At 35.8% G+C, this 57671-nt stretch carries 52 protein-coding genes, 1 tRNA gene and 3 pseudogenes (2 of these 56 running past the window's edge); 22 read left to right on the top strand and 34 right to left on the bottom strand.

Annotation, left to right across the window (positions count from 1 at the left end; genetic code table 11):
• Positions 1-1249: the 5' portion of a magnesium transporter gene (gene mgtE / locus AAGD51_RS03690; protein ID WP_151808106.1), read on the bottom strand. 122 nt of this gene lie to the left of the window's left edge; only the first 1249 of its 1371 coding nucleotides appear in the window; it begins with the start codon at positions 1247-1249; its stop codon lies beyond the left edge, outside the window.
• 153 nt (positions 1250-1402) lie between these two features.
• Here mgtE and prfB point away from each other — a divergent pair.
• Both prfB and AAGD51_RS03680 read left to right on the top strand, forming a co-directional pair.
• Positions 1403-2507, top strand: a protein-coding gene (gene prfB, locus AAGD51_RS03685) for a peptide chain release factor 2 (protein WP_141456981.1) whose coding sequence is annotated in 2 segments (ribosomal slippage) — positions 1403-1477 and positions 1479-2507 — 1104 coding nt in all. Because the reading frame shifts where the segments join, the coding sequence is not laid out codon by codon here.
• 82 nt (positions 2508-2589) lie between these two features.
• On the top strand, positions 2590-2724 hold the full coding sequence (locus tag AAGD51_RS03680) for a hypothetical protein (RefSeq protein ID WP_255703194.1): 135 nt from the start codon (positions 2590-2592) through the stop codon (positions 2722-2724).
• Here AAGD51_RS03680 and AAGD51_RS03675 read toward each other — a convergent pair whose 3' ends face one another.
• The 15 genes and pseudogenes from AAGD51_RS03675 to AAGD51_RS03610 all read right to left on the bottom strand — a co-directional run bounded on the left by AAGD51_RS03675 (position 2725) and on the right by AAGD51_RS03610 (position 12643).
• Complete coding sequence (locus AAGD51_RS03675; RefSeq protein WP_010082072.1) at positions 2725-2889, bottom strand: IS3 family transposase; 165 nt, start codon at positions 2887-2889, stop codon at positions 2725-2727.
• Positions 2882-2998 (bottom strand): hypothetical protein, encoded by a 117-nt coding sequence (locus AAGD51_RS07220; RefSeq protein WP_406722028.1) that lies wholly within the window; start codon positions 2996-2998, stop codon positions 2882-2884. Before AAGD51_RS07220 ends, AAGD51_RS03675 begins: the two co-directional genes overlap by 8 nt.
• 48 nt (positions 2999-3046) lie before the next feature.
• Positions 3047-3343: an IS3 family transposase gene (locus AAGD51_RS03670; protein ID WP_094189604.1), complete on the bottom strand. Its 297-nt coding sequence runs from the start codon at positions 3341-3343 to the stop codon at positions 3047-3049.
• 177 nt (positions 3344-3520) lie between these two features.
• Entirely contained in the window at positions 3521-3784 is a 264-nt protein-coding gene (locus tag AAGD51_RS03665; protein WP_065106809.1) for a transposase, read from the bottom strand.
• Positions 3785-3862: 78 nt separating this feature from the next.
• Complete coding sequence (pstB, locus tag AAGD51_RS03660; protein WP_065094809.1) at positions 3863-4621, bottom strand: phosphate ABC transporter ATP-binding protein PstB; 759 nt, start codon at positions 4619-4621, stop codon at positions 3863-3865.
• A complete protein-coding gene (gene dapB / locus AAGD51_RS03655; RefSeq protein WP_006279993.1) occupies positions 4618-5403 on the bottom strand; it encodes a 4-hydroxy-tetrahydrodipicolinate reductase in 786 nt (261 codons plus the stop codon). The genes pstB and dapB overlap by 4 nt, the downstream gene beginning before the upstream one ends.
• 384 nt (positions 5404-5787) lie before the next feature.
• Positions 5788-6546, bottom strand: coding sequence for an Rpn family recombination-promoting nuclease/putative transposase (locus AAGD51_RS03650; RefSeq protein WP_341810367.1), 759 nt, complete (start codon positions 6544-6546; stop codon positions 5788-5790).
• The gene (gene ltrA, locus AAGD51_RS03645) at positions 6543-8090 is read right to left on the bottom strand and encodes a group II intron reverse transcriptase/maturase (RefSeq protein ID WP_006280223.1); all 1548 of its coding nucleotides are present in this window, start codon (positions 8088-8090) and stop codon (positions 6543-6545) included. The genes AAGD51_RS03650 and ltrA overlap by 4 nt, the downstream gene beginning before the upstream one ends.
• A 37-nt stretch (positions 8091-8127) precedes the next feature.
• Positions 8128-8271, bottom strand: a complete 144-nt coding sequence (locus AAGD51_RS03640) for a hypothetical protein (protein WP_173862902.1) — start codon at positions 8269-8271, stop codon at positions 8128-8130.
• 454 nt (positions 8272-8725) lie between these two features.
• A pseudogene (locus AAGD51_RS03635) lies at positions 8726-8971 on the bottom strand (PD-(D/E)XK nuclease family transposase); the annotation flags it as partial.
• 301 nt (positions 8972-9272) lie between these two features.
• A complete protein-coding gene (gene holA, locus AAGD51_RS03630) occupies positions 9273-10289 on the bottom strand; it encodes a DNA polymerase III subunit delta (RefSeq protein ID WP_006279994.1) in 1017 nt (338 codons plus the stop codon).
• A 5-nt stretch (positions 10290-10294) separates the two neighbouring features.
• A complete protein-coding gene (locus AAGD51_RS03625; RefSeq protein ID WP_007548716.1) occupies positions 10295-10474 on the bottom strand; it encodes a hypothetical protein in 180 nt (59 codons plus the stop codon).
• A 131-nt stretch (positions 10475-10605) separates the two neighbouring features.
• Positions 10606-11415 carry a metal ABC transporter permease gene (locus tag AAGD51_RS03620; RefSeq protein ID WP_049973644.1) on the bottom strand — a complete coding sequence of 270 codons (810 nt, stop codon included), beginning with the start codon at positions 11413-11415 and terminating at the stop codon, positions 10606-10608.
• 1 nt (position 11416) lies between these two features.
• Entirely contained in the window at positions 11417-11773 is a 357-nt protein-coding gene (locus AAGD51_RS03615) for an Mth938-like domain-containing protein (RefSeq protein WP_006279996.1), read from the bottom strand.
• Between the two features lie 3 nt (positions 11774-11776).
• Positions 11777-12643, bottom strand: coding sequence for a 4-(cytidine 5'-diphospho)-2-C-methyl-D-erythritol kinase (locus AAGD51_RS03610; protein ID WP_077188591.1), 867 nt, complete (start codon positions 12641-12643; stop codon positions 11777-11779).
• Between the two features lie 81 nt (positions 12644-12724).
• Here AAGD51_RS03610 and AAGD51_RS03605 point away from each other — a divergent pair, with 81 nt between their 5' ends.
• Positions 12725-16297 (top strand): UvrD-helicase domain-containing protein, encoded by a 3573-nt coding sequence (locus AAGD51_RS03605; protein WP_341810366.1) that lies wholly within the window; start codon positions 12725-12727, stop codon positions 16295-16297.
• 137 nt (positions 16298-16434) lie between these two features.
• Here AAGD51_RS03605 and AAGD51_RS03600 read toward each other — a convergent pair whose 3' ends face one another.
• From AAGD51_RS03600 to AAGD51_RS03585, 4 genes are all read right to left on the bottom strand, one after another.
• Entirely contained in the window at positions 16435-16590 is a 156-nt protein-coding gene (locus AAGD51_RS03600; protein WP_236514888.1) for a hypothetical protein, read from the bottom strand.
• Between the two features lie 447 nt (positions 16591-17037).
• Positions 17038-17712: a RadC family protein gene (gene radC, locus AAGD51_RS03595; RefSeq protein WP_010962534.1), complete on the bottom strand. Its 675-nt coding sequence runs from the start codon at positions 17710-17712 to the stop codon at positions 17038-17040.
• A gap of 347 nt (positions 17713-18059) precedes the next feature.
• Positions 18060-18656, bottom strand: a complete 597-nt coding sequence (locus tag AAGD51_RS03590) for an RDD family protein (protein WP_015589093.1) — start codon at positions 18654-18656, stop codon at positions 18060-18062.
• A gap of 24 nt (positions 18657-18680) precedes the next feature.
• Positions 18681-18763 (bottom strand) — tRNA-Leu (locus AAGD51_RS03585).
• Positions 18764-18877: 114 nt separating this feature from the next.
• Here AAGD51_RS03585 and AAGD51_RS03580 point away from each other — a divergent pair.
• Positions 18878-20329, top strand: a complete 1452-nt coding sequence (locus tag AAGD51_RS03580) for a replicative DNA helicase (RefSeq protein ID WP_006279932.1) — start codon at positions 18878-18880, stop codon at positions 20327-20329.
• Between the two features lie 348 nt (positions 20330-20677).
• Positions 20678-21853 (top strand): hypothetical protein, encoded by a 1176-nt coding sequence (locus tag AAGD51_RS03575; protein ID WP_341810365.1) that lies wholly within the window; start codon positions 20678-20680, stop codon positions 21851-21853.
• Here the strand turns inward: AAGD51_RS03575 and metG are convergent.
• Positions 21850-23475: a methionine--tRNA ligase gene (metG, locus tag AAGD51_RS03570; protein ID WP_006279930.1), complete on the bottom strand. Its 1626-nt coding sequence runs from the start codon at positions 23473-23475 to the stop codon at positions 21850-21852. The genes AAGD51_RS03575 and metG overlap by 4 nt on opposite strands.
• A gap of 67 nt (positions 23476-23542) precedes the next feature.
• Here metG and AAGD51_RS03565 point away from each other — a divergent pair, with 67 nt between their 5' ends.
• The 3 genes from AAGD51_RS03565 (at position 23543) to AAGD51_RS03555 (ending at position 25795) form a co-directional block, all read left to right on the top strand.
• Positions 23543-23821, top strand: a complete 279-nt coding sequence (locus AAGD51_RS03565) for a TrbC/VirB2 family protein (RefSeq protein WP_236514971.1) — start codon at positions 23543-23545, stop codon at positions 23819-23821.
• A gap of 20 nt (positions 23822-23841) precedes the next feature.
• A protein-coding gene (locus AAGD51_RS03560; protein ID WP_236514306.1) for an IS5-like element ISWpi1 family transposase occupies positions 23842-24674 on the top strand; the annotation gives its coding sequence in 2 pieces (ribosomal slippage) (positions 23842-24211 and positions 24211-24674; 834 coding nt in all).
• Between the two features lie 109 nt (positions 24675-24783).
• Positions 24784-25795, top strand: a protein-coding gene (locus tag AAGD51_RS03555; RefSeq protein ID WP_236514338.1) for an IS630 family transposase whose coding sequence is annotated in 2 segments (ribosomal slippage) — positions 24784-25245 and positions 25247-25795 — 1011 coding nt in all. Because the reading frame shifts where the segments join, the coding sequence is not laid out codon by codon here.
• An 8-nt stretch (positions 25796-25803) separates the two neighbouring features.
• On the opposite strand, the pseudogene AAGD51_RS03550 reads toward AAGD51_RS03555, so the two are convergent.
• Both AAGD51_RS03550 and AAGD51_RS03545 read right to left on the bottom strand, forming a co-directional pair.
• Positions 25804-26114: pseudogene (locus AAGD51_RS03550) on the bottom strand (IS4 family transposase); the annotation flags it as partial.
• A gap of 37 nt (positions 26115-26151) precedes the next feature.
• Positions 26152-26973: pseudogene (locus tag AAGD51_RS03545) on the bottom strand (IS5 family transposase).
• Positions 26974-27094: 121 nt separating this feature from the next.
• Between AAGD51_RS03545 and AAGD51_RS03540 the strand changes: the two are divergent.
• A protein-coding gene (locus tag AAGD51_RS03540) for an IS5-like element ISWpi1 family transposase (protein ID WP_236514306.1) occupies positions 27095-27927 on the top strand; the annotation gives its coding sequence in 2 pieces (ribosomal slippage) (positions 27095-27464 and positions 27464-27927; 834 coding nt in all).
• Between the two features lie 221 nt (positions 27928-28148).
• On the opposite strand, the gene tsaD is transcribed toward AAGD51_RS03540, so the two are convergent.
• Positions 28149-29156 carry a tRNA (adenosine(37)-N6)-threonylcarbamoyltransferase complex transferase subunit TsaD gene (gene tsaD / locus AAGD51_RS03535; protein WP_077188403.1) on the bottom strand — a complete coding sequence of 336 codons (1008 nt, stop codon included), beginning with the start codon at positions 29154-29156 and terminating at the stop codon, positions 28149-28151.
• A gap of 125 nt (positions 29157-29281) precedes the next feature.
• On the opposite strand from tsaD, the gene AAGD51_RS03530 reads away from it, so the two are divergent.
• Positions 29282-29503, top strand: a complete 222-nt coding sequence (locus AAGD51_RS03530; RefSeq protein WP_077188402.1) for a hypothetical protein — start codon at positions 29282-29284, stop codon at positions 29501-29503.
• 55 nt (positions 29504-29558) lie between these two features.
• On the opposite strand, the gene AAGD51_RS03525 is transcribed toward AAGD51_RS03530, so the two are convergent.
• Positions 29559-29966 (bottom strand): transposase, encoded by a 408-nt coding sequence (locus tag AAGD51_RS03525; RefSeq protein WP_049973602.1) that lies wholly within the window; start codon positions 29964-29966, stop codon positions 29559-29561.
• Entirely contained in the window at positions 29960-30508 is a 549-nt protein-coding gene (locus tag AAGD51_RS03520; protein ID WP_236514710.1) for a transposase, read from the bottom strand. The genes AAGD51_RS03525 and AAGD51_RS03520 overlap by 7 nt, the downstream gene beginning before the upstream one ends.
• A 72-nt stretch (positions 30509-30580) precedes the next feature.
• On the opposite strand from AAGD51_RS03520, the gene AAGD51_RS03515 reads away from it, so the two are divergent.
• Positions 30581-30706 (top strand): hypothetical protein, encoded by a 126-nt coding sequence (locus AAGD51_RS03515; protein WP_255703170.1) that lies wholly within the window; start codon positions 30581-30583, stop codon positions 30704-30706.
• Positions 30707-31269: 563 nt separating this feature from the next.
• On the opposite strand, the gene purH is transcribed toward AAGD51_RS03515, so the two are convergent.
• From purH to AAGD51_RS03485, 5 genes are all read right to left on the bottom strand, one after another.
• Positions 31270-32781 carry a bifunctional phosphoribosylaminoimidazolecarboxamide formyltransferase/IMP cyclohydrolase gene (gene purH, locus AAGD51_RS03510; RefSeq protein WP_077188401.1) on the bottom strand — a complete coding sequence of 504 codons (1512 nt, stop codon included), beginning with the start codon at positions 32779-32781 and terminating at the stop codon, positions 31270-31272.
• 358 nt (positions 32782-33139) lie between these two features.
• Positions 33140-34039: a methionyl-tRNA formyltransferase gene (gene fmt, locus AAGD51_RS03500; RefSeq protein ID WP_077188399.1), complete on the bottom strand. Its 900-nt coding sequence runs from the start codon at positions 34037-34039 to the stop codon at positions 33140-33142.
• A gap of 12 nt (positions 34040-34051) precedes the next feature.
• Positions 34052-34417, bottom strand: a complete 366-nt coding sequence (gene rplT / locus AAGD51_RS03495; protein ID WP_006279340.1) for a 50S ribosomal protein L20 — start codon at positions 34415-34417, stop codon at positions 34052-34054.
• A gap of 20 nt (positions 34418-34437) precedes the next feature.
• Entirely contained in the window at positions 34438-34644 is a 207-nt protein-coding gene (gene rpmI, locus AAGD51_RS03490; protein WP_007548610.1) for a 50S ribosomal protein L35, read from the bottom strand.
• A 98-nt stretch (positions 34645-34742) separates the two neighbouring features.
• Positions 34743-35186 (bottom strand): PAS domain-containing protein, encoded by a 444-nt coding sequence (locus AAGD51_RS03485; protein ID WP_010962890.1) that lies wholly within the window; start codon positions 35184-35186, stop codon positions 34743-34745.
• Between the two features lie 165 nt (positions 35187-35351).
• Between AAGD51_RS03485 and alaS the strand changes: the two genes are divergently transcribed.
• Positions 35352-37985 carry an alanine--tRNA ligase gene (alaS, locus tag AAGD51_RS03480; RefSeq protein WP_341810364.1) on the top strand — a complete coding sequence of 878 codons (2634 nt, stop codon included), beginning with the start codon at positions 35352-35354 and terminating at the stop codon, positions 37983-37985.
• A 280-nt stretch (positions 37986-38265) separates the two neighbouring features.
• Here alaS and AAGD51_RS03475 read toward each other — a convergent pair whose 3' ends face one another.
• Entirely contained in the window at positions 38266-38421 is a 156-nt protein-coding gene (locus tag AAGD51_RS03475; RefSeq protein ID WP_236514716.1) for a hypothetical protein, read from the bottom strand.
• A gap of 74 nt (positions 38422-38495) precedes the next feature.
• On the opposite strand from AAGD51_RS03475, the gene AAGD51_RS03470 reads away from it, so the two are divergent.
• Together AAGD51_RS03470 and AAGD51_RS03465 are read left to right on the top strand one after the other, a co-directional pair.
• Positions 38496-39044 (top strand): transposase, encoded by a 549-nt coding sequence (locus AAGD51_RS03470; RefSeq protein WP_236514710.1) that lies wholly within the window; start codon positions 38496-38498, stop codon positions 39042-39044.
• Positions 39038-39445 carry a transposase gene (locus AAGD51_RS03465; protein ID WP_049973602.1) on the top strand — a complete coding sequence of 136 codons (408 nt, stop codon included), beginning with the start codon at positions 39038-39040 and terminating at the stop codon, positions 39443-39445. Before AAGD51_RS03470 ends, AAGD51_RS03465 begins: the two co-directional genes overlap by 7 nt.
• A 638-nt stretch (positions 39446-40083) precedes the next feature.
• On the opposite strand, the gene AAGD51_RS03460 is transcribed toward AAGD51_RS03465, so the two are convergent.
• Positions 40084-41610, bottom strand: a complete 1527-nt coding sequence (locus AAGD51_RS03460; RefSeq protein ID WP_236514718.1) for a lysine--tRNA ligase — start codon at positions 41608-41610, stop codon at positions 40084-40086.
• Between the two features lie 108 nt (positions 41611-41718).
• Here AAGD51_RS03460 and AAGD51_RS03455 point away from each other — a divergent pair, with 108 nt between their 5' ends.
• The 8 genes from AAGD51_RS03455 (at position 41719) to rsmD (ending at position 57530) form a co-directional block, all read left to right on the top strand.
• A complete protein-coding gene (locus AAGD51_RS03455; protein WP_236514720.1) occupies positions 41719-42015 on the top strand; it encodes a type IV secretion system protein VirB3 in 297 nt (98 codons plus the stop codon).
• A gap of 9 nt (positions 42016-42024) precedes the next feature.
• A complete protein-coding gene (locus tag AAGD51_RS03450; protein ID WP_010962886.1) occupies positions 42025-44430 on the top strand; it encodes a VirB4 family type IV secretion/conjugal transfer ATPase in 2406 nt (801 codons plus the stop codon).
• Positions 44423-46987, top strand: a complete 2565-nt coding sequence (locus AAGD51_RS03445) for a type IV secretion system protein (RefSeq protein WP_236514727.1) — start codon at positions 44423-44425, stop codon at positions 46985-46987. The genes AAGD51_RS03450 and AAGD51_RS03445 overlap by 8 nt, the downstream gene beginning before the upstream one ends.
• Before the next feature lie 9 nt (positions 46988-46996).
• Entirely contained in the window at positions 46997-49372 is a 2376-nt protein-coding gene (locus AAGD51_RS03440; protein WP_265030068.1) for a type IV secretion system protein, read from the top strand.
• Positions 49369-52350, top strand: a complete 2982-nt coding sequence (locus AAGD51_RS03435) for a type IV secretion system protein (protein WP_236514732.1) — start codon at positions 49369-49371, stop codon at positions 52348-52350. The genes AAGD51_RS03440 and AAGD51_RS03435 overlap by 4 nt, the downstream gene beginning before the upstream one ends.
• Before the next feature lie 89 nt (positions 52351-52439).
• The gene (locus AAGD51_RS03430; protein WP_265040790.1) at positions 52440-56237 is read left to right on the top strand and encodes a type IV secretion system protein; all 3798 of its coding nucleotides are present in this window, start codon (positions 52440-52442) and stop codon (positions 56235-56237) included.
• Positions 56227-56859, top strand: a complete 633-nt coding sequence (locus tag AAGD51_RS03425; protein ID WP_010082417.1) for a hypothetical protein — start codon at positions 56227-56229, stop codon at positions 56857-56859. Before AAGD51_RS03430 ends, AAGD51_RS03425 begins: the two co-directional genes overlap by 11 nt.
• Before the next feature lie 122 nt (positions 56860-56981).
• Positions 56982-57530 (top strand): 16S rRNA (guanine(966)-N(2))-methyltransferase RsmD, encoded by a 549-nt coding sequence (gene rsmD / locus AAGD51_RS03420; RefSeq protein ID WP_077188204.1) that lies wholly within the window; start codon positions 56982-56984, stop codon positions 57528-57530.
• Here rsmD and AAGD51_RS03415 read toward each other — a convergent pair.
• Positions 57488-57671: the 3' portion of a hypothetical protein gene (locus AAGD51_RS03415; protein ID WP_006279274.1), read on the bottom strand. The gene runs 149 nt beyond the window's last position; the window shows 184 of its 333 coding nt (coding positions 150-333); its start codon lies off the right edge, out of view — the gene reads right to left on this strand; it ends in the stop codon at positions 57488-57490. The two genes, rsmD and AAGD51_RS03415, sit on opposite strands and share 43 nt — an antisense overlap.

Genomic DNA, 57671 nt, shown 5'->3' with positions numbered 1-57671 from the left:
TTATAGGAATGAAAGTTCCGATGAACGTTGCAATAATTGACATCATAATCATGGAGACCACAAAAATCATCTCCACTTTGAAGTTGTGAAACCTTATTGCTAACACTACTAATGAAATAGTAGATAAGATCACCCCGTTTATAAGACCTATTAAAAATTCTTTCATCAGTATTCTTTTTGCATTTTGCTCAGTTAGATATTTTGTTGCGATTGCCCGGATGGTTAGCGTTACTGTTTGGGATCCTGCATTTCCGCTCATTGATGCAATTATCGGCATGATTATTGGCAGCACTATAAAACTTTTTATTACATCATCGAAAAAGCCAACTACTATGGAACACATTGTTGCAGCTAAGAGGTTAAACAGTAACCAAGGTAGCCTTTTAATTATAGTTTTATGTATAGGGGCATTTATATCGGCTTTAGAAGATACACCGCTTATTTTGAGTACATCCTCTTCTGTTTCTTGTTGAACAACTTTTATCACATCTTCAATTAAGATCACACCAATAATTTTACCATTCTTATTTACTACCGGAGCCGATAATAGAGAGTAATCTTTAAATATTCTTGCTACTTCCTCTTGGTCTATTCCAGTTTTAATGATTTTTATGTCATGATCCATTATCTCTTTTATTATTGTGTCTCCTGAGTGAGATATTACCTTATTTAAATTAACACTGCCTATAGGCTCTAATTTTGAGTTGATAATGAATATCTGGTGAAATTTTTCTGGTATTTTTTTATAGTTGCACACAAATTTTGTCAGTTGATTTATTGTCCAATAATATGGAGCTATAACCATATCTTTATGTATTAACCTTCCTGCACTTTCTTCTGGATATGATAGCAACTCCTCTACCGATTTCTGAGTTTTGCTGGGCAAATAGTAAAGTATATTTTCTACAGACTTTCTATCTAAATCTTTCACTATGGTTACTATATCTTCTACATCAAGGAGCATTAGTAACTTTGCTGTATTTTCTATTCCCAATGTTTCTATGATCTCTATTTGTAAATCTGGCACTACATGCACTAGGGCATCACTTAACAAATGTTGATCGAGGATATTAACTAATTTCTCCCTGTGATCACTGATCGAAGTAGATAAAAAATAAGCTAACTGAACACTGTCTATCGTTTTTACAATATTACGAACATTCTCTAGCTCCTCGTTATCAAGTGACTCTATTAAGTCATCAATAGCCTTTTTGTCTAAACCATAATGGGAACTTATTTCAATATTCATTACTTTACCTTGTTTTTTAATAAATATACGCGCTTGATTTCCTTAAACATTAAAGTATAATGAAATTATTTAAATTAACTATCATATGGTTAAATTTCTATTTTGTTTACTGTTATTGTTATTGATAGTAAATATATTAAAATCTAAAGTATAATGAAAACTTATCCAGAAATTCTTGAACACTTTCAAAGCTTAAATAAAAGTATTTCTCTTATCAGGAGGTGTCTTTGACATAGAAAAATTAAAGTTGCGTCTTGAAGAGCTTGACTCCCAAGCGTCGAATGATGACCTATGGCAAGATAACCAAAAAGCACAAGAAGTTTTAAAAGAACGTTCTAAAATTAAGAATGACGTAGAGTCGTTTTTAAAGCTGGAAAGCGATTACAACGATGCCATCAGCTTAATGAAGTCTGCTATTGATGAAAATGATGAAGAATTTTTCTCTGAAGTTGAAAATGAATTAGCTAAGCTAGAGAAATTAATCAAGTATAAAGAAACAGAGTCCTTATTTACTGGTGAAGCAGATAATAATAACTGCTTTTTAGAAATCCACTCAGGAGCTGGCGGAACCGAGAGCAATGATTGGGCTGAAATGCTGATGCGCATGTATATAAGGTGGGCAGAAATTTATCACAACTTTAAAGTTGAAGTTGTAGAAAAATTAGAAGGAGAGTCAGTTGGTATAAAGTCTGCAATGATAAAAATCGTTGGAGAAAAAGCTTATGGGTGGGCAAAAAGTGAAAGTGGAATTCACAGGCTGGTTAGAATATCGCCATTTGATGCAAATGGTAAACGTCATACCAGTTTTGCAAGTGTAGGAGTAACTCCAGTGATAGAAGATTCAATTGATATTGCTGTGGATGAAAAGGATCTAAAGATCGACACCTATCGTGCTTCCGGAGCAGGCGGTCAGCATGTGAACAAAACTGAAAGTGCAGTACGCATTACGCATATTCCAACTGGTGTTGTAGTTCAATGCCAAAATGGTCGTTCTCAACACAGAAATAAAGATGAGGCATTGAAATTACTTAAAGGACGTTTATACCAAATTGAACTGGAAAAGAAAGAACAAAAGATGGCTGAAGAATATGGTAAAAAATGCGATATAGGCTGGGGCAATCAGATCAGATCGTACGTTATGCATCCATATCAAATGGTGAAGGATTTAAGAACCGGACATGAAGTGGGCAATATAAATTCTGTTTTTGATGGTAATATAGATTGTTTCATAGTTAGTGTGCTTACTAAGCAAAATTAAGAATTCATTTGGAGTTGACTTTACTTGCTGTGATAGGTGATAATTAAAAATACTATTTAAAATTAGAGGTAAAGTTATTGCAATGAACTATAAGCAATGGGAAGAAATATTAAGTACAGTTAATAAAGAAGTGACCTTACCCAGAAAAAGTGGAGAGAAAGTGTGGAATGTTTTTTACAAAAAGAATGATGCATCAAATTGTTCTGGAATGCAATAGTTAATAGTGACGTTGTTTGTTATAAAAAATTTCTATGTATTCAAATATTGCAGTTCTAGTTTGTTGAGCAGAGTGTTGTGAAGTATCAATAAGTATTTCTCTTTTCAATGAGCTAAAGAAGCTTTCTGCAACAGAATTGTCGTAACAACAGCCTTTATTACTCATCTATATTCTTTACAGCTAAGAGATATTGATACCCTTGCGCAGTATATTGTGAACCTTGGTCACTGTGCAGCAGTAGATTTTTAACAGGTTTACGCCTATTAATGGCCATTAATAAAGAGTTCATAACCAATTGTTTATTTATTGCACTACTCATTAACTACCATACGTGAGAATTATTGCTGCCAAATATAGCCATCCCTCCTTGGTTTTGATGTAAGTAATCCCATACTTTATTTGGTTGATCAACAATAAAGTTTTGATCTAGTATATTGGGAGCTACAGCTCTATTATCTGTTTGTTGTTTTTTAATTTTAAACTTTCTTCTCAGTATAGCCCTGATGTCATTTTTCTGCATAATACTTTGCACCGTTTTCAAATTGCAACTTTTACCCAAAGCCTTCAATTCAGCATGAATTTTAGGAGCTCCATATCTACATTTAGAAACTTGATATATTTTTTGAATAGCTTCGAGTAGCTCTTTATTTGCTGATTCTCTACTGCTTATTTTTCTTGTGGTCCACTTATAGTAGCCACTAGCAGAAAATCCTACATAATTCCTGTACTTTATAGCAGTTACTATGCTCTTTTATAAAAAAATATTTTACTCTTTTTGACTGGCCAGGGCTTTTTTTTAAATGTCTCTTTCCCTTGTTACTCTTGCTAACTCTCTTTGTAAATCAAACCTCTCTTTGTCGTAAGGAGCCATGTTACCTCTACCTGGAAATGCATCTGCTGCCGACTTTTTTTCGTTGTGTTTCTTTATCCATTTTCCTAATAAACCACCCTTTATTCCTAAATCCTTTGCTATTTTTGTAATTGTTTGACCTGCCTTTCTTTGTTCATTTGCCAGTTTAACAGCTTCCAATTTGAATTCTGCTGTATATTCTCTTACCATTTCTAATCCTCCAAAATTTTATTTTACCCAAAAAAACTCTTTTCTTTCTCTCCACTTTTTCTGGGTAAGGTCAGAAATTTAATGATCCAGGATATACTCCTTTGTTAAGGGAGATTGAGCATTTTCGAATATTTCTTGAGTGCTTCCAGACTCAACAATTCTGCCATTATGAAAGAAAATTACACTATCAGATAACTTTTTAGCTTGCTTCATTGAATGAGTCACCATAATTATAGTAAATCTTAATTTCAGCTCTTGTATAAGATTTTCGATTGCATTGGTTGCCATTGGATCAAGAGCAGAGCACGGTTCATCCATTAATAAAATAGTTGGCTTCACTGCAATTGCGCGAGCGATGCATAGCCTCTGTTGTTGGCCACCGGATAAATTGAGTGCACTATCTTGCAATCTGTCTTTCAATTCTTCCCATAAACCAACCTTGGTTAAACTATTTTCCACCATCTCATTCAATTTTTGCTTATCCTTCGCCATACCATGCAGTTTTGGTCCATAAGCAACATTGTCGTATATTGATTTTGGAAAAGGATTTGGCTTTTGAAATACCATGCCAACTTTTGCTCTGAGTAGCACAACATCCATATCGCGTGAATATATATCACCCAGCCCATCGATATCTAATTCACCAACAGTTTTGCATCCAGGTACATAGTCATTCATACGATTAAAACAACGCAAAAATGTTGATTTACCGCACCCGGATGGTCCGATAAAAGTAGTAACTTTTCTTTTATAAATATTCAAATTTATATCGAATAAAACTTGCTTAGAGCCGTACCAGAGATTTAAATCTTTAACAGAGGCACGTGTATTGCTCATATCACATCCTGCATTGAATAGAGCCCCGGAATTTCTCTTTTATTTTCGTATAGCCATACTGCTGCTTGAACAGCTCCTCTAGCAAATGTTGTGCGATCAATTGCTTTGTGGTTTAGTTCTATCCGTTCATCAGAATTGACAAACATCACGCTGTGATCTCCTATTACTCCACCTCCACGAGATACCGCAAAACCTATTCCCCCCTTTTTTCTTATGTTTGAACCACTATGTAAATATTGATTGGACTGAAAATCCACTTTTGAAGCGTTAGCAATTGTTTTGCCAAGTTCTATAGCTGTTCCAGATGGTGAATCCTTTTTTAAGTTATGATGCATTTCCCAAATCTCAACGTCATATTCATTACCTAAAAGCTCAGCAGCTTTTTTTACCAATTTCAGCAACACATTAACCCCAACACTCATATTTGCTGACCATAATATTGGAACTTCAGCAGCATATTCTTTCAAATCGACACCTTCTATTCCAGTTGTGCCACTAACCAGCGGTGTTTTAAATTTTACAGCTGCTTTAAGGCAGTCTAACATACATTCTTTAGTTGTAAAATCTATTACAACGTCGGATAACTCAAATATGCCACTAATAGAACTTGTAACTTTAATTCCTAGATTGGCTATAATTGGTCCAATATCTGAATCTATGTACTTACTGCCTGAACGGGCAACAGCACCTGCTATTTCCACTTTGGTATTTGTAATTAATTCATTGAGTATTTTCTTGCCCATCCTGCCTAAGCAGCCTATTACTCCAACTCTGATTTTCATAAAGCTTTTTACGTTTATTAAGAATGTTAGGCCTTTTTTTAAGCTCTGTCACTTCTGATCTATATTCTATAGCTAACACGTCATACCACGATTCATTAGCGGTATCTCGGCATAGATCCCGCTAACACGTAGCGGAATGATGGTTTTTCAAATTGTCGTAAGTCAGTTTAGCTATATATGACTCATTTCTTTACTGTAACTTAACAAGAACTGGTCTGTAGCTAATAGTTATTGATAATAAGGGTAATTAACTTTGATAAGAATCTTTTCTGTGTTCAATTGAAGTCTGTATGTTCTGGAATATCTATATAGTAAATTATGCGGTAATCGTAGACTACGCTGCCCACTTAAATTATGCCACAAAGGTTTTCCAAGTGTAACCGTTCACAGATTTCCACTTAATTCTTCAATCTCACTAATAGAAAGGCCAGTAAACTTGACAATAGTGTTGACATCAACATTATTAGCCAGCATTGCTTTTGTGACTTCAATTTCCCTTTCTTTTCTACCTTCCTCTCTACCTTTCTCTTCAGCAAGATCAAGTCTGTATTCAAGAATGGCTTCTTTTTTGCGTAGATCCATTATCCTTTCTTCGTAAGCTACTAAATCTTTTTCGTTCCAACGAAACTTGTCTAATTCATCATATGCTAGCTTTATTATTGGTGCTTTTTCTGCTATCTCTTTTAAGTCCTCTTCTGTTGTTTCTTCTGCGTATTTAAAAAAGAAACACCACCTTTCTACTGTACTTTCTAGCTGCTCTACTTTACTTTTTGAAAATTTGGGCAATTCTATAAAGATAAATTGAAAATCTTTTAAGTAATGGCCGTTGGTTTTTATATCACGTATATTATGAGTAGAGATATAATCAACTTCTTCAGGAAGTAAGTTACAATTGGAAATAGCAATAAAGAAGACTTTCTTTAAATCAATGTAGTTGCCAGATTTATCTAATTGTCTTGAGTAAGCCTTAGCAGCATACAGTTGGGCACGTTTCTCAAAACCTTTATCACGAGCAAGCTGGTTAGGTAAGGAAGTAGTATTGCTACTACTCCCTCCCTTAGAAACGCAGCATGCAGGTTTCCCCACACTACGCTTGAGCCCCTTATCTAAGTCCTTCTTTTCTCGAACCGGCTTGTCCTTCATGATTCCTCAGAAAACATCATTCTTAATGGTGACACCAACAGTAGAGAACCTTCTCTTGAGAAAGAGCTTGCTAACATTTTTGTTTGTTTCACTCTTTCATCAAAATACTTTTTCCATTTTAAGTCAAGTGGATTTGCATCCGCCCTGATTTTAACATGTCGTCTGATAGGTATATCAATCAACCTAAGCAGTCTTAAATACCTTATCTCTTTCGGTTTGTTCTTGCATATGGGTGCAGCAAAGACCCATTGGCGTTGTTTCATTACCTTGAAGTAACGATTCTTTATCCAACGTAATCCTTTACGAGGATGTCTTTTCTTTGCCCATTTCCATAGAGCACACATAATTTCATGGTCTATTTTGTTAAAAGCTCTTTTCGCACACACATGGCTGTAGTAATTTCCCCATCCCCTTAATAGGGAATTGAGCAACTTGATTAGTACGGCCTGAGTGTTCGCTATGTTTGCCTTTATCAATGTACGTGCTTTATTAAGAAGTTTCTTAATACTTTCTTTTGAAGGTTTTATAATTAACTTCTTATTATACCTGCGTACATTACAACCAAGAAAGTCAAACCCTGTTGTAATAGATGTAATTTTTGTTTTCTCTTCGGAAAGGATAAGACCTCTCTCCTGAAGAAAGGACGATACTAGAGGTTTTACTTCATTTTCCAGTACTTCACGTGTGATTCCTGAAATGATAAAGTCATCTGCGTACCTGATTACATTTACTCCACTTCTGATTTTGCTTCTTCTTTTACTGCCAAGTTTACCAAATTGACTTTCCAATGATTTTTCAAGTCCATTTAGGGCTAGATTTGCTAGTATTGGAGAGATGATACTACCTTGTGGGGTACCTGCAGTTGTGGAATACAGAGTTTTTGATTCTAGGAAGCCAGCTTTTAACCAGCTATGAAGAATTTTCTTCTCCATAGGAATATGCTTCATGAGCCATTCATGGTTAATGTTATCAAAACACCCTTTAATATCACCTTCGAGTATCCATTGTAGTTGGTTACGGCTTGCCAGTAACAAGTGACAAGCCACAGTAGCGTCTGCGCAGGATCTTTTTGGTCTAAAACCATAAGAGTGACGATCACTGATCGTTTCAGCTATCGGTTCCAAAGCAAACAAGTATAATGCTTGCATGGCTCTATCTTTTATCGTAGGGATTCCAAGAGGTCTTCTTTTGCCATTAGACTTACTGATGTATATCCGTTTTAGCGGAGAAGGTTTGTATCCTCTTTGTTTTAATAGCTTTATTCCTTGAAATTTTGTGTTGCAAGTCGACCATATTTGACGATCTACACCTGCTGTGTTTTTTCCTTGGTTTTCAGTTACTCTCTTAACCGCCAAAGCTTTGCCGCTAAAAGAGCGTGTGAGAAGGTGTTGTAAAGTTTTCACCTTACCCCATCTGCCTTGTTGGACAGCCTTAACAATACGCCTCTGTAGCCTCATAACAACTTTTTGGCATTTCTTCCAGGGTAACTGGTTCCATGCTTCGGAGTTATTGGTAGGTGCACTTACAGTTGTACTTGTAATCATCTGCTTTCCTACCTTAAGTGGTTAACAAAGTTTCTTGTCATGAGGGACCAAATGGAAGTCTGCTCGTTTTCACGCGAATTAATGTTACAAATTCTATCCATTTCGTTACAAAATGGCATTCGCTTTCTCCATTATCCTTTACCTGCACATCCATCAGCATTCCTTGCGGGTTGCCTGCCATATAGGCGAAAATACAGGCTTATCCTGTTCCTTTTGTCATACAATAGTGGGTTAGGTGGCTTCTCTATACCGGTGGAATTATTATTTGCGTACATCCAGAAATGAAAAATGTAACTCATCCACATTACCTTTTGGTCGGAGCTTATCAGCATCTTTAGCTCTTTAATCGTTACGATACTTATGAAGCTTCACTTACGTTCACCATACCACTAAGCCTAGCCCTCCAACCACATGATGCTTGTAGTTTATGCTTTCTCTCACGATTGAGCATCTTCTTTATCAAGAGGAGGTTCATTGTCCGCGTCGCTCGGCACCAACTGGTTACCCAATTCGCACTGATGCGTAGACTCAGATGGCAAAACATCTGGTTCAATAAGCTTTAGAATCCTTTCAGTTTCTTTCTGAATGAATTCCTCTCCTTTTAAACAATATGACCGAAGGCTTTCAGGTCGCACCATTTCAATCACATACCTGGCCCCACTAGAATCCCTGCAAAGAACATCAACTATACTTTGTTTATCAGATGCAATTTCAGGATCCATTATAGTACTGAGGAATTCCACTTCTTGTATAGTATTTATCTCAGTAAACCCTAAAATATCATTCAAAAAATGTATGAGAATATTCTTATTTTTTTCAGTGCCAAATATTTTTTTGAAGGTCAAATCCAGCTTAGGGTCGAGAAACTTAGATAAAGCCATAGCCAAAGTGCTTAAAAATATTAATAATTATACACTATTATTAACAATTATTCAACCATATTTTTGAAGATAGCTATAGCTAACACGTCATAACCGCCACGAACCGTCATACCGCGATTCATTCGCGGTATCTCGGCATAGATTCCGCTAACTAGTAGCGGGATGACGATTGTCGGTGAACCTAAGTTACTTTAGCTATAGGCAGCAATTTTCTGTATTTATTTTAAATTGAAGAAAGCTCAAATGAAAGATCGTGTTTTGCTAAAATCACAGAATGCAGTCTGGTTACACCTTATCTTTGTTAGCTATAGCAAGTAACTGTATTTGTAATATGACAAATCACCTGTTGAAAAATCATTTTATGATCCAAGTCAGTTTTTTTACAGGTAACTTCTAAGCTTATCAATTTTTCCAAGATCTTCTTAAGTTCTGAAAGTTGCAAACTTTTCAAATGAGATTTAAAACTCTGCAATTGTTTAAAAAACAATGGAGGGCTTAGCTGATCAATCGCAGCCTGCTCACTCATTCCACCTTGCACTGACAGCAAAACGGTTTCAAGGCGTAGGAAATAATTTGATATAATGCGAATTAGTGCTATCGGTGAAAAATTTTCTTGCGATATCAATGCATCAGAAATTCTAATGAAACGCGACATATCTTTACTTGCTATGGCAGAGCATAGATCATCAAGTGTAGCATAGTCGTTGCCGGAAGTTGAAAAGCATAATTCTATATCAGTAAGTTTTAGGTCTTTTCTCTCCCCTAAGTATAAAACTAACTTCTCAAGTTCTGAACATATAGGCAGCTTGCTATGATTAAAGTAAGATTGCAAATGGTAGATTATCTCATTTGTGCATTTTATATCATTTTGTTTTAAGTAACTTGATATAATATCATAAAGATTGCTGTTGCTGTCTTTATAGCAAGCAATCACACCAAAAATTTTTGAACTCTCCATATAACTTTTGGTTGCAGAATTGTGTGGAAGATCAGTTGCTGTCATCATTACATAATGACCACTTGCATTATAATCCAATACGTTTTTTAACTCTTTGGATATACCTCCACTCACATTTATCAGTTTAATTAATTTTTTGCTGGTAAACATCGAAATGTTTGCCAATTCAGAAAATAGTAAACCGGGTGACTTATTCACTATTGCAAAATCCATCACCTGAACTGAATACTCATCCAAACTGGCAATTATTTCTTGTACATAAAAATCAACCCTACTGTTATCACTTCCATGAATTAACACACCACGTAAAGCATCAGGTTTCTCTAGGAATCTTTTAACTTTGGATGGTGTAACCCTCATGCCACCTATATGATATCATTCTCATTTGATTGTACATGAGTGTCCAAAGACTCTGAGCTTTCTTGTACAATATCATCTGCCGTACTCTGCACATTATCCGACTCTTCTGTTTTTCCTGTAATATAATTATAAAATTTTTTCACAGGTTGAGATATATATTTGGAAAAAAATCCTTCTTCGCTCATATTGCTTACTCCATAAAATTAACGACTTATCATTAGCATATAAATAATAGTATAGCAAAAACTATTTTGTGCTAAGATAGTGATGTTTTATAATGAGTATATTACAAAATTATTAACATTCGAGATTAAAATTAAGCCAACCTGCTTAATACTAGCCTTATAAAATAAGCGATAATTAAATATACGGCTGCAACAAGTATAATTGCAGGTCCAGTTAACAAATCAAAACTTGCAGATAACATGAGACCTGATATCCCAGAGATCACAGAAAAAACTGTTGCAACAATAATCATCTGCATCGGAGTTTTCGAAATGAGCCTTGCAGATGCTGCTGGTATTAGCAAAAATGCAGCAATAAGTAATATTCCTATTAATTGGGCAGCAATTGCTATAAATATAGCAAGAGTGATTAAAAATTCTAGTCTAACAAAGGTAACATTAATTTTTTCAACTACTGCTAAATCTTGATTAATTGAAATCATTAACCAATAACGCCATCTAAATATTAATATCAAAGTAACTACTGCAGAGGTTAAAAAAATCAATACTATATCACTTTGATCGAGCGTTAATATATCACCAAACAGTGAGCTAATAATACTATTATTGCCAGATGGAAGAAAAGACATAAGTATTAAACTCGATGATAAAACTACATTGGTAACAATGTTCAATATCGTATCAGCAGAATATAATCTGTTAAAATTAAGAGAAAGTAGTATAGCAAATGTAATTGCAATGAGCATTATGCTAAGCGATGGGCTAATCTTAAAGATTAAAGCAAGTGCAACACCAAGCAACGAAGAATGGGACAAACTATCACCAAGATAAGATAACCTTTGCCATATCATAAACGATCCTAAAGCGCCTGTTACTAGGCTAATTACAACTACTGCAACTAGACTGTTGATGAAAAAATCCTGGGTAAACATTTCAAACATGCTATATGGCTATTAGATAACTGACAACAAATCTATCTTCGGATATCAGAATATTATGGGTTCTGCATGCAGAACCTGTTGTCATAAATTCAAAATTTAAACCTTTTTGTTCCATAAGATAGGACTTCACTGAAGAACTTAGTATATTGCGTGTTTTACCAGTACCTATTATCAAAATTTCTATTTCCTCTGTTAAAAAAGATTTAAAATGTTCCTTGCTATTTATATCACTTTCTTTCAATTTAATCACCTTTTCAGGAAAAATTATAATTGAGCCGCAATATTCTCTATTATTCACCAAAAATTTTCCTTCCCTGTAACCATTTATAAGATTTTTATTCTCGGAAATTAAGGGCATAAGTCAAACTATTAATTGAGTGTCACATACCCACCATTCTGGTTGCTTTTTTCCGATATTAACTGCAGCAGCTTTTGCATTTTCCTCACTATCGAATATTCCAAAGCATGATACACCACTGCCTGACATGCGAGAAAGTATAGAGCCTTCTTGTGACTCAAGTGTTGATATCACATCCTTAATTTCAGGTACAAAGCTTATTGCTATTTCTTGAAGATCGTTTCTCGTCTCTTTAAGAAGCTTCAACAAATCCTTTTCAGCGTCATCGCTCCATTTAATTGGCTCAGAAAATTTTCCTTCATGTTTGGAAAATACCTCTGGTGTACTCAAAAACCTTTTTTTCGGTTTCACAAGCACCACATTTGTAGATAAAGAGAATTTTTTAATGTGGCATAATTCTTCGCCAATACCTCTAACAAAAACTGGCTTGCTATCTACGCTTGCGGGAACATCAGCACCAACGTTTAAGGCTATTTCATTTAAAATCGTCCTATCAATCTCCCACAGCTTCCCTAGCGTACGTACCACAGCTCCAGCATCTGAGGATCCGCTACCAAGTCCTGCAGCAATTGGTATGTTTTTTACAACCTTTACAGTGACTTTAGTGCGTACAGGAGCATGCCTAAGCAGCAGATTAACCGCTTTCATTACAGTGTTATACTGGTTATTTATTCTAGACTCGGAGTTTATAAATTCAACTGTAGAGTTATCGTATCTAGAATCCTTCTCACCTACTTTTATTTCCAAAAAATTAGAGAGATTAGCAAAGACAAACAAACCCTCAATCAAGTGATATCCTGTTTCCTTCTTATTTACAACATGCAAAAAAAGATTGATTTTTGCAGGCGCCTTTACACAAAAACTTTTCATTATATATCTTCACTAACACTATTTTTACATTATATGTATAATGCTATTTTAGTCAACTTCTATAAGGTTCTCGCACTTCTGATGAGATCAAATGCCATAAATCCTAATTTCTCTGTGTGGGTAAATGCGTCCGCTGGTACAGGCAAAACAAAAATCTTAATAGACAGAGTATTGAGACTTTTATTAGAAAACAAAAGAAATATTCTTTGCTTAACATTCACCAATGCTGCAGCAAACGAAATGGAGAATCGCATTCACAGCATACTCAGTAAGTGGGCAATATGCTCAGAGAGTGAATTAATAATGGATCTGGAACAACTAGACCTCTTGCATTTAAGTGAGGAATCGGTGTCATTCCAGTGCTTGACGCTGGAATCCAGAAAAAAGGAAGAATGGATCCCAGTGTCAAGCACTGGGATGACAAAGGAGAGTGCTGGGATAACGGAGGGATCCAGAAAAAATGAAGCACTTGATCGTCACTTAACAAGAGCAAGAAGGCTTTTCTCTGAACTGGAAAATCTTGGTCTAACTATACAAACCATACACGCTTTCTGTTACAAATTAATCTCCAGCTTTCCTATAGAAGCTGGCATTGCTCCAAATTGCACGCTGAGTGAATGTAAAGAATTACGTTCCATCATATTCAATAAAGTGCTTCATAACGAAACTGTGCAGGATGATATCAACCTTATTGCAACTGAAATTGATGAAAATAAACTACGCGATTTGCTTTATACTTTATGTGTAAAAAGATCGATGTCAGCAAATGATTCAGAATACATCAAAGAAAAACTCAATGCTCCAGATGGAATTCATGATTTACAGAGTGAAACGACTGAGCACGTGGGAAGACTAGCCGAGATATTAAGTGAAGGCAGTAAAAGAGATCAGAGTTATAGTGAAATACTTTATTCTACTGTCATCCCAGCTGGGATCCAGAAAAAAAGAACCAGTGTCAGCTACTCGGATGACACCGGAATAAAGTGGAATGACACCAAAATAGAAAACCTAGCCAAGGTATTTCTCAAATCAGAATCGCACGAAAAAAAGAGCATATCATCCATTGCAACAAAAAGTATTTTGGAGAAATTCAAAGATGCAGAGCAAATAATAGAGAGCGTTCAGAATGTAGTATTTACCCATATAAGAGACATGAACTCTTATCAAATATTCAAGAGAACCAGTAGCTTACTTGGTGTATTTAAAGTATATGTTGATTTGTATAATAGTGAAAAATCAAAAAATGCACTGCTTGACTACAATGATATAATCAACTTAGCAACAAATCTTCTTAGCAATCCAAACTATAAAGATTGGATATTGTTTAACTTGGATCAAAAAATAGATCACATCCTTGTTGACGAGGCACAAGACAATAGCATCAGCCAGTGGAAAATTATAACAAATCTCTGCGATGAATTTTTTGCCGGTAATGATGAAAAGCGAACCTTATTTGTAGTTGGTGACGTAAAACAATCCATATACAGATTTCAAGGAGCAAATCCCCATCTATTCAACTATATGCAACAATACTTTCATACGAAAACTGGTGGTAGAGATTGGATATCATGCCAACTTGAAAAGTCATTTCGTTCAACTCCAGAAGTTTTGATGCTTGTAGATAGAATATTTAACAACTTCCGCGCAGAAATATCTTTTGTTGATAATGAAATAAAACATGTTCCACATAGAGAAAATGATCAAGGATATATTGAAATTTGGCCAGCGTTACCAAAGTGTAAAGAGGAAGAACAGCAAGCTTTACAAATTCCTCTGATATGTAAGGAAGGTTATACAATAGCAGATCGATTACTTGCTCAGGCAATAGCCCACAAAATTCACAATTGGTTAAACGAAGGGCGGATTTTAGTTGCTAAAGATCGCCATATAGAACCAAGAGACATTATGGTTCTGGTACGACAACGAAACGTATTGGTTGATTACATAATAAGCGAACTTAAAAAAGCAAACGTGCCAGTTGTAGGCCGAGATTATTTTAGAATTATGGACTATATAGCCGTGCAGGACTTAATAGCTTTGGCCGAATTTTTACTCCTCCAGGCAAATGATCTAGCTCTTGCAAATGCTTTAAAATCACCGTTATTCAATTTTACCGAGGATGATTTATTTAACATTGCATATGATCGTAAAGAGCATTCACTATGGGAAAGAATTCAGGATTATTCTGTGGTTATCTACAGTGAATTAAACTATCTCATTAACTTATCTCGCACAGAGTCTCCTCTTGCACTATTTACACATATATTGCGTACAGGTAAGAAGAAATTTGCTGCAAGGCTAGGTCTTGAGTGCTTTGAGGTTCTAGACGAATTTATGAACCTCGTGTTGCAATTTGAAAACCCATCTCTTCAAGCGTTTGTTCAGTGGATCAAGGAGAATAACCCGGAGATTAAGAATGATATGCAATCAGAACGCAATGCTGTGCGAATAATGACAATTCATAAATCAAAAGGTCTGCAAGCTCCCATAGTATTTTTGGTTGATACAAACACAGTGCCAAGAAACAGTGAAAGCATTATCTTTGATGGAACAGAAGTGCCATTTTGGTGTGGAAAAAACAACAACGCTTATTGCGATCAAGTAAAAAGAGAGAAAAAACTAGAGGATTATAATGAATATTTGCGTTTATTATACGTAGCACTCACACGTGCTGAAGATGAGTTATACATCTTAAGTAAAGAGCCAGTGCAAAAGGGCTCTTGGTATGATCTAATCACTAAGTACGGAGAACCATATGAAAAGAAACAAAGGGATTTACGGCCAATATTTAAAGAAAAAGTTGAAGTATTATGCGTGAATGCAAACTACCCTTACATTTATAAAAAACGTGATTACTTTGACGTTCCGGTCATTTCCCTTCCACCAAACCTATCAATGTCATTCCAGTGCTTGACACTGGAATCCAGTAAAAAAGAAGGAGAACCAGCATCAGCTACTCGCTCTCCCCTGTCATCCCAGTGCTTGACACTGGGATCCAGTAAAAAAGAAGGAGAACAAGTGTCAGCTCACTCTTCGGTATCATTTCAGCACTCTCTTTCGTCATTCCAGTGCGTGACGCTGGAACCTGGAGAAAAAAAGGCCTGGATCCCAGTGTCAAGCACTGGGATGACAAATAGGGGTATTAGAATGACAGACAGGGGTATTGGAATGACAGATGAGAGTGCTGGAATGACAACAAGGAGCATTGGGATGACAGATGGTTATGCAAGAGGCCTGATTATTCACAGCATATTGCAGTATATGCCCAAGATAGAAAAAGAAAGGAGAAAAAATTGGGTCAGAAAATACCTTGATAACATCAGCGAAGATAAGGATGAAATTTACAGTAAAATATTAGCCTTTAATGAAAAATATGGCTATTTGTTTGACTTGGAAGGCAAATCAGAGATTACACTGAGTGGAACAATTGATGGCAAGTCAGTATTAGTACGACTAGATAGGCTATGCATAACGCAAGATAAAGCAATCATAATTGACTACAAGTCACACCGTAACGTTTCTGTTTCCTCATTAAATGAAATAAAAAAGCAAATGTTGACCTATAAAACCTTAGTACAAGAAATATATCCAAACAAGCAAGTAGAGTGCGTGGTTATTTGGGTGGAAGATTTAACCATTCAATCTGACTTTTAACGAAACTTGATTGCAAGAAATAGCTACTACGTCATACCACCGCGAACCGTCATCCCGCGATTCATTCCACAACTGTACGAACATTGCGATTTGGGCCTACCAGAAGGGTGTCATGAAAGTAGCTGACACTGGTTCCTTTATGACGGTGTCATCCCAGTGCCCAGACACTGGGATCCAGGAAACTTAATTGCAAGTAATGCATTGGGTTTGGTGAGTATGGGTTTTGCGTTATAGAATGAAGCACTTTTGGTGAATTTGTAAAGAAAACTGGATTCCAGTGGGCTTTGTTGCATCGCTAGCTATGATGGATTAAAGATAAAAAAGGTGGAGAATATCAGTAGCTTATTATTCTGGTATTTATAACAAGAACGGTCAATGAATACCTAAATTTGAGTAAAAGAAATTTCACTACCATTTACCAATCCGGCTAAAATTCAAGAATTTCAATGCTTTAGCTATTTTCAATAGAATTAAATTTATTAATATAAATAACAAATTACTATTCTTAAATTTGATCAGATTGATTGCAAAAAAACAAGATTTTCAATAGGTTACTTATAATCCTAACTATAGTTAGCCTTTCATAAGTAGCGATGCAACAAAGCCATTCCAGTGTCAAGCACTGGAATGACAAGTTCTCGGCAACCCCTACGTCATCCCGTCACGGTATCTCTTAGCCGCTAACACGTAGCGGAATGACGATTGTCGGTAAATCTAAGTTACTGTAGCTATAAAGGCTTTCACAACAACCTATTTTCCTTGAAACTAAAATAGCTACTGAATGTAATAATAATGTGGTCTATTAATTCTATTCCTATACTTTGGCAAGCTTCTGCTAGTTGTCTAGTGAGAGATATATCGCTATTTGAAGGTTGTGTATCTCCGCTTGGATGATTGTGAGATATTACAATGGATGTTGAACCAATCAAAAGTGCGCGCTTGATGATCTCTCTGACATAAAGAGGAGTTTGATCTACTGTACCAATATTTTGCAGGTCTTCCGCTATTAGACGATACTTTTTATTCATATAGATGACACGAAAATTTTCCTTATTGAGGCTTCCTATACTTATTCTTAAATAATCAAGCAATTTTTCCCAGTTATCGATTACAGGCAGGTTTTTTATTTCTTCTCTTGCAGAACGAACAAAGGCTTGTTTTACACAAAAGATGGCAGATATCGCTGCATTGCTGACATCATCAACGTTTTGCAGCGCTTCCAGGTCAGCATTAAAAACTTTATTTAAGCTGCCAAAACTTTCTATCAAACTCTTTGCCACCGGTTTTACATCAATTCTACTATATGCTGAATATAAAATGTGCTCTAAAACTTCATAATCAAGTAATGATTGTCCATTATCTAAAATAATTTTCTCTCTTAGGCGCTTTCTATGCCCCTTTTTGTAATTTTTCATCATCAATGAATTGCTTATCTCTTGTATAATAAGAAATTAGATTTTTAAGTAAAATATTTAATAAAGCGCATGACGCACAATTGTAAGAACATTCATTTTTAAAGACAGCAAATGGTGTCATGAAAGTAGCTGAGACACTGTCCTCCTTTGTCATCCGAGTAGCTGACACTGGTTCCTTTACGACGGCAGTGCCCAGAGGTGTCATCCCAGTGCATGCACATAGTGCAAAAAATTAAAAATAAGACGCCAATACGTAATACTGTTGTCGTTTAATCTGCACAGATTGAAGATAAATGAATACCTTCAGTATCATGATAAAGGGGCTGGCGAAGGGTGTCAAGTAGTTTTTAGCTCTGCCTTCTAAGGCTTTTACTCGTGACAACCACTGTGCCTGCGATCTTATCGTGCCAAGTTTGACAGCGTTTGTTGAAATTTGACCATAAAAAGCCCAAGAACAATGGTGCAACTGACAATATAAAGGAAAAAAATCTCTTTGTTGCTTGTTTTAGGGTCATCTTTTCGAAAGTTTGTGCATCCACAACTCTAAGCCCAAATAATAGTTTTCCAGGTGTAGTAGCAAACTTTACCCACATATATATTACATAGCAAAAGAGCATAATAAACTGGACTATTTGATTTAGGATTAGTAATTTTATAAGTCTACTCTGCGTTGTCTTTTCTTCCGCAGACAGTGGTGCTTGCATTGGGGATTTTGCAGCAATTTGACTTAATATTTTGCTATCCTCTGAGTTCATAAAGAGCTGATTTAAGGCTTGGCTGCAAAACTGCAAGAACAAAACGATAATAATCAAATCAAGCAATACTGATATATAGCGCCTGAGGCCCGTTACATAACATATCCCATTTTCATCTTTCTTTACCTTTTGAATAACATTTATAGAAGAAAAAATAGAAAATAAACGATTAAAAAATTTATGTAACATATATATACTTTCCAATATTTAACGTGCCCCTGGCCGGACTTGAACCAGCATGCTTTTGCAAGCAACAGATTTTGAGTCTGCCGTGTCTACCATTCCACCACAGGGGCATTAAGTTTTAATGCTATAGGCAACACGGAATTAGTCAAATTTTTTTGCCTTTACATCTTTCAAATGAGGACTAAATATTCTACAATAATCAACAGTTACTCTCAAAACTTAAAATGAATGAATTAGCTAGTCTCTTGGGTTCAAGAAGTGTAGACAAGGAAATATGTAAATTACCGCATAACCTAGAAGCTGAACAGATGCTTATTGGTGCAATGATTCGTGATAATAGAATCTGTGATGCGGTTGAAGACACAATCACAGCGGAGAATTTCTATGATCCATTACATCAAAGTATTTTTACGCAAATATCCAAAACCAGGAAACATGGCATAATTGCCAATGAACTGAGCCTCAAAATGTTTTTTGAGAACGACCAAGCGTTTACCGAATGTGGTGGGGTAGAGTACTTAGCAAAGCTTGCAGCGAAGGCAAGTATTGCGCTTGATATCTATAGTTTGACTAGAATAATCCGTGATACTTACTTAAGGAGATGTTTAATTAAGCTCGGGCAAGAAATAGTTGGTGATAGCTACAACTACGATATTGAAAATCCTGCACAGGCGCAAATTGAACAAGCAATGACAAAATTGTTCAATTTGGCAGTAAAAAAACAAGGTGAGAAAACATATATAAAACTTGCAAGTTCAATTAAAGATGTAGTTGAGAAGATCAGCACACTGAAAAATAATCCAGAAGCGCTAGGCGTTACAACCGGACTTCAAGATCTAAATCAGCTTCTTGGTGGTCTACAAAAATCTGATTTATTAATTTTAGCTGCAAGGCCTTCTATGGGAAAAACAGCATTGGCGCTAAACATCGCACTCAATGCTTGTAAGATGTTGCAAAAAAGAGCAGATAAGCAACACTATGTAGCGTTTTTCTCGCTTGAAATGTCAGCAGAGCAATTAACTGCAAGGCTGATCACTATAGATTCAGGGATTAGTTATTATAAGGCATTAACCGGGAGAATTAGTGATTTTGAATTGCATGAATTTATCAATACTAGTACAGAATTATCTGAACTGCCTTTCATCATAGATGACACCCCTGCGCTATCAATTAGTGCCCTTCGCACCAGAATACGCTTGCTGTATCAATTATATAATGTAGAAGTGGTATTCATTGATTATTTGCAGCTAATCAGAGGAACAACAAAAAGGAGTAATGAAAATAGAGTGCAAGAAATCTCGGAAGTGACGCAGGGTTTGAAAGCAATTGCAAAGGAGCTAAATATTCCCATTGTTGCACTATCTCAGCTCTCTCGTTCTGTTGAGCAGAGGGATGATAAAAAACCACAACTTTCTGATTTACGTGATTCAGGGAGCATAGAGCAAGACGCAGATATAGTAATGTTTCTCTATAGAGAAGAGTATTATGAACTAAGAAAACAGCCAAATGAAGGAAACAATAAACATCGGGAATGGCAAGAGAAAATGGAAAAAATTAGAAACATTGCAGAGCTCATTATTGCAAAGCAGAGAAATGGACCAATTGGCAGTGTGAAGCTATATTTTGACTCTAACAGAGGTTCGTTTAAAGATTACACAGAAAGGCATAGTTCATAGCTTGGCAGCAATCTTCTTGTTCCCAAGTTCATTGATTATTTTTTTTATGTAAAGATAGCTTGACAATTTCTTAAAAATCCTTTTATAATGGTATTATATTTTATAATACGTGAGATGATGAATAAAAACAATGTACCCTATCTTATAGCTGGTGCTCTGGCTACTGCAACTTTATTAGCATCTGAAGTGTTTGCTGCAGCTCCTTATATTGGTTTCTTAGCTCCAGTTGCAGCATTAAGTGTTGGCTTGCCATTTATTATTGGTTATGCTGTGTTTTCTGTTGTAACTATTGCACTTTCGTATAAAGCAATTAGTGAGAACAAAACAAATTCTGAGTTAAAAAATAAAATGAAAGCTCAAGAGCAAACAATTTCTGGGCAAAAAACTCAACTAGCTAAAAAAGAAGCGGAAGTAAAAGCTAAAGAGGAAGAAAATTCTAAGTTAAAAAATAAAGTAGAAGCTCAAGAGGAAGAAAATTCTAAGTTAAAAGATCAAGTACGCACTCAAAAGCAGAAAAATTCTGAGCAAAAAACTCAACTAGCTGAAAAAAATAAAAAGATAGAAGAAGACAAATTAAAAGTGGCAATTGCTGATGGCACTGTTCAGCTTGCAAAAGGAACAGTTAATAGCGCTGTTTGGTTTGCAAAAGAAGCAGTTAATGGTGTCTTGTATTCTGGCAAATATGCTTACGATAATTATGTGCCATCAACTGAGTCTACAAAAGGAACACTTAGTGGTATTGGAGGTGGCTTGAAAAATACTTATGATGCGTCAATTGCATCTGTAAGAGGAGCACTTAACAGCGTTGGAAGCAGCTTGTACAGTAGGATTTATGGTACTAAGGTTTCTAGTCCGGAAGAGCAGTTTAAGCGTGAAGATGGATCTAAACCTAGCATGCAAGAACTAACTCGTTTGGATTATTTAAATCTTGAGGTTCTTTCCAGTGAGCAAAAGCAACGAGCTAATAGTTTGGATTATTTAAATATTGATAACGTTCCTAAGCAACCTGATCATTTAAATGTTGATGCTGCTAAAAGTGATTTAATGAGTCTTTCTGAGGATCAGGATGTATTTTATGATGCAGAATCTGGTGATGAAAAAGATACTGAGGTTTCTAGCCTGAAAGAGCAGTTGGATGAAAACAATAAAACAAAAATTCAGTCAAGAATTTCTGTTGTATATGAGTTAGTAAAAGGGAAATTTACCAGCTTTTGGAGTGGTGTACAAAATAGTTATGTACTAGGTACTAATCTGTTGCATGCTCAACATAAAAACACCTTGGCTAATGTACCACAAGAAGAGGTTATAAATAAAGAAGCTCAAAAGCCAGAAGAGCAAGCAGAGCAAAAGCCAAATCTTCAAAGGGACAACAGCATAAACAATACGAAAGAAGACGGTAAAAATAAAAGAAGTGGAGCCGCAAGAAGAAAAAGAAAACAAGCACGAGTAGAACAACCTATAGTGTATGCAGTTAAAATAAGTAATAAATATGATGTGTTACTACCTGAATGCTTCCTTGGTTAAACATCAACCCTCAAAAAAACCGGCGTAGGTTTAGGCAGCGTAATGCCTGAACTTACGCACGTGTCGTACAAAGATTTTAAATCTCGTTGTTCTTTCGGAATTTGCAGTTGATTTAGTATCATCTCTGCTGACTTTGGAACAATCGGTTGCAATAAAGTGCCAATTATCCTGATATATTCCAGTAACTTGTAAATTACTAAATTCATGCGTTCTCTATCAGTTTTGCTTAATGTCCAGGGTGCACTTTTGTCTATGTAGGCATTTGCTTCAGAAGAGATGTTGATAATTAGAAGTATAATCTGGTTAAATTCATACTTTGATAAATGGTCCATCACTTGACCTAGTATAGCTTTGCAATTTGGCAGACTTTCTTCACCTCTAAGTAAATCTCGATCAATTGTTGGTACAATTCCAGAGCATTGCTTGTGTAAAAATGAAATTGTTCTTTGTACTAAATTGCCTATGTTGTTTGCCAGTTCTGAATTTATCCGGCTGATCATATTTTTCTTACTAAAGTTACCATCCTGGCCAAAACTTGCTTCTCGAAGGAGAAAATAGCGTAGTTGATCAACACCAAACTCTTGAGCGAGGCCAATTGGATCTATGACATTACCAAGGGACTTGGATATTTTTTCTCCCTCGTTTAGCCACCAACCATGAACTGCAATTTGTTTTGGTAGCGGCAAATCTGCTGCAAGGAGAATTGCCGGCCAATATACGGCGTGAAAGCGCAATATGTCTTTACCAATTACATGAACGTTGAAAGAGCTGTCAGCTAGGTTTGCAGCGCGTAACACTGGAATCTGCGTTTTCCCTTGGTTTGGTGTCATTCCAGCGCGTGACGCTGGAATCTGCGTTTTAGATTCTGCCCAAAACCTCTTATATTCCTCACCTTCAGTACTAGGGAAACCTATTGATGTAAGATAATTGGTTAATGCATCTATCCAGACATAGATTACGTGTTTGTCATTACCTGGTACTTTTATTCCCCAGTTAAAACTAGTGCGAGAGATTGAGAGGTCAATGAGCCCTGATCTTACAAACGATATCACTTCATTTCTTCTGCTCTCAGGAAAGATAAAACTTGGCTGATTTTTATAGAGTTCCAGTAATTTGTCTTGCCAGTTTGACAAGCGAAAAAAGTAGCTCTCTTCTTTTATCCACTGAACTTCTGCGCCTGTTGGTGCTTTGCCATCTATCAGCTCTGATTCCTGATAAAATGCTTCATCACGAACTGAATACCAACCCGAATAGGAATCCAAATATATTTGCCCTCTCTCTTCAAGTCTATTCCATAAAGCTATAACTGCTTTTTTGTGACGTTCCTCCGTAGTGCGAATAAAATCGTCATACTCAAAATTCATGAACTTAGCCAATTCTTTAAATGAAACGCTCACTTCATCTGTAAATTCTTTTGGCTGCATTTCCTTTGCTTTAGCTGCTTTTTCTATTTTTTGTCCATGTTCATCTGTACCGGTGGTAAATTTGACATTTTTCCCAGCTAGTTTCATGAACCTTGCCACCACGTCACACAAGAGAGAAGTGTATGCATGACCAATATGTGGCTTATCGTTTACGTAATATACTGGCGTGGTGATGTAAAAGTTCTCGAATTGTTCCATGGTTTAGCATTTTGATAAAAATCAACTGAGTTAATTATAGTATTAAAAAGGCAGTAATAAATAAATATTGATTAGGTTAAGCATAATTTTTGAAAAAAGCGATTTACTGAAATTTTATAAAAATAAGAAACAATCAGGCATGATTATTGAAAGAACAATGGGAAATTTTCTTGTAATTCTATTTATAGTTTTCTATGCATTTGATGCACACGCTGATGGAGCAACAGATGTAATGTGTAATGTAATAGGTTACGTTCATGGAATAGGTGGACCAATGATTACAGTGGTAATAATTGGTTCAAGCTTAGAGGTTGTCCGGAAACAAGTAAAAGGCTATAATATCTGAAATTTTAGTACGGGGTAAAGATGAGAAAAAAGTATCCAACAGATCTAAGCGAAAGGGAATGGGCAAGAATAGAAAAACACTTCAGAGTATCATACAAGAAAGGAGGAAGGCCGCCAAAGTATAGCAAAAGAGAAATATTAGAAGCAATTTTCTATGTATTGCGTACAGGGTGTCAATGGCGGTATTTACCAAATGATTTTCCGCTATGGAAGACTGTGTATGAGCAGTTCAGGCAATGGAAGAAGCAGGGAATTTTTGAGAAAATGAATTATGAAATTACAAAATATAGTAGAAGAAAAATAGGAAGGAATGAGCAGCCGAGTGCCTGTATAGTAGATAGTCAATCTGTAAAGACTACAGAAAAGGGGGGATCAAAGGCTATGATGGAAGTAAAAAAGTAAAGGGTAGAAAAAGGCATATAATTACAGACACTCAGGGTTTTATACTAGGTTGTTACGTAGGCGCTGCTAACGAAAATGATAGAGATGGTATTAAAATAGCATTAAACAATATGAGAACAAAATATACTAAAGTTAAAAAAATGTGGGCTGACATGGGATACCAAGGAAGAAATTTAAAGAATCACATAAAGGAAGAATATGACATAGATATTGAAATTGTTACAAGGCCTCCATGTAGATTTTGGGTGCACAAAGATACGCCACCTGAGCTACTACCAACAAGAGAACAAGGGTTTAAAGTACAGCCAAGAAGATGGGTTGTAGAAAGGACTTTTGCTTGGGTTAATAGGAATAGAAGGCTATCGAAGGAGTATGATTTACTCACAACATCCACTGAGAATTTCATATACCTAGCTATGAGTAGGGTTATGTTAAAGAGGGAATATGCTTGAATTTACTAGTTTCCGGACAACCTCTGATACCAATTCCCATTACAGGGCAAACAGATGGACAATGATGGAAGAAAAGCCATACTGAAGTAAGTAAAATAGCGAGGTTTAAATGGCATTAAGATCAAAATTATTGGATGAAAAAGTAGTAGAATCAGCAAAAGAAATGCTGAAGAAAGTAAGGAATAATGCATATGTTTCAAAAAAACTAAATGCTGTAATTGCAGCAAAAAAGTACAGTATAACGGCTGTAGCAAAAATATATTGCATTTCAAGAAGCGCACTAACTTCGTGGGTAAAACTCTTGAAAATTGGCAGAGAAGAAAAACTGTTTGCTCCTTCACAACGTCGTAGAAAAACTAAATTAAATCAGGCTCAACTACAGCAAATTGAAGAGTGGATAGAAGAAAATCCTAATATCACCATTAAAGAAATGAGAATAAGAATCCAGGAAAAGTTCGGATTAAATATCAGCAAATCTACAGTACACCGCCATATGCAAAAGATGAAATTCTCATATATTACACCAAGACCAGTTCATAATGGACAAGATAAAAGCAAACAAGAGGAATTCAAAAAAAAATCTCAATGGAGCTATTAGCAAGTATCCAGAAAAAGAGCTATTTTTCTTTGATGAATCATGGTTTGGCACACATTCAAAAGTTGGACATGGGTGGTTTAAAAAGGGGATTAGAACACAGGTTAAAACAAAATTAGGTAGGCAAAATTTCTATCTCTATAGTGCAGTTAATCCTAGAAATCGAGAGAGTTCTAGCTTATTTGCACCAAATGTCAACACTGATTGCATGAACATATTTCTTGAGCAAATTTCGCAATATCTAGAAACACGAGAGGCTTTTCTCGTTATGGACTGTGCTAGTTGGCATAGGTCAAAAAATTTAAAGGTACCTAAAAATATCGACATTATATACCTACCTCCATACTCACCTGAGCTAAATCCTGTTGAGAGGCTTTGGTTATATATAAAACAGAACATTTTGCGCAATAAAATATACGATACAATTGCTCTACTTGAGGGTGCTTTGTGCAAATTTATTACTTCTCTTGCCAGCTCCACAATTAAACAACTCTGCAATGTTTCCTATTTGACTGGACAACAATGAGAATTGGTATCAGTAATTTGATCTGGGTTCCAAGGCCCTTGTGCATCACACATATGAAGCGATAATATATTGCACATGACCAAGTTTGCCCAAAATTCTTGTAATACAGCCTCTCCAGAAAAATTCTCTAACTCTGCTCCTACTTTGAGTCGTTTCCTCTATGTGCCACCTTAACACATAAGCTTTGCTCCAAAGTCTCGGTCAAAAACTCTGTTTCTCAGTTGGCTAATGTCAGCACTATAACTCTTACTTTCTGTCCTTTCATTTTATTTTTTAGCTTTTCATTTTCTAATATAAAATCAAAATCTAATTCGCCAGCGTTCCCATAGCTTAGAGGTTGTCCACAAACCAGTAAATCAAGCATATTCCCTACTTAACATAACTTTACTCATAGCCAGATATATGAAACTTTCAGTAGATGTTGTAAGTAAATCGTACTCCTTCGATAGCCTTCTATTTCTATTGATCCAAGCAAAAGTCCTCTCTACCACCCACCTTCTCGGCTGTACTGAAAATCCAGGATCCCGTTGTGGCAATAGTTCTAGTGGTGTATCTTTATGCACCCAAAACCTACATGGAGGCCTTTTGACAATTTCAATATCTATCCCATATTCTCTCTTTACGTAATCCTTTAAATCTTTTCCTTGGTATCCCATATCAGCCCACATTTTCTTAATATTGCTGTATTTTTCCTTCATATTGTCCAATGCCATCTTCACCCCATCTCTGTCATTTTCGCTTGCAGCTCCTACATAGCAACCAAGCACAAATCCTTGAGTATCTGTGATTATATGTCTTTTTCTCCCCTTTACCTTTTTCGCACCATCATAACCTTTGCCCCCCTTTTTCCGTGGTTTTTACCGATTGACTGTCCACTATGCATGCGCTCGGCTTCCCATTTTTGACCTACTATATTTAGTGATATCATAATTCATTTTCTCAAAAATTCCCTGCTTTTTCCATCTTCTAAACTGTTCATGCACAGCCTTCCACGGCGGAAAATCGTGTGGTAAATACCGCCATTGACATCCTGTGCGCAGTATATAAAGAATTGCATTTACTATCTCACACTTACTGTATTTTGGTGGCCTTCCTTCTTTCTTGTACGATACTCTGAAGTGTTTTTCTATTCTTGCCCATTCCCTTTCGCTTAGATCTGTTGGATATTTTTTCCTCATCTCTTACCTCAATATTCTTTCTTTATATACTACGTATTCCTTGGTTTGTGGACAACCTCTAAGAGGTTGTCCGGAAACAAGTAAAAGGCTATAATATCTGAAATTTTAGTACGGGGTAAAGATGAGAAAAAAGTATCCAACAGATCTAAGCGAAAGGGAATGGGCAAGAATAGAAAAACACTTCAGAGTATCATACAAGAAAGGAGGAAGGCCGCCAAAGTATAGCAAAAGAGAAATATTAGAAGCAATTTTCTATGTATTGCGTACAGGGTGTCAATGGCGGTATTTACCAAATGATTTTCCGCTATGGAAGACTGTGTATGAGCAGTTCAGGCAATGGAAGAAGCAGGGAATTTTTGAGAAAATGAATTATGAAATTACAAAATATAGTAGAAGAAAAATAGGAAGGAATGAGCAGCCGAGTGCCTGTATAGTAGATAGTCAATCTGTAAAGACTACAGAAAAGGGGGGATCAAAGGCTATGATGGAAGTAAAAAAGTAAAGGGTAGAAAAAGGCATATAATTACAGACACTCAGGGTTTTATACTAGGTTGTTACGTAGGCGCTGCTAACGAAAATGATAGAGATGGTATTAAAATAGCATTAAACAATATGAGAACAAAATATACTAAAGTTAAAAAAATGTGGGCTGACATGGGATACCAAGGAAGAAATTTAAAGAATCACATAAAGGAAGAATATGACATAGATATTGAAATTGTTACAAGGCCTCCATGTAGATTTTGGGTGCACAAAGATACGCCACCTGAGCTACTACCAACAAGAGAACAAGGGTTTAAAGTACAGCCAAGAAGATGGGTTGTAGAAAGGACTTTTGCTTGGGTTAATAGGAATAGAAGGCTATCGAAGGAGTATGATTTACTCACAACATCCACTGAGAATTTCATATACCTAGCTATGAGTAGGGTTATGTTAAAGAGGGAATATGCTTGAATTTACTAGTTTCCGGACAACCTCTAACAAGTATAATGCGGCTTGACAAATTTATTGTCATCTCAGACCGCGGAGAGAACCATATGCTACTTTTAACTTATGTAAAATTACCAAGGATTATGGAGAAGATATGCTGTTTTGATTTGTGTGAAAATTATTGTTGACTTATGTGCAATTAGAGAACCTAAGTCACTTTAGCTATAATTCAGAATTGAGAGCTTTTAATAACTCTCTAACTCCCACTTAGGTCTTGGTGCAAAATTGAGAGAATCTATATAGCTTTTCTGTAACATTTCAATTCCTGCCCATCCAACCATTATTGCATTATCTGTACATAGGTTGTTGGGAGGAAAAAATATGTTTAAGTTTATGTGTTGTTTTAATTTTTCTCTCAAGAAATTATTTGCTGCAACTCCACCGGTAATCACAAAGTCATTGATTTTGATATTTAAAGATTCGGCCATAATAATCGCATTACTAACCCTGTCCAACAGTATGTTACTAATACACTCTTGAAACGAAGCACATACATCACACACATCTTGCTCGCTCATTTTAAGTTCTTGCACTAAGTTTTTTACTGCTGTTTTAATTCCAGAAAACGAAAAGTTACATCCAGAACGTTTTATCATTGCCCTTGGCAATTTAAATCTTGCACCATTGCCTTTTTTAGCTAACTTTTCAATTAATGGCCCTCCGGGATAGCTTAAACCCAGCATCTTAGCAACTTTATCAAATGCTTCTCCTAGTGAATCATCGAGCGTTTCTCCAAGTTTAATGTATTTACCTACATCCTGTGCAATTAAAAATTGACAGTGACCACCTGATATTAGTAGGACTAAAAATGGAAATTTTACCTCATGCAGTAACCTAATAACCAATGCATGCGCTTCTAAGTGATTCACTGCAATGAACGGTTTTTGTGCCACATGTGCAATTGCTTTAGCCATCATTGTACCAACTATTAATCCACCTATGAGTCCTGGTCCTGATGTTGCTGCAATTGCATTGAGGTCACAAAAGTTAAGGTTAGATTTTTTTACAGCGCTTTTTATCAGGCCACTTAAATGTTCCATATGAGCACGTGAAGCTATCTCAGGAATCACCCCACCGCGTTTTTTGTGTTCTACTTGAGAAAGAATCTTGTGAGCAAGGACTTGCTTGTCACTATTTACAATCGCTACTGCAGTTTCGTCGCAGCTTGTTTCAACAGCTAAAATGGTTTTCATGTATATTCGAGCACTTTATTATCAAAACTATATCTTGAAACGCTGTAGAAGTTAACTGCAAAGTTAACTTCTACAGCTAAAAGATTTACCGACAACCGTCATCCCGCTGCTTGTTAGCTGATGAGATGCCGCGAATGAATCCACAACTGTACGAACATTATGATTTGAGAGCAATTTCCACTAGGAAGGTGTCATTCCAGTGCCTCTATGATGTTATCCCAGTGCTTGACACTGGGATCCAGCTTTTTCATAATCATCAAAATGTTGTATTTTTACATAAAATGGCTATTTTTATGCTTACCAACTTAATAAAATTCCTGGATCCCAGTGTCTGGGCACTGGGATGACACCCCACTGGCTTTGTTGCATCGCTCTTCGGATAGTAGGTAACGTACAATAAATTCATGAAGCTATCTCAAACTTAGCCATGCCTATTTCAGTAAATTTGTTAAGCAAATAACACTTGAGTAGCAGTTCCTTCTCACGATTAATTTCAGATTTGCTCCTAAAACTAAACCCAAATATTCGCTTCAACCTTGAGAAAAATCCTTCAATATACGATCTTTTTCCGTAATTTACTTCTTCTTTCCATCTTTTTATACCATTCTCACCATGTAATTTCATTAACTGAATAGCGGCATTTCTATCAAGCATATAATCCAATTTTGGATGCTCTGCTGCGTTGTTTTTCGGAGGAATTTTCGTTTTTATACCATATTGATTACACAGCTTATAGAGCTTTTCTCTGTCATATGCCCTATCTGCATATAGTACTTTTATGACATACTGAAAATCGACTTCTTTTAGCAAATCACAAGCTCCATAGTGATCAGACCGTTACTGTATTTTACAGCTATGGCTTTTTTGCTGTTTGTATTCAACATTACATGCAATTTTCTTGTCTGTTCATAGCTGCGATACTTTCTATCTTCGCTATTTTCTTTGCTATGACCAGGAGTGTTGTTGTATATACTAATTCCTGTACTGTCTATAGCAATTTCGATATCTTCCATATTATTTTTATCAATTCTGCAATCATTGATCTTAATATTGAGTTTCTTAAACCTTCTTGATGATTGTGAATAGCTGATAACTTGCAAATTTTTCCCAATTTGCTCAAGGTATCCTGCTATAAACCCAACTGTTTGCCTCAGGCCTATTCTAAATAAACAAGTTATTATGTGCACCAAAATTACAACTTTATCGCTATAAATATTGTTGCCACCTGGTATTTTTGGACCATTCTCGTACCACTTTTCTATGGCTTCGTTGATATAATGAAAAATATTTCCTCTTTTTTCTAGAAATTTGTTATATTCGCTATGGTTACTGACCCTCATTTTTTGTGGCATATTTTTTCTTTCAAGGTTAAATGGCTATTTTATAATGAATTTTGTCAGTAGCCACCAGATTTTTCAGTTGCTATGCAACAAAGCCATCCCAGTGTCAAGCACTGGGATGACATTACAGGGGGCACTGGGATGACAGAAGAAGGAGGCGCTGCCGTCTTGGATGAAAAGGCTGGATCCCAGTGTCAAGCACTGGGATGACACCTCTGGGCGCTGGGATGACAGGAGAAGGAGGCGCTGCTGTCTTGGATGAAAAGGCTGGATCCCAGTGGGCTTTGTTGCATCGCTAGCTATGATGGATTAAAGATAAAAAAGGTGGAGAATATCAGTAGCTTATTATTCTGGTATTTATAACAAGAACGGTCAGTGAATACCTAAATTTGAGTAAAAGAAATTTCACTACCACTCACTAATCCGGCTAAAATTCAAGAATTTCAATGCTTTAGCTATTTTCAATAGAATTAAATTTATTAATATAAATAACAAGTTACTATTCTTAAATTTGATCAGATTGATTGCAAAAAAAACAAGATTTTCAATAAGTTGCTTATAATCCTAATTATAGTTAGCCTTTCATAAGTAGCGATGCAACAAAGCCATCCCAGTGTCAAGCACTGGGATGACATCATAGGGGGCTACTTGGCTGACAACCGTCATCCCGCTACGTGTTAGCGGGATCTCTTGTTAGCGCCGCGGCGGTATATTTGTCATCCCGCTAGCGGGATCTAGAGATACCGCGGCGGTATGACGATAAGACACAAAGCCTAATGGAAAAAACTGCGAACGCCAGTGAAAAACATAGCAATTTTATTTTCATTTGCAGCTTTTATCACATCTTGATCTTTCAGCGAGCCGCCGGGCTGAATTATAGCTGTAATTCCATGTTTTGCACTTTCTACTATGCTATCTGGGAATGGAAAAAATGCATCTGAAGCAAGCACTGCACCTTTACATTTTTCACCTGCTTTTTTCACTGCAATGTTCACACTATCTATTCTGCTTGTTTGCCCTGCGCCGATGCCAATAGCACAACCATCTTTTGCTATAACTATTGCGTTGGATTTCACATGTTTACATATTTTCCAGGCAAAAATAAGATCTTCCTTTTCTTTTTCTGTTGTAGTGCACTTTGTTACTTGTTCTGCTTTTATTGTGTGGTCATTATTTTCTTGCACCAAAAACCCACCAATAACATTTTTAGTTTGGTATTTCACATTTTGTTGAAAAGATTTATGAATAATCACTCTTAAATTTTTCTTTCTTTGTAAAATTTTTAGTGCCTCATTGTTTACCGATGGTGCTATCACTACTTCCAAAAATATCTCGTTTAATTTTTCCGCTAGCTTTAAATCTATCTCCCGGTTTAAGGCAACTATACCACCAAAACTGCTTACTTCATCGCACGATAGAGCTTTTTCATATGCCTCCAAAGCATTATTACCAATAGCAGCGCCACATGGGTTATTATGCTTGATTATCACTGCTGCAGGCTCTTTAAACTCAGAAATTATGTTAAGTGCGGACTCTATATCTACTATATTATTATAACTCAACTCTTTTCCATGTAGTTTTTCCAACGGATATTCTGTAAATTGATTACTATAAAATGCAGCTTTTTGATGGGGATTTTCACCATACCTGAGTTCTTGTACTTTATGCCCGTATAGAGCAAAAAACTCTGGTAACTCATTATTTTTACTCTGGGATAAAAACCAACTGTGAATATTAGAATCGTAGTGTGCAGTGAGAGCAAATGCTTTGGTTGCTAAGTGTTTTCTATATTCCAATGTTGTTTCATTGTTATTTTTTATCATCTCAGCTTTTAGTGCTTCGTAGTCTTGAATGCTAGAAATAACTGAAGTAAAACGAAAGTTTTTTGCTGCAGCTCTAATTAATGCCACCCCGCCGATATCAATTTGTTCTATAATTTGCTCTTCATTTGAGCTGCTACTTACTGTCTCCCAAAATGGGTATAGGTTAGTTATAAGCAGGTCTATTGGCTCAATTTCTAGATCTTGCACTTCCTTTTTGTGCTTTTCTCGATCATAAAGTATTCCTCCATGAATTTTAGGGTGTAAAGTTTTTACTCTACCACCCAGTATCTCTGGAAATTGCGTATAATCTGATACTTCTTGCGTTTTTATTCCGGCATCAGATAGTGCTTTATAAGTATTGCCCGTTGAAAGAATTTCTATTTGTTGCTGCGTTAAAAACGATGCAAGATCAATTATATTCGTTTTATCGTATACTGATATTAAAGCTCTTTTTATTTTCATTTTTATATGGAAAGTTTTTTAAGATTATATCTAAGAAAAGAAAATTTGTCTATATATAGCTACTACGTCATACCGCCGCGGTATCCACAACTGTACGAACATTGTGATACAAGAGACCAAGAAAGATGTCACCCAGTCTGGGATCCAGAAAACTTCACTTTAAATGAGCACACCAGGTGGCTGTACAATAGAAACTGGATTCCAGACTGGAATGACACCATCTACTACTCAAATTACCTGCAAATTGCAATGTTCGTACACCAAAACGCGGTATCTTGTTGTAGATTCCGCTAACAAGCAGCGGAATACCAAATTGTAGAAGTTGCTTTAGCCCTCCTAACCCTCCCTTCAAAGCAGTCTATTCTATAAATTTTTTTACCATGCTTGATTTCAAGCCACGAATAAAATCTTCAATACTACAAGGATTTCTCCCTTCCATTTGTACAACTTTAGGAATTAAAGTGCCACCTTTTAAACTTATGTGCATATTATCGTTAACAATCTTACCTTGTTCTGAAGCGAGAGCTTCAAAATCAGCATCAAGTATCCTGATACGTTTATTCTCTATCTTGATGAATGCTTTTGGGTAAAACGCTTTAACTTTTCTATAAGCAACTTCACAGGCATCACTTGCATAAATTTTATAGTCTTCCACTTTGTCAGCGTAACATGCATCGTTATCGTTCTGTTTTAAGGGAAGCTGTTTTTCAATTTCGTTTAGCACTTTCAGCAGTAAATCACTGCCTAGCTTAGATAATTTATCATGCAATGTCTTGTAATTATCGTTCTTTTCGATAAGAAATTTTTCCTGTTTTAAAATAGGGCCGGAATCTAATCCTTCATCCAGTTGCATAATGCTAACCCCGGTTTCTTGATCTCCTGCTAAAATTGTGTGCTGTATCGGAGCTGCACCGCGCCACCTCGGTAGTAATGAAGGATGAATATTAATACAACCATATTTAGGAATATTCAAAATTTCTCTTGGAAGTATCAATCCATACGCAGCTACAACTGCAACGTCTGGCTTGAAATTTCTAAATTTTTCTTGCTCTGCCGAGAACTTTAGAGAGATAGGAGTACATACCTCTATGTTACTTTCTTCAGCGATAACATGTACTGGAGATTTCATTGGCTTCTGTCCACGCCCCGAAGGTTTTGGAGCCTTGGTGTATACTGTCACCACTTCGCTCTTTGATTTCAGTAACAAGCTCAGAGAATTAACAGCAAATCCTGGTGATCCCATGAAAATAATTCTCATGGTGTTTTTGCTTTAAGAATTCTCCGCTAATTTACCACTTACAGTTTCTACTAATTTGGCAAAATCATCCTTATAATTAACTGCCATCTCAGCAAGAATTTTTCTATTTAAATCAATGCCGGCAAGTGTAAGACCATGCATAAACCTACCATAAGTAAGCCCATGCTCTCTTGCTGCTGCATTAATACGTATTATCCATAAGCTACGGAAATCACGTTTACGGGTTCTTCTGTCTCTATAAGCATATTGCAGTGCTTTTTCAACTCTTTGTAATGCAATTCTATAACAACTTTTTGCGCGCCCTCTATAACCCTTTGCCAGTTTCAATATTTTTTTATGACGAGCGTGAGTAGTGACTCCACGTTTTACCCGAGCCATTTTATTTTACCTCCATTTTGTTAAATACCGTAAGGCATATGAAGCTTAACTATACGCGAGTCAGATTTACCAAGAATCGTTGTACCGCGCTGATTACGAATATTAGATTTACTTCTCTTTACCATGCCATGCCTTTTGCCTGACTGAGTAGAAATAACTTTACCCTTAGCTGTAAGGTGAAAGCGCTTTTTCACAGAAGATTTGGTTTTTAATTTTATTTTCTTCATATTCCAAATAAATTTACAAGCACTACTATTGAGTTCTTTAATAGTAATTAAGCATTAGTATAAATAATTTTATTAAAGAATCAAATTAAAATTGTATATTAAAGGAGTTTAAAAGTAATTACGCCCAATATGTGTGTTATACCTTCTTTATTCCCAAGTGGCAACAATACTTGCCTCATTTTAACACTTTCACTTTCTTCCTCTTCATTGATCGGGCATTTACTCTCTATTACAGTATCAAGTTTATCAATAACTGCATCTATTTTATATAGTCGCAAAAATGGTGCATCAATTGCATACTTATTATCAATGCGCGTCTTTTTCTCAAAACCATAGAATTCAACAGCCTTTTCTCCTGCATTTTCACAAATATAACCTTGATCCTTGACTTCAATGACAAAACAATGCTGCCATGATTCCATTATTTCTGCAGTGTCTATTTCATGCCTTTCTGGCCAATCTCTGTCTGATCCTTTTATGTCATTCCAGTGTTGAGTCACCACATTTGCTATTCTTTTTTCTTTGCCTACATAAATTTCCATTCCAATTTCCACATATAAAACACAGATATGAGGTAAATTTATCGTGAATATATTGATTTTTTCTTACCACAAGGTGCATGTCACTAGAAGTTCTGAGATCTAGAGAGTGGTATTGATTTTATTTCCATTACAACTTATTATTTATAGATAACCTCAATAAAAACGATGAAGCTAAACGAAATCAGAGAAAGATTTATAAAATTTTTTGTAAATAATGACCACGAGCAGGTTTCTTCTTCTCCTTTGATTCCAGAACATGACCCAACGCTCATGTTCACAAATGCTGGTATGGTGCAGTTTAAAAATATTTTTACTGGTGCTCAAAAAACTGAAATGAAACGTGCTGTCTCAAGTCAAAAGTGCCTAAGAGCAGGCGGTAAACACAATGATCTGGAAAATGTTGGCTATACAACTCGGCATCACACATTTTTTGAAATGCTCGGAAATTTTAGCTTCGGTGATTACTTTAAGGAAACTGCGATAGAATTTGCGTGGGAATTTATCACTAAAGAGTTATCTCTTGATAAAAACAGACTATCCATAACCGTCTACCATACTGATGATGAGGCGTACGAGATTTGGCGTAAGATAAGTGGCTTTTCAAGTGATAAAATCATAAGAATTACAACGGATGATAACTTTTGGAGTATGGGAAGCACTGGTCCGTGCGGTCCATGTTCTGAAATTTTTTATGACCATGGGAGTCCTAATTTACAAGAGGGCGATAGAATTGTTGAAATCTGGAATCTGGTATTCATGGAGTTTAACAAAGATGAAGAAGGTAATTTACACAAATTGCCAAAAAAATGCATCGATACTGGAATGGGCCTTGAAAGAATAGCGGCTGTTATGCAAAACGTCCATGATAACTATGATATTGATCTATTTTCTGCTCTGATAAGTAAATCACAAGAGTACTGTGGAAGAACGGAAAATAAAATAGCGCATAAGATCATAGCAGATCATCTTCGCGCGGCTGCATTTCTCATCGCAGAAGGAGTGCTTCCTGGAAATGAGGGCAGGAATTACGTATTACGCAGATTAATTAGGAGAGCCACACGTTATATTCACCTGCTTGGATATAATGATTCCCTACTCCATCGTATTTTTCCAGTGTTGATAGATAGCACGAGTTCGGCTTATATGGGAGCTGAATTAGTCAGAGCTAAAAGCTTAATAGAAACGACGTTAAAATCAGAGGAAGAAAACTTTAAAGACACTTTGATGAAAGGTATCAATCTCCTGGAGAAATTCACTACAGATTTAAAATCGGGCGATACTTTGCCTGGAGAATCAGCGTTTAAGCTATATGACACCTACGGATTTCCTTTGGATATTACACTTGATATTTTAAAAGAGAAAAAAATAAATTTTGACCAAAAGGGTTTTGATGATGCAATGGGAGAACAAAAAGAGAGAGCACGTGCTAAATGGGCTGGATCTGGTGAAAAATCTGTTGAGCAAGTATGGTTTGATTTGATCAATAAATTTGGCAAAACAAAATTTGTTGGTTATGAGTTCAATGAAGTAAGTGATGCGAAAATACTAGCTATAGTTTCCTCTAAAAATGAAGTAATTGATTCTGCAAAGGAGGGAGAAAAGATAACCATTATACTTGATAAAACACCTTTTTATGGCGAGTCAGGTGGACAAGTGGGAGATACTGGCAATCTGATCAAATCTGATAGAAGTATTATTATAGTCGAGAATACCAATAAGGTTAATGACCTATATTTGCACAGATGCATAGTTAAGTTCGGTTCAATTTGTAAAGGTAACACAGTTGCAGCAAGCATTGACAAGGAAAGAAGGCAAACCTTAAGAAGAAATCATTCAGCTACACATCTTCTGCACTTTACACTCAGAAAAATTCTAGGTGATCATGTCACTCAAAAAGGTTCCCTAGTTGCACCGGATAAGTTACGATTTGACTTTAGTCATAACACTCAAGTTACTCAGGATCAGCTATTCTTAGTAGAAGATATGGTAAACTCTCTAATCAGAGAAAACCTTTCTACGTCTACAAAAATTCAGAGCATGAATCAGGCAATAGACGAAGGAGCTATGGCGTTATTCGGCGAAAAATATAGCGATCAAGTAAGAGTAGTGAAGATTGGAGATTCAAGGGAACTGTGTGGTGGCACACACGTTGAACATACTGGAGAAATTGGTTTGTTTAAGATAGTAACAGAGAGTTCTGTTGCTTTTGGAGTGAGGAGAATTGAAGCTTTAACTGGTCAGGAAGCAATCAATTATGTACGTGATAATGAAATTAACTTAAAAAAAGTTGCAGAATTCGTAAAAGCGCCAGTGAGTGAAATAACAAGGAGATTAAGTATTTTAAGTCAAGAACACAAAAAATCCGAAACCAAAATAAAAAACCTATATAAAAAGCTTGTGAGTGCAGAGAATATAAAAAGCACCGAAATAAATGGAATAAATTTTATAAGCCACACTTTCACTGATATTCCAGCAAATGTAATAAGAGAGTTTGTTTTGCAGCAACAAAAACCAAAAACGGTAATAGCTTTTACGGCAACAGAAAAAGATAAAACAGTCTTGATTATTAAAGTAAGTAAAGACTTAATCAATAAGATTAGCGCAAAAGAACTAATATCCATAGCAGTTAAAAAGAACTGTGGTGGGAATGCTGAACTTGCACAAACAGGCTGTGATAGCAATAAAATAGATGATGCCATTACAGCCATTTATAGCAAAATAACAGCTTCTAAGCACTCTACGTCATACCACCACGAACCGTCATACCGCCGCGGCGCTAACAAGCAGCGGGATACTTAACCATCGTCTACACCGTCATACCGCGATTCATTCGCGGTATCTCTTAGCCGCTAACAAGAGATCCCGCTAACAAGCAGCGGGATGACGAATTACTATGCCGCCGCGAACCGTCATACCGTTGCAAACCGTCATACCGCGATTCATTCGCGGTATCTCTTAGCATAGATCCCGCTACCTGTTAGCGGGATGACGGTTGTCAGGCTAGCTGTCATCCAAGTAGCTCGACTACTTGGATCCAGGAAAAAGAATGGTGTCATGAAAGTAGCTGACACTGATTCCTTTATGATGGTGTCATCCCAGTGCCCAGACACTGGGATCCAGGAAACTTAATTGCAAGTAATGCATTGGATTTGGTGAGTATGGGTTTTGCGTTATAGAATGAAGCACTTTTGGTGAATTTATAAAGAAAGCTGGATGCCAGTGGGCTTTGTTGCATCGCTCAAGTGAAAAGAACTGGCAGTTACTGACAAAATTCATTATAAATAGCGATTTAACTGTTGAAGAAAAAATATGCCACAAAAAATGAGGGTCAGTAACCATAGCGAATATAACAAATTTCTAGAAAAAAGAGGAAATATTTTTCATTATATCAACGAAGCCATAGAAAAGTGGTACGAGAATGGTCCAAAAATACCAGGTGGCAACAATATTTATAGCGATAAAGTTGTAATTTTGGTGCACATAATAACTTGTTTATTTAGAATAGGCCTGAGGCAAACAGTTGGGTTTATAGCAGGATACCTTGAGCAAATTGGGAAAAATTTGCAAGTTATCAGCTATTCACAATCATCAAGAAGGTTTAAGAAACTCAATATTAAGATCAATGATTGCAGAATTGATAAAAATAATATGGAAGATATCGAAATTGCTATAGACAGTACAGGAATTAGTATATACAACAACACTCCTGGTCATAGCAAAGAAAATAGCGAAGATAGAAAGTATCGCAGCTATGAACAGACAAGAAAATTGCATGTAATGTTGAATACAAACAGCAAAAAAGCCATAGCTGTAAAATACAGTAACGGTCTGATCACTATGGAGCTTGTGATTTGCTAAAAGAAGTCGATTTTCAGTATGTCATAAAAGTACTATATGCAGATAGGGCATATGACAGAGAAAAGCTCTATAAGCTGTGTAATCAATATGGTATAAAAACGAAAATTCCTCCGAAAAACAACGCAGCAGAGCATCCAAAATTGGATTATATGCTTGATAGAAATGCCGCTATTCAGTTAATGAAATTACATGGTGAGAATGGTATAAAAAGATGGAAAGAAGAAGTAAATTACGGAAAAAGATCGTATATTGAAGGATTTTTCTCAAGGTTGAAGCGAATATTTGGGTTTAGTTTTAGGAGCAAATCTGAAATTAATCGTGAGAAGGAACTGCTACTCAAGTGTTATTTGCTTAACAAATTTACTGAAATAGGCATGGCTAAGTTTGAGATAGCTTCATGAATTTATTGTACGTTACCTACTATCCGAAGAGCGATGCAACAAAGCCATCCCAGTGTCACGCACTGGGATGACATCATCCTTTTTTTTGGATTCCAGCGTCACGCGCTGGAATGACACCTCTCTTGGGCTCTCTTAGCTATAAATATTAAGGAATTTACCAAACGAAAAAAAAGGCAAAAAAAGCCCCGTGGTTGGCTAATTACTTACATTATACTTTCAAGTATGGCGTTTTTTTATTCTAAACGCTTAATAACCGCGATTTAGTTGCTTTTAAGCCGCAACTAATCTAAATTATAAACATTAAGAAATTTACTAAACAGAAAAAAAGGCAAAAGAAACCCTAGGGTAGCTAGTTATTCACTATCCATTTTTTAAATCGGCGTTTTTTGATGTTTTAAATAGCGCATTTCAGCTTATATTAGGTAAAAACCTAGAAATTTTATAAAGACATAAGGTGCACATAGTGCAAAAAATTAAACATGGGACGCCAGATACGTGAGTTTTTTTGTCATTTAATCTGTACAGAGAAGATAAATAAATAGCTTCAGTTTCATGATAAGGGAGCTGGCGAAGGGTGTCAAGTAAGTTTTTTCGTTTCTATTTCCAATAAAAGTTTGTTATATGGTTATGCAAGAAGTCTATTTAATAGCGCTTTCTATGAGAGAAATCGTATTATCCATTCCATAAAGCTTTATGAAAGATCCCATTCTTGGACCGGTTTTTTGGCCAAGTAACGTTTCATATAATAGCTGAAACCAGTCACGTAAGTTAGTGTAATCATATTTTTTTCCAATAGAAAATACCTGAGATTGAATTTCTTCAGCAGTAGCAGTTATAGATAGAGAATGTAAAGTGTCCTTCAAATCTAGTAACGCTTCTTTCTCTTTTTCATTTGGAGTTTTATATGATTTTGTTGGCTTGATAAAATCGTGATAATACTTTACTGCAAAGTCTGAAAGTCTATCAAGCATTTTATTATTTTCTGGTGTAACGTTTGGTGCATAAGAGGATATAAAACCCCATAGGATCTCTTTGTTTTCAGCATTACAAGCTGCTGCTAGGTTTAAAAGTAGTGAGAAATTTATGCCTGAAGTTTCTATACTGGGAACATTGCCCTGGTGAATGTGCCAAGCAGGATTATTTATATCCTTTTCTTTGTTCTCATGATAACGCTTTACAAACTCTAAATATTCATCAGTTGATTTTGGTATCACATCAAAATATAAACGTTTAGCTTTTTTAGGACTCTGAAAAATGTACAATGCTAAGCTCTCTGTTGGTGCGTAAGTTAGCCACTCTTCAATTGAAATGCCATTTCCTTTTGATTTTGATATTTTCTTTCCTTCTTTATCAAGGAAAAGCTCGTAGCAAAACAGAAGTGGTGGCTTTTCTCCAAGTATTTCACATATTTGACTTGAAAGCACAGCAGATGGAGTTAAATCTTTTCCGTGAGCTTCGTAATTTACTCCAAATGCGGCCCACCTCATTCCCCAATCAGGTTTCCATTGCAGTTTACATTTTCCTTTTGTCACTGGAACTTCTATTTTTTCCCCGTTTGGGTCTTCATATGTGATTGTTCCTTTCTCTGTATTTGTTTCAATTACTGGAACTTGTAAAACTTGAGAAGTTTTTGGGCATATTGGCAAGAATGGACTATAAGTCTGCTGTCTTTCTTCCCGAAATGATGGAAGCATTACGTCCATCACTTTATCATAATTTTTCAGTAAGAGTAAAAGTTTTTCATCGTAAACGCCAGATTTATAACACTCTGTTGCACTCCTGAACTCGTATTCAAATTCAAACATATCAAGAAATTTACACAACAATGAATTCATATGATGACCATAACTCTGATGAGTGCCAAATGGATCAGGTATCATAGTCAATGGTTTATTTAAGTGCTCTCTTAGCATCTCTTGATTTGGCACATTATCTGGTATTTTTCGCAAACCATCCATATCATCTGAAACTGCAATGATTTTGGTTTTTATACCAGGAGCTATTTTTTTTAATGCATTTACAATAACTGTAGTGCGGAAAACCTCTCCAAAGGTTCCTATGTGGGGTAAACCAGAGGGTCCATAACCAGTTTCAAATATTATTTCTTTTTTATTAGGAAACTCTTGCAATATTTTTTCTGCTTCTTGAAATGGCCAACTTGTCATTATCGGGATTAAATAATGTATCTTAACTTAAAGTGCTACTAGTTTCAATGGATTTTTAATATAATGATATAGTATTAGTGTTAGAGCTATTATTAGAAGGTTAAAGATATGTCCACAGGTAGTATACAAACAGATCAATTATTTAAAGGTCTTACAAGACCTGCAATGCTCTTTGGTGTGAGTTATATGTTTGCAATATTAAACGTCCTGATTTGCATGCTAATTTTCATTAATTCAAATGATTTAAGAGTGGTTCTCTTAATGTTACCAGGTATGCATGGACTTGGTTATATAGCTTCTGCAAAAGAACCGTTGTTTATTGAATTATTTATGGTAAAATTGGGAAAGTGCTCGAAATGTTTAAATCGTTTTTACCATGGAGCCAATTCTTATGATATTGCTTAACGTTGTGTGATGCTGAGGTTTAGGGCTATTCAATCAAAGAATAAATCTACTCTGAACAGGGAAGTTCACGCTGCTGAATTTATTCCTTATTCTTGCTATTGGAATAGCACAACCTTGATGACAAAAGAAAATTGGTTGGTTAAGGTTATAAAATTAAGTGGTTTTGCATTTGAAACTGCCGATGACGAGGATTTAGTCATACAGAACAACATCAGGAATCAGATGCTAAGAAGCATTTCATCTCCGGCATTTAGTTTGTATTTTCATACTATCAGACGTAAGAAAAATATTTTTTCTGATGAATTTGCAAGTCAAGGTTTGCCGAATTTTTTCGCTAATCACGTAAATCTAAAATGGAGAGAAAAACACGCAACAAGGCAATCATTTATTAATGACCTATACATTACGATTATCCGTAGAGCGGACACAAAAGGAGTAGAATTTTTGTCACATCTACTAAAAAAATTCGGACATGTAACTTCAAAACATGCTTGGGAAAGTGATATACGTGCCACGTATGAAGATTTAGAGGAAACGACAAATCGTGTAGTGACAAGCCTTAGAAATTATTCGCCTAAAATTCTTGGAGTAAAAGAAACTCCAGATGGTTTGTTCTGCGAAATAATGGAGTTTCTATCTAGAATCGTAAATTGTGGCTTCGTTACAAATACGCTTTTTCCGCTAAGAACTGAAATATCAAGATACTTACCAGTACATAGGTTATTCTTTGGCCGTAAGATGATACAGGTTGTGACTCATAATGAGAGTAAATATGCTGGAATAATTAGTATCAAAGAATATGGAAATCATACTTCTGCAGGAATGCTTGATTCGTTTTTACAACTTCCTTACGAGTTTATAATTACGCAATCTTTTCAATTTATAAACAGGCAAATGGCGATTGGAAAAATGCAGATACAGCAAAATCGAATGATACAGTCTGCAGATAAAGCTATTTCTCAAATAGCAGAAATTTCTCAAGCGCTTGATGACGCAATGAGTGGTAAGATTGCGTTTGGTCAACATCACCTGACTATTTTATGTATAGAAAAAAGTCCTAAATCATTGGATAACGCTCTGTCGTTGGTAGAATCAGAGCTTTCTAATTGCGGTGTTTACCCTATACGTGAGAGAGTTAACCTTGAACCAGCATTTTGGGCGCAAATTCCTGGTAATTTCGATTATATAGTGAGAAAAGCTACAATAAGTAGTCTTAATTTGGCTGGATTTGCATCTCAACATAATTATCCTACTGGTAATAAATTCAATAACCACTGGGGAGATGCCGTTACAGTTTTTGACACGACATCTGGTACTCCATTTTTTTTCAACTTTCATATAAGGGATGTTGGACACACTATGATAATTGGCCCAACTGGTGCTGGTAAAACTGTTTTAATGAATTTCCTGTGTGCCCAAGCGATGAAGTTTTCTCCAAGGATATTCTTTTTTGATAAAGATCGCGGTGCAGAGATTTTCTTAAGAGCACTTAGTGGTATCTATACTGTAATAGAACCAAGAACTAAAACAAATTTTAATCCTTTACAACTTGATGATACCTCTGATAATAGAACATTTTTAATGGAGTGGATAAAGTCTTTAATTTCGGTATATAATGATAAATTTACTTCAGAAGATATTGCACGAATTAATGATGCAATTGAAGGAAATTTTAAATTAAGAAAAGAAGACAGATTCTTGAGAAACCTCGTACCGTTTTTAGGGCTTGCAGGTCCTGATACTCTAGCTGGGGCAATATCTATGTGGCATGATAATGGTTCTCATGCTGCAATATTTGACAATAAAGAAGATTTGCTAGATTTTTCACGAGCAAGAGTATTTGGTTTTGAGATGGCTAGCTTGCTCAAAGATCCTGTTGCTCTTGGACCGGTCTTGATTTATTTATTTCATAGGATTAGTATATCTCTTGATGGCACTCCATCTATTATCGTTCTTGATGAGGCATGGGCGTTAATAGATAATCCAGTTTTTGCACCCAAGATAAAAGACTGGTTGAAGGTACTGAGAAAACTAAATGCTTTTGTGATTTTTGCTACTCAGAGTGTTGAGGATGCAAGTAAAAGTACTATTAGCGATACGCTTGTACAACAAACAGCGACACAGATTTTTTTACCAAATCTGAAAGCTACTAGTGTCTATCGGGATGTTTTTATGTTAACTGAACGTGAATATATATTAATTAAGCACACAGATCCGAGTACTAGATTCTTTTTGGTGAAACAAGGAGTCAATGCTGTAGTAGCTAGAATAGACTTAAAAGGCCTGGATGATATAATCAACGTATTATCCGGACGTGCAGAAAGTGTTCTATTGTTACACGATATATTAAATGAAGTTGGGGACAACCCAAAAGTATGGTTGCCTATATTTTATCAGAAGGTAAAAAATGTTTAAGACTAAGCTGTCATTGCTATTAATTGCGATATTTTTACTAAATATAGACTTTTTACTCTCATATCCAGTGCTTGCAGATGGAGTAAGTGGTACTGACAAGACAGAATTTGTTAGCAGATTTAATTCCACTGGCAGTTTTAGTCGTGCCTCTAATCCTGATTGTGGAGCGTTTAAAACAGCTGCAGCACTTGCTGGAATAGCGATTGCTGTTGGCGCAATATTTACTGGCATTGTTTTGATCGTTTCTTCTGCTGGTTTGTTTACCGCTCTTGTTATTGTTGGAATGATAGCTGCAATTGTTGGAGTCTGGAAAGCGATAGGAGGGCTTGTTGTTTGTGAACATAGTTTTGTTAAACACCCAGTTGCACGTGATCATGATGGAAAATACAAAAATTTTAAATTAGAAGACACAGGTTATAGTGGCTGCACCAATGAAAATTACCAAACAGAAGAGGAATATTTTTCTTGTTTGCAAAATAAAGCTCGGGAAGACGTGAACAAAAAAGATTATGACGGGAAAAGAGCAGAAAAAGAAGCCTTAAATTCTAACGTTCAGGAGAGTACAGAGAGTTATTACTGGCCAAAAAACGGTGTGCAATACAGTGAATATATAGAAGTATGTCATCGAAACCCTTTAACTTTTGGTAATCTTTTTAACAAGAAAGACTTTGATTTCAGAAAAGAAACTGGATACATAGATTTTGATGTCAGGGAGAAAGATACTGGATATGTAGATGGGTCATGGTCCCCGAAGGTTGATGGTGAGCTGAAATGTAAAGTTCTCAAAGCAGGACAGAGCGAACCCATACATGGAGCTACATTTAAAGCAGTAAGAAAAATGGGCAGATTATGTGTGGAGTTAGCAAGTGTGAAAATGCTTGGTATCGAAATGACTCCTTGGCCGCAAGGGGTTGATATGGGGTGCACGGAATTGCCACCTGACCCACTTGCTCCTATGTGTGAAAAATCTGTGATGATATTCAAAAATAAAGATGGTACAGGAGAGGAAAAAGTTCCTATTGGTAATAATGATGACTATAAAACTATTATCAGATCTAAAGAAAAAAGACTCAACGGACAAGGGGGGAAAATTTTTGTAGGTTATGATAATGCTGGCTGTTTTAGCTCGTATGTTTCTGAAGCTTGTTATAACCAGGCAGGGAGTAAATCATTAGCTCCTATTCCCGTAACTTCTATGATAGTGCAATGCATTAAGGAATCGTTAGATAATTTAGTTGCAGGTAAAGGTGCACCAAATGGTGAGAGTTTTATATCTGTAGCACAGAAAAGGCTGAAAAACACTGTAACTGCTGTTTTAGTTTTAGCTTTAATACTGTTCTCTATAAAAGCCATGTCTGGTGGAGTTCAGAGGCCTCAAGAAATGTATATGTTGATCATAAAATTCGCTTTAGTGATTTACTTCACAACAGGCAGTACCATGTCTCATTATTATGGAGAATTAACTCGTCTCTCAAATGGTTTGTCAGAGATAGTGCTAAAAGCATCATCTGAAAGTAAAGGCATATGTAATTATAAAGCAGGTACAGATTATGAATATACTCGTGCAGGAAAGAGGGTATCTTACAGTTATCTTGCACCTTGGGATAGGCTTGATTGTAGAATTTTATTTTATTTAGGTGCCCCTTTAGATGGAATTGGTGGCAAAATTGGTACTGGAGGTGTTGCAACGTTAGCAGTCTTGCTTGGTGCTGCTCCTGTCTTATTAGTTGCAGGTTCGGTAATCGGTATTATTTTTGCTGGTGGACAAATTTTAGTAGCTCTTGTCTGTATATTTATGGCCGTTCTGATGATGATGGTTATTTTGTGGCTGTGCTATGTATTTATTTTATCTCTAGTTGCTTTAAGTGTAATCATCATTTTATCACCTTTGTTCATTCCTATGGTTTTATTCCAACACACCAAAGGATATTTTGAAGGCTGGGTGAAAGAGTTGATTACCTATAGCTTATACCCGATTATCCTTTTTGCGTTTTTGTCCTTTATGTTCATAGCATGTGATAAAATCTATTTTAAAAATTTAAATTTTGAACTGGACGAGTCATATAAAAATGAACAACCGGACAAGTCATATGAAAAGAAACAAGCAGAAATCTCATATAGTAAGAAAAAACAGTGGTTTAAATTGAAAAATGGGGAATGTGATAAAAATGAAACTACTCTTGCATGTATGATGCAAAATTATAGCTTTAAAAAGAGCAGCATACTTGGTCTATTCGACTTTACATACATGGAGTTTGGCAGCTCTCTCATCGGAGAATTATTAAAATTGTGTTTAGTATTATTCCTCTTTTACCACTTTTTAAACATTCTTCCTGGCATGGCTGCTGAACTTGCTGGTAACCATAGAGCAGCACTTGGCTCAGGTCAGACACCTGGACAAATGGTGGGCAAAGCTTTATCTGCTGCCAAAGCTGCTGCTGGGGGTGTTGCTGGAGTTGCTGGTGCTGCTGCTAAGAAGTTGAGTGGTGGAGACAAGAGTAAATCTCGAGGTTCTGGTTCTAGTAGCTCCGAGAGTGTTAACAAAAGCACTGAATGAGTTGGATTTATGCTAAAATTTTTGCTGATAATACCGTTTTTTTTTCTGTCAGGCTGCGGGGAACATCACTGTATTAAGCCAGAAAATTTATCAGGTTTGCGTGAAAAACTAGATATAGTGTCAACAGAGCAGAAGTGGGTTGATTCCGGTGTTAATATCTCAGATAGAATAAGAGTAACAGAGATTGGTATAGTGCCTAGTAAGGTTAATTTTTGCCCTAAGCAGTATGAAGATTTTGCAATTGGGCCTGGGGAAAATAGCGTTACATTACCATTTGCACTTAAGGAAGGCGATACGATAAGCTTTAGTGTTATTGGAAGTAAAGTGTGTAAAGATAAAGAGAGTGAGACAAAAATCAGGTATGTGAAAATTGATGAAAAGTGCAGCGAACAAGAAACGGAACATTTTGCACATGTTTTAAATCGAGAAGGATGTCAGGGTGAAATATGTCCTAATAAATATATAATAGGCGATGCGCAATGGTTGAATGGAAAAGAGTACTGGGATTCAGATTTTTCGCAGTTAAGTCAAGATACAAACATTATTAATTCTATAAAACAAGGAGAAAGTGTAAACTGCAGTGAGCTTTCAAGTGATCAGAAAAACAAAACAGATACGCGCATTTTGAATTTACTCTGCGGACGTATATGTAAATTTCCTTCCGACAGCGGAAACAAAGGTTGCGCATACATTGAATACAATAGTATAGAAGGTGAGATATTCAATGCTTTAAATTCTAGTGGTGAATCTGTTATTGCTGAAACTATTAGTAACGTATTAAAGGAAAAACAGGTAAAAACTGACATTACACTATTACGTGTTCACATGGATGGTGAAGATTTTGAACACATTCCAACAGGTGGCATATGCACTAACTGTGATTATAAGATAGAAAAATACCATCGAACACCAAGTTTAACTTTTAGTTTATGTAGTAGAAATGACGAGCACTGCTATGATAGAAATGACAAAGGTGGTTTCAACATAAGAGTAGCGAAGAACCACAGTCTGGAGAATAGTTTGTATATAAGCGTCTCTGACAAACTTCCTGAGCATAAGCCTGGTGAAAACCAAGCGGATATATCTGTAGATATCAGCAAAGTTCATGATACTGAGTACATGGAAGGCTTAAAGGAAAAGTTAAAAGAAAAAAAAGGCACCATATATTATGGAATAAGAGACCATGGCTGCGATTACAAAAATGAAGGTCAGTTTAGTATTAACCTAACAACTAAAGAGCCACCTACAAAAACTTTTAGTGCAATATATAATTTCTTTGATGAAAAAGTGAAAACTGCATTTTTCGGCTCTAATTATAAAGACCCTAACGCAATTCACTCTGATACTAGTCCTGTGAAGTCTCTTTACGAAAGTTTTATAAAATCAAGCAGAACAAATACCATTAGATCTACTATAATATCACTATTAGTACTATATATAATCTTATATACTCTTTATTACTTTTTTGGATTAACTCATATTTCTATATATGAGTTTTTAATTATATGCGTAAAGATAGGAATCATCGCCCAGCTATTGCAGGATAATAGCTGGGACTTTTTTTATAACAACGCATTCTCTATATTTATTAACACTCCAAAACAACTAATAGAAATAGCAAATTTTAGAGGCACTACTTCAAATGTTTTTGAGTTTCTTGATTTGCCGCTCAATAGGTTCTTGTCATCGCATTCAGTATTGTTAATAGTATCTCTTATATTTTCTGGCCCTTTGGGCATTGTATCTTTTTGCTTGGTGATTTGGGGTTTAATCACAGTGAGCTTATCTATTTTTAATGCCTTATTTTCTTTTATTACATCTATAGCAATAGTTGCGTTATTACTTTCTTTAGCACCTATTTTTATTATTTGTCTTTTATTTGCGTATACTAGGCAGATGTTTCAAAACTGGGTTAAAAATTTAGCAAGATTTGCAATTCATCCAGTGGTCCTTTTAATTTTTATATCACTGATAAGTCAGGTTATGGATTATATTGTGTATTCAGTATTTGATTTTGAGGTCTGCTCTACATGTATACTTAATATTAACCTAAAGATTTTTAACCCTTGTATTTTTTATGGTTATGCTTCCAAATATACACCTAATATTACCGCTATGATGGCTTTTGTTATTTTGGGACACGCTATGAAAGCTTTAGTTGAAGCTTCTTCGGCAATATCTGACTCGTTGTTTGGTGCTTATGTAGCAAGCGAACCTGGAAGACAGTATCAACAAAGCTTAATGGGAACAGTAGGGTTAGATGAACAAAGCGTTCAAAGAAGAGAAAGAGGAGATGCCTCTCAACAGTCAGGTACGTCAAGACCTCAAATACCACAAGGGACTCAAAGGTCAACGCCTCAGATACCACAAGGAAGACAGCAATGATAAGTAAAAGATCACTATTGTTGATACTGTGTCTTGCAATCACTGGTTGTAATATGGATTGTGTCGAGCCTGGGTTGCAGAGCAAAAACACCAGCGTTAATGTGGATGTTCCAGTTCGTAAAGCCGATAAAATTCATTGGGTTGATTCTGGTCAGGTAATTAGTCAGGGTGAGAAAATCAAATTCACCCTCGATGGATCAGTAAATTTTTGCCCTTTTAAAGAAGACAAAAATCCAAGGAAAGTACTTGTGCCAGCTAGCTTTTGTGCTGATGGCTCAGAACCAAATTATAGTAAGGCTGCGGATATTAATAGTGTACCTAACAATTATGGTGTTAATGAAAGTAAAAACGAACTATGTGGTGGCAAAGGATTTGGCAGCAATAGACGTTATGTGGACACTGGAATTAAAGTAAATCCTGGTGACAAGTTAAGCTTCAGCTTAGTTCCCAGAAAAATAACAATTGATTACGACAATCCAGAAGGGAAAGGCATCAATTTTGATGACAATTGTTATAAAGCTGTAGAAAATGACCGTAAGGAAACTGTATATAAGAAAGCTACAGTGAGTGAAGTACATCAGGGGGGAGAGTTTTTTTGTGATGGTAAAGATGGTACAAAAAATAAAATACAATTTTTACCTCTTGATAAAACAAAAGCAAAGGAAAGCAAAGTGCTAGTTGGCAATGGGTATACCCCATATGATAATAAGGTGCATTTTAATAAAGGTTATATTCAAGACAACGAACCATGGGTATATGGTTCACTACTTGATTTACGCCGCGCTAAAATAGGATTGAACGAGTTATGTGATGGAAAAAACTGTAGTCTTGATGAGAGAAAAAAGTACTCCTCCTATGAGCTTAACTGTTACCATCAAAATATATGCTATACTGAGAAGGGTATATGGAACTATGGTTTAGGTCAAGCAGGAGAACGGAACTGTGTCTCCTCTATAAGGTATAAGAAGTACGATAAAGGAAATAAATGTGATATGTATTCTTATCTAGAAAAAATGGAAGGGAATGTTAAAGCAGGTAGTTTTACTGAAGATGATAAATCTTGGGCTGAGGCTCTTGTTGCAAAAATAAGCGATCCAGGTGATGCAAGTATTTCTGAAGGCAAGCGTAATGATATGAAGGGCGATGCTAAAGGTATTCAATGTCTTCCAAAAAGAGGAGGAGCAGGAAAGGAGAAAAATGATAAACTAGTATGCTCAAAAATCAGTGATAATTTTGAAGATTTTTCCTTAAAATTAAATCATGACTATCCAATAGGAAGTGTAACACCTGGTAGCAGTGTGATGCTTGCCATTGCAGATTATGGTCACTATGGAGCTAATAGAGGTGGGTACCATGTTAAAGTGACTAGATCATGTGAATATATTAATGGCGAAAAATTATATGTATATTTAGGTGATGAGCCACCTAAAGATTTGCATGGTGTGGGAACTAATGATTTTAAAGTGGTAGGAGTGAGAGAAAGAGTAAACGGAAAAGATGAGTACACCATATTAGATGTAATAAGCGGAGAACACTTTCAGAACGAAGAATCTAAGAAGATATATTTCGGCATCAATGTAAGCAACGTAGAGAGAGATGACATTACAGATAAAAATGGCAAATATTATGAAAATAATAAGTACACAGTAACTTTATTTGTTAAAAGAAAAATTAATGATTTTATTTCATCGAATGTAAACGGGGTATTTAAACTTATAAAAGAAGAAGTAATTGGGGACAGCGTTAAAGATTCATACAAAGGATATGCAAGAGGTCTTCTTCAAGGGGTAAGAGCTTTGCTTACTCTATACGTTATATTTACTGTCGTTGGCTATATGCTTGGAACAATACAGCTAAGTAAATTTGATTTCATTGTAAGAATGTTCAAGATAGCATTTATAGCTTTTGCCTTTAGCGATAGAAGCTGGGAACTTTTTGGTACAACTTTATCCAGACTTTTTATAGATGGTAGCACTTATTTGGTTGATAGCTTTTCTGGCTATATAGGGGAAGGGGGGAGAAAATTTGCATTCTTAGACTTGACAGCAGGAGTATTATTCACAGCAGAAACTTGGTTAAAGTTTTTATCATTGATGCTCTCTGGTCCTTTTGGCTTTATTGCATTTTTGGCAATACTCTACGCTACTTTTATGTTCTTAAAATGCATTATTAGCGCTACGTTTAAATATGTAATATCTACTGTTCTAGTGGCGTTTTTACTGTCATTAACACCTTTATTTATCGTATTTATTCTATTTCAAAAGACTAAACCCTTGTTTGATAATTGGATAAAAACGTTGGCTCATGTTTCATTAGAACCAGTCATTTTATTTTCATTTTTATCTCTTTTAAATCAGTTGATGTATTCAGTTTTATATAACCTCACAAATTTTTCTGCATGCTATCAATGTTTAATTAGCGTAAATTTCTTATCGTATGATCTGTGCTTGATGAAATCAATACTGCCTCTTGGATACAGTCCTGGCACTAGCGTTGATGTTGCACTCAGTACCGGAGAAAGGGCTGGTGGACACTTTGCAGCATTACCTATAGACCTAATCCAGGCGTTTATATACCTCATTATTGCCGGTGCAATGGAAGCTTTTGTTTCTATATCGGAAACTATGGTACAAACACTATTTAGCTCTGGTTATGGAGTTACTGGCGGTGTTGGTACAGTTGCTAAGAGCGCATCGCAAGCTATGCTGTCAACCGTTGGCCTTGATGATAAGACCCAAAGTATGATACAGAGTATCAAGCAGAAAATGAGTAAAGATCGGGGAAAAATTGAGGCTAAATTACCTAACACGCCAAAGCAACCAGACAAAAAAGAAGATTCTAAAGGAAGTTCTGATAAAACAACGAGTGATAGACCTAAAACATTAAAACAATCAGATCAGCAAAAAAATTCTGATGAAACAATAAGAAGTGATCCTAGTGCTAAAGCTAAAAACAAGGAAGAAAATGGAGAGGAGTAAGATATAAATGATATTATGGAGTAACTAATTAAAAAGATATTTTAAGTAAAGTTTTAGAAATTTATTCTGTATTTGGAAAAAGTTTAGATATGCAATCACGTTTAGGCAAATGTTGGTTTAGGGTATTACTTCTTGCAGCTTATGTGCTGATCACAGGTTGTAGTAAAAACGATATGCCTTTTCCAAGGTGTATATCTGCTGACTATTTTGGTCCTAAACCTATTGCAGTAAGCGCTTATTTTTCAAGCGACCACGATGCGTTTATTCCAGGAGATGGAGAAGTTATTGATCCTGAAACTGGCGAAATTAATTATGGTTTTCACCATAACCAAGTGGTGAAGTGGGAGGATACCGGACTCGAAACCAATGGAGATAGTTTAAAAGTGCGAGTTAATGGTGCATGGACATCTTGGAGTAATAATAACAAGAAGGAATCTAAAAAAGGCAGTTATACCTTACAAAGCTTGGAGCAGTTAAAATATGCAACTAAATTTGAAGGTAAACAAAGTGATAATAGTTTACCTAATTTTCACTTAGTTTGTAATGATTATAAACCTAGCATACAAAAATTTTCAAGTAAGCCTAATGCAAGTTGCACTGTAAATTGCAAGTGCATTAATGAAGATGATAGTGCAAATACAGTATCACGTGGTGCTCCATGTTGGTTTACCAACGGTCATGGTGCTTATCTTTTGTTTCAAACGGGGAAAGATGATCCTAACGAAAATCTAAAGTTAATGCGCGATCCTCAATATCCTACTGTACATCTAGGTTATAACTCCACAGCAGAGGGCGACAATGGATTTTTTACTTTAGACAGAGATAACACTAAATTAAAGGACAGAAATTGTAATGAGTTGAAGTTAAAAAAGGGATGGAAAATATATGTAAAAATATTAGATAGATATTACTTAGATAATGTAGGTGGCTACTCTTTTGAGTTCTTAAGTGGAGTGCAGCAGCCAAGTAGTTTTGGGTTTTTTGATTATATTTATAACTATCTAAAATGTGTATTATTGATTAACAAAAATTGTGAAGAGCATTTTAACAGTAACGATCCTGCAGCTGCACAAGCTATGTTCGAAAATATAGCTGAAAAAAGTACGAGCTTTCACAATTTTGTTCTTTCCTTGCTTGTTCTATTTGTAATGATTTCATCGCTTCTTTATCTTTTTGGCATGATACAAGAGACTAAGCATGATATGCTCATCAGAATGATGAAAATCACTCTAGTAATAGTGCTTATATCTCCTGGAAGTTTTAGATTTTTCTATGATCATTTTCTTGTTTTATTCGTTAAAGGTCTTGAACAATTGATAAGTATAATTACTAACTTTGCTCCCAACATGAACACCGGAAGTATTGCTCAAGGAGATGAAGCTAAGTTGTTTAGCTTCATGGAGGACATGTTCAATAAGTTTTTTGCTTATTCTGTTTGGAAAAAGTTTGCAGCGTTTTTGCATTACCAAATGTGGGCAAGCCTTCTGATGATACCGGCAATTTTCATAGGGATAGTTTTATATTTCTTGCTGTGCTTATATGCTTACATAATATTCCTCTCTGGTTTTATGGGTATAGCTTTTCTTATAGCTATCATGCCGCTGTTCCTAATCTCTATTTTATTCTCACCACTGAAAAGTCTATTTGAAGGTTGGATAAAATTCTGCATCAGCTTTTGTTTGCAGTCGATTATGATATTTGCTCTCTTGTCATTACTGGCTTCCATTATAATGAATACCTTTTATAGACAACTAGGTTTTACTGTATGCTACAATAAATGGTTCGAGGTAAGGTTATGTGCTCCAAAATGGGTGTTTGGTGGTTTTTGTATCATTGATAAACAGTATTTTGGTTGGACCCCAGGGCAAATTTTTGTACCTTACACTCTTGGAGAAGCTTCTCCACTTAACATAGATAAAAATATAGAAGGTATAGAAAAACTAAGCAGAGAAGGTGGTACAATAAAATTTACTGGCGGCGCTGGATATATCCCTCTTCCACCTGATTACATTGAAAAAGGGTTTCGTTATATAGATTATCCTTTCTTTAACCCAATTCCTGGTACTGAGAAGAATCCAGCAGACCACTATATTGCAGAAAGTGATATGATAGTGAAGAATGACTGTAGAGCAAAAGATCTAGTACGCTTAACAAATAGTTTATCATATGCATCAGAAAAAGCTGATATTCTACTGTTGATCAACAATATAGACAAAAAGATAGGTGGTATGAATAGTAAAATAACAGAGCTTTACTGTCGATCTCAGCAAGATGAAGCAAAGTGTAAAAATTATAGGAAAATAGTGGATGACTACAGAAAAGGTACCATAAGACCAGATCTCAAAAGAGAGATAAAGTCTTTGGTGCAAAGAGTATTAGAACAACAAGGTTGTGGAAGACTGAAACTTCATGATTTATATAAGGATCCCAACAGTGAATACTGTAAGAAATGTAAAGATTGTGAGGATTGCAAAGATTATCGAGAAAATAGTGATTACCAAAGGGTGCAAGACATACAGAGAGGTTATTTAATCAATGCAGGGGAAATCTTTGTATTATTCTTGCTTTCATTTTTAATGTTCTCCTTACGCACGTTCGTACAACAAATGGGCTCAAGTATCGCTGGTGGTGGATTCAGCGTTTACAATATATCTAGTATGTATTCTAAGCATTCTCCAAGCGCTACTGCACATGGCGACCCAGATGCGTCTTTTGTAAGTCAAATCTTATATTTTGGCAAATCAGCAGTGCAAGATAAAATTGGTGGAGGGTTAGAGTCTTTAGGCAGTTGGGCTACTCATTTACCGGATAGATTAGCTGGAGGTGCAGCTAATCTGCTGGGGAGAGTACCAAGAGTTGGAGGAGTGCTGAAATACGCTATTGATGTGCCACGTAAATTTGTAGGTGCTACTATTGAAGCAACAAAATTTGCAACATCACCTAAAAATGACGTTGATAAACTTGAGGAAAAAATCTACAGGGCATTTGGAGTTGATAAGGAAGATATTACGCATAGAAGGATCGGTAAATATTTAGAATATTACAAAGGATATGTAGGATCACATTTGGGCTATACAATAGAAGATGCTATGAAATTTACTTGGGAGCATGGCCTTGACTCTATAGGAAAGCATGGCTATGATCATAACCTACTCTATAGAGCAAAAGAATATAGGCGAGATTTCTTAGAGAAGCTTCATGATTACACTATCGGCCGTAAGAGAGAACCAGAAAAAGACAATCCTGATCAATCAAATAAGGTAGAACGAGAGTTAGGCACGGAACTAGTAAGAGATAACCATGATCAGCCACTAGAAGAAGGCGACCCTCTTCGACTACGAGGGGGAGGTCAGCCAGATAAGGTAGTACGAGAACTAAGCACAGAACAAGAAGACAAGCCTAATCAACTACAGCATGATCAGCCAACAGAAGAAGATAAGCCTGATCAATCAAATGAAGTGACACGAAATTTAGGCACGGAACCAAAAGGCCCAGATGAAATTGATGATTTTGGATCTGCTTTTGAAGGTATGGAAAAACGTGCTGAAAGAGAAGGCAGAAGAAATCAAGATAAAGTTTACAACCTCTCACCACTTTTTGAAATGAACACTCCAGAAGCTGTAGAAAAACGTGCTGAAAGAGCTAGAAGAAAAGAAGAAAGAGATCGAAAAGACGAAGTTTATAATCTTAAGCCTTTATTTAAAGAACCAAAAAATCCAGAAGAGTACGTTAAGGCACTTTTTGGAATGAATACCCAGGAAGCTATAAAAAAACGTGCTGAAAGAGAGGAAAAAAGAAATCGAGAAGACAGTAAAAGGAAATTACCGGAACCAATGAGGAAACCAGATGCAAAAGGAGATGAGAAGAGGATTGAAGATGAAGACTAATAAAAATTTCAAAGGCCTTGATTATTATAAATTGCAGCAAGACAAAGATGGCAACATAAAGTTAAATGACTACGACGACATTTTAAATGCGCGTAGGGCAAGGGTAGACTTGTTGCGGGATAACACATCACTTGACAAGGATGTCAATTTTGCTAAATTGAATAAAGCTTTGAGTGAGAAATTTGTAGATAATCATAGTTTATTGTCTGAATTTGATAAGGAAGACAAAGAGATTGTACAAGAAAGGATTAAGGTGTTTAGTATTTTAGAAAGTCTTGAAGACCTTAAAAGCGTGAAAAGTGAAGATCTGTTAGAGGTTAGCTTACTGCTGTCAGATCTTAGCTTCATAGAGAGAAATGTTGTACTAAATACCGATCAGAATTCTGATCTAGCAGGATTTAAAAACCTATTTATTGAAAAAAAAGCATCTGGTGAAGAGTATAGTGAAGAAGAATGTAGAGGCTTTCTTGATAATATAGATAAAATCAATACTATAATTAAGTTAGAGTTAGAAAGCAGAATTGAAGGGCTAAATCATGATGAAAAAAATGATCATGATGATTTACAAGATGAGATTGGTCAAGCAATTAATGCAGCAGGCAAATCAGAAAAAGATAACTGATGAGTCTTGTGTTTGTGTTTTTCTTACAAGCGACTCGATAGCTTCTCTCTATTAAACTGCTAAAGCCATATTGACATTAATCATATAGTATAAATAATTAATTATTTTGGAGCTTATTTAATATGCTACGCATCATTGCAGGCAAATATCGCGGAAGAAAAATAACTACAGGTAAGCATTTAGCTGCACGGCCAACTATGAGTATTGTCCGAGAAGCAATATTTAATATGCTTTCCTCAAGAAAACCTATTTATAACTTGAATGTACTTGATTTATTCTGTGGTAGTGGTTCTTTTTCATTTGAAGCGCTTTCTCGCGACGCTAAACATGCATTCATGGTGGATTCAGATTATTACAATTTGCAACTGCCTAAAAAAACAGCAGAAGATTTTGGAATTACGAACAATGTCACGCTAATTTGTTGTAGTGCTAACAAATTGCCACAACCTATTTCAAAGTGCGATGTAGTTTTTATAGACCCACCTTACAATAGCAATCTAGTTGAATCAACGTTGAATGGACTAGCTCACTCAGGCTGGTTAAGTGATGATGCATTGATAATTCTAGAGATTAGGAAAAACGAAGATTTTGAGTGCAATAAAAACTTCAGTATAATCTTGGAACGCACCTACGGTATAGCGAGAATAATTTTTCTTTCTCTATTAACTTGAACTTGCATATACTTTTCATTGATGAGTTCCAGTTCTATTTTCGTCAAGTTTCCGGAGAAATTACTTATTCTGTACTGCCCTAGATCAAAATTTTTATTAAATTCAGAGTCTATTAAATATTCATGTGCTTCTTCAATAAAT

Origin of the sequence: Wolbachia endosymbiont (group A) of Volucella bombylans, assembly GCF_964026965.1 — a bacterium.
GTDB classification, from domain to species: Bacteria; Pseudomonadota; Alphaproteobacteria; order Rickettsiales; family Anaplasmataceae; genus Wolbachia; species Wolbachia pipientis.
The sequence above is the reverse complement of the archived record's forward strand: the minus strand, read 5'-3'. Positions and strand labels throughout refer to the sequence as shown.

Coding starts and splice junctions, on each gene's coding strand:
- AAGD51_RS03680 (WP_255703194.1), top strand. CDS start 2,590: ATGAACTATAAGCAATGGGAAGAAATATTAAGTACAGTTAATAAAGAA.
- AAGD51_RS03675 (WP_010082072.1), bottom strand. CDS start 2,889: ATGAGTAATAAAGGCTGTTGTTACGACAATTCTGTTGCAGAAAGCTTC.
- AAGD51_RS07220 (WP_406722028.1), bottom strand. CDS start 2,998: ATGGCCATTAATAGGCGTAAACCTGTTAAAAATCTACTGCTGCACAGT.
- AAGD51_RS03665 (WP_065106809.1), bottom strand. CDS start 3,784: ATGGTAAGAGAATATACAGCAGAATTCAAATTGGAAGCTGTTAAACTG.
- pstB (WP_065094809.1), bottom strand. CDS start 4,621: ATGAGCAATACACGTGCCTCTGTTAAAGATTTAAATCTCTGGTACGGC.
- dapB (WP_006279993.1), bottom strand. CDS start 5,403: ATGAAAATCAGAGTTGGAGTAATAGGCTGCTTAGGCAGGATGGGCAAG.
- AAGD51_RS03650 (WP_341810367.1), bottom strand. CDS start 6,546: ATGAAGGACAAGCCGGTTCGAGAAAAGAAGGACTTAGATAAGGGGCTC.
- ltrA (WP_006280223.1), bottom strand. CDS start 8,090: ATGATTACAAGTACAACTGTAAGTGCACCTACCAATAACTCCGAAGCA.
- AAGD51_RS03640 (WP_173862902.1), bottom strand. CDS start 8,271: ATGGCAGGCAACCCGCAAGGAATGCTGATGGATGTGCAGGTAAAGGAT.
- holA (WP_006279994.1), bottom strand. CDS start 10,289: ATGAGGGTTACACCATCCAAAGTTAAAAGATTCCTAGAGAAACCTGAT.
- AAGD51_RS03625 (WP_007548716.1), bottom strand. CDS start 10,474: ATGAGCGAAGAAGGATTTTTTTCCAAATATATATCTCAACCTGTGAAA.
- AAGD51_RS03620 (WP_049973644.1), bottom strand. CDS start 11,415: ATGTTTGAAATGTTTACCCAGGATTTTTTCATCAACAGTCTAGTTGCA.
- AAGD51_RS03615 (WP_006279996.1), bottom strand. CDS start 11,773: ATGCCCTTAATTTCCGAGAATAAAAATCTTATAAATGGTTACAGGGAA.
- AAGD51_RS03610 (WP_077188591.1), bottom strand. CDS start 12,643: ATGAAAAGTTTTTGTGTAAAGGCGCCTGCAAAAATCAATCTTTTTTTG.
- AAGD51_RS03605 (WP_341810366.1), top strand. CDS start 12,725: ATGAGATCAAATGCCATAAATCCTAATTTCTCTGTGTGGGTAAATGCG.
- AAGD51_RS03600 (WP_236514888.1), bottom strand. CDS start 16,590: ATGCAACAAAGCCCACTGGAATCCAGTTTTCTTTACAAATTCACCAAA.
- radC (WP_010962534.1), bottom strand. CDS start 17,712: ATGAAAAATTACAAAAAGGGGCATAGAAAGCGCCTAAGAGAGAAAATT.
- AAGD51_RS03590 (WP_015589093.1), bottom strand. CDS start 18,656: ATGTTACATAAATTTTTTAATCGTTTATTTTCTATTTTTTCTTCTATA.
- AAGD51_RS03580 (WP_006279932.1), top strand. CDS start 18,878: ATGAATGAATTAGCTAGTCTCTTGGGTTCAAGAAGTGTAGACAAGGAA.
- AAGD51_RS03575 (WP_341810365.1), top strand. CDS start 20,678: ATGAAAGCTCAAGAGCAAACAATTTCTGGGCAAAAAACTCAACTAGCT.
- metG (WP_006279930.1), bottom strand. CDS start 23,475: ATGGAACAATTCGAGAACTTTTACATCACCACGCCAGTATATTACGTA.
- tsaD (WP_077188403.1), bottom strand. CDS start 29,156: ATGAAAACCATTTTAGCTGTTGAAACAAGCTGCGACGAAACTGCAGTA.
- AAGD51_RS03530 (WP_077188402.1), top strand. CDS start 29,282: ATGCCGCGAATGAATCCACAACTGTACGAACATTATGATTTGAGAGCA.
- AAGD51_RS03520 (WP_236514710.1), bottom strand. CDS start 30,508: ATGCCACAAAAAATGAGGGTCAGTAACCATAGCGAATATAACAAATTT.
- AAGD51_RS03515 (WP_255703170.1), top strand. CDS start 30,581: ATGCAACAAAGCCATCCCAGTGTCAAGCACTGGGATGACATTACAGGG.
- purH (WP_077188401.1), bottom strand. CDS start 32,781: ATGAAAATAAAAAGAGCTTTAATATCAGTATACGATAAAACGAATATA.
- fmt (WP_077188399.1), bottom strand. CDS start 34,039: ATGAGAATTATTTTCATGGGATCACCAGGATTTGCTGTTAATTCTCTG.
- rplT (WP_006279340.1), bottom strand. CDS start 34,417: ATGGCTCGGGTAAAACGTGGAGTCACTACTCACGCTCGTCATAAAAAA.
- rpmI (WP_007548610.1), bottom strand. CDS start 34,644: ATGAAGAAAATAAAATTAAAAACCAAATCTTCTGTGAAAAAGCGCTTT.
- AAGD51_RS03485 (WP_010962890.1), bottom strand. CDS start 35,186: ATGGAAATTTATGTAGGCAAAGAAAAAAGAATAGCAAATGTGGTGACT.
- alaS (WP_341810364.1), top strand. CDS start 35,352: ATGAAGCTAAACGAAATCAGAGAAAGATTTATAAAATTTTTTGTAAAT.
- AAGD51_RS03475 (WP_236514716.1), bottom strand. CDS start 38,421: ATGCAACAAAGCCCACTGGCATCCAGCTTTCTTTATAAATTCACCAAA.
- AAGD51_RS03470 (WP_236514710.1), top strand. CDS start 38,496: ATGCCACAAAAAATGAGGGTCAGTAACCATAGCGAATATAACAAATTT.
- AAGD51_RS03460 (WP_236514718.1), bottom strand. CDS start 41,610: ATGACAAGTTGGCCATTTCAAGAAGCAGAAAAAATATTGCAAGAGTTT.
- AAGD51_RS03455 (WP_236514720.1), top strand. CDS start 41,719: ATGTCCACAGGTAGTATACAAACAGATCAATTATTTAAAGGTCTTACA.
- AAGD51_RS03450 (WP_010962886.1), top strand. CDS start 42,025: ATGCTGAGGTTTAGGGCTATTCAATCAAAGAATAAATCTACTCTGAAC.
- AAGD51_RS03445 (WP_236514727.1), top strand. CDS start 44,423: ATGTTTAAGACTAAGCTGTCATTGCTATTAATTGCGATATTTTTACTA.
- AAGD51_RS03440 (WP_265030068.1), top strand. CDS start 46,997: ATGCTAAAATTTTTGCTGATAATACCGTTTTTTTTTCTGTCAGGCTGC.
- AAGD51_RS03435 (WP_236514732.1), top strand. CDS start 49,369: ATGATAAGTAAAAGATCACTATTGTTGATACTGTGTCTTGCAATCACT.
- AAGD51_RS03430 (WP_265040790.1), top strand. CDS start 52,440: ATGCAATCACGTTTAGGCAAATGTTGGTTTAGGGTATTACTTCTTGCA.
- AAGD51_RS03425 (WP_010082417.1), top strand. CDS start 56,227: ATGAAGACTAATAAAAATTTCAAAGGCCTTGATTATTATAAATTGCAG.
- rsmD (WP_077188204.1), top strand. CDS start 56,982: ATGCTACGCATCATTGCAGGCAAATATCGCGGAAGAAAAATAACTACA.